The sequence below is a fragment of the Streptomyces sp. NPDC001070 genome, from assembly GCF_053598835.1.
Window position 1 is genome coordinate 1 of record NZ_JBSFLB010000003.1, and the last position, 55,892, is coordinate 55,892.

Below are 55,892 nucleotides of genomic sequence, written 5' to 3' on the forward strand. Positions count from 1 at the left end.
CAGCCCGCCACCCTGCGCGTACCTCATGACCGTGGTGTACCGCGACGATCACGACCTGTCAGCACCCCACGACATCACGCATTACAAGTCAGTAGTGGAACCGTGACTGCCAGAGGGGCCGAGGCGGCGACTGGGTGAAAGGGCAGCACTACACGGGTGCCGCACATAGCCCGTGGTCAACGCTGTAAAGGGTGCTGACGACCGCATCGACATGCTGGCGCCTTTCCCGGAAGCCGAGACCTGCATGCTGCACGCTACCGCGAGGGCGTTGGCGCGATCTTTGGCCGGTGGCCTGCCCGGGCTGGGGTCGAGCATGGGCAGGGGGCCATACGCTGGCCGCGAATCGGGCTGGCTCCTGCCTGCCCGCAACAAGCCCGATCGGCCCCCTGGTCTTGCTCGACGTCGGGTCCCGGACCGGGGAGGTGGCTAAAGATCGTGTCAGCGCCCGTCCCCACCGCGGTTCTGACCTCATGCCCTCGGCCTACCTATGTGGGCGCGCGGCGGCGGACGGCCGTGCCGAGCGGGACGGAGGCAGGAGCGTGGGCGCGGCCGGACGCGGGCCGCGCGCCCGGCGGAGCGTGAGCGACGCCGGGTGCCTTGATGAGGTAGAGAAATCTGTAACAGGGCTGGTCAGGGGGACGCTGGAGCTACGCGTCGAAGTCGTATTCGAGGATGTATGCGGCAGAGTCCAAGGTCATCTCGTTGACCTCGACCGGGCGTCCCTCATCGGCGAACGCGGTACGGCAGATCAAGATGACGGGCATGCCCATAGACAGGCCGAGTCGGGTTGCCTCGTCCTGTGCCGGCATCCGGCAGCGGATCTCTTCGCGGAAGTGCACGGGCTTGTGGCCGAGCTCTGCAAGCCGCGCGTAGGTGCCGCCAGGGCCGGTGTCTTCCTGGGTGATGGCCGACCCCGCCACGAGGTCCGCCGGAAGGTACGAGGTCGACAGCAGGACGGGCTTCCCGTCCAGTACGAAGCGGCGGCTGCGCACACACACTGCCTCGCCCGCCGGTACGTCGAGCACGCCGGCGATGTGTTCCGGGGCGGGTTCCTCGGTCACGGCGACCTGGTCCACGACCAGCTCGCGGTCGCCGATGTCGGCGGACCAGATCGAGCGGCCCGATCCCCACTGCTCCTGTGCCAGGCGCTGGATGCCGCGGCGTCGCAGTGGCCGAAAGTCGCGTACGAAGACGCCCGCTCCCTTTCGGGACTCAGCGATGCCTTCGTTCTGCAGGACGCCCAAGGCCTGTCGCGCCGTCATGCGGGCGACGCCATGGACGGCCATGAGCTCATTTTCGCCCGGCAGTCGATCACCAGGGCCGTACTCACCTGCCCTTATTGCATCCTTCAGCGTGTCGGCGATCCGCTGGTACTTCGGGCGGCGGTTGGTGCCCTCGGTGGTCATGAGCGATCCCTCCTTCCTCTCTAGACAGCCTAGCGGCTAGCTGCTCGCGCGCCTCCCCGCGAGATGGATCCAGACAACGTCTCTAGACACGTTGACATGTATAGAGACGTTGGCTTCACTGGAGACATCTCTAGACAGGTTGCTCGCCCGGAGCGGCCTCACGAACAGGGAGACGCATTCATGCCGTCGTTCAAGATCGACCTTTCGTCCGCCGTGGTGTTCGTCGCGACTGCGCCTACCCCGAAGCTGGTGAGCAAGCAGACCGGGGAGGTCGCCATCGACCGGGAGACCCGTGCGCAACTGATGACCATCGGGCTGCTGATCTCCGATGAGGGTGAGGGGAACCTGTACCAGGTGGCCGTGCCCGAGACCGGGATCGACGCGACGCTGACGCCGGGAACTGCGGTGTCGGTGATCGGGCTCAAGGCCCGTGATTGGGAGAACACGTTCAACGGCCAGATCCGGCACGGGATCTCGTTTCGCGCTGTGGCGGTGACTTCGCTGGTGCCGGCCGCCGCTTCGAACGGTCAGGGCTGATCACCATGAAGGGGATCGTGCTCCTGGGCCTGCTGCTGGTCTTAGCCTTCGGCCTCGCCTATGCCCGTAGCCGGTTCCCGGCGGTGTTCTGGCTGTTGGTCGGCCTGCCGCTGGCCTGGGGCCGGTTCGTGATCACCTACGGCTCCACCATGGACGCCTGCGGGCTGACGGTCACGCCGTCCCGGCTGCGGGCCTTCGTCATCCGTACCGTGGGCCGCCGCGAGGTGCGGCCCATACCGCCGAAGATTCGCCGGATCACCGGCTCCCTGACCGGCATGCGCGTGCGACTGCGGCTCCCGCCCGGCCTGGAACCTGATGACGTGGCGGCGGCGTCGAACCGGCTCCGCCATGCCTGGGGTGTCCACGCGGTACACGTGGTGGAGATCAAGCCCGGCGTGGTCGAGTTGCGGATGACCGGCTACGACGTCCTGCGCACCGTGCGCATGCCCCGCCACCTTCCGTCCGGCCCCATGGTCGTGCCAGTAGCACTGCGGGAGGACGGCACCGCGTTCGTCCGCAACTACCGCGAGATCCCGCACGCCCTGACACTGGGTGCGAATCAGTCGGGCAAGTCGATGTATCAGCGCAACCTGATCAAGCAACTCGCCAAACTCCCGGTGGCCCTGGTGGGGATCGACTGCAAGCGCGGTGTGGAACAGACCCCGTATGCCCCGCGCCTGTCGGCCCTGGCCACCGACCCGGAACAAGCTGCCGGCCTCCTCGATGCCCTCGTGGGCGAGATGGAGGCCCGGTTCGACCTGCTCAAGGACTACCAGGGCACCGCGCTGTCGACGCCGGACGAGGAGATCACCTCCGACATCTGGGGCCTGCCGGAGAAGGTGCGGCCGGTGCCGATCGTGGTCCTGGTCGACGAGGTCGCGGAGCTGTTCCTGACCGCGACGAGGAAGGACGAGGAACGCCGGGACCGCATGGTGACCCAGTTGATCCGGCTGGCGCAGATGGCCCGCGCGGTTGGCATCTACCTGGAGATCTGCGGGCAGCGCTTCGGCGCCGAACTCGGCAAGGGCGCCACCATGCTCCGCGCACAGCTCACCGGCCGCGTGGTCCACCGCGTCAACGACAAGCAGACCGCCGAAATGGGCCTGGGCGACATCTCACCCGAAGCCATGCACGCCGCAACCTCCATCGCCCCCGAGCGGGCCGGAGTGGCAGTAGCGGGTGACGCCTCCGGCGGCTGGGCCCACATCCGCACTCCACTGATCTCGATCACCGAGACGGCCGCGGTCTGCCGGGCCCACGCTCATCTGGTCCCCGACCTCCCCGGCCTGGACGCCTTCCGGCCGGATGTCCCGGCCGTACTGGCTCCGGCTGACGCGGTGCCGCTGACCCGGCCCCGCCCGGTCACCGAGTAACACCCTCGCCCCCACGGTCGGCGTCGCCGTCTTCGCGCCAGGTCCCTACCCCGCCCATGCCACGACACCTAGGAGGTGAATGACCGTGCGTCTGCCGTTCCGCGTCGATGCTGTCCTGGTTCAGGCCCTGATCGCTGCCGCGTTGTCCTTCGCCCATCTGCACGACATCGCCGAAGCCGCCGGCCAACACGGCTGGAAAGCCTGGGCCTACCCCATCTCCGTCGACCTGCTCCTGGTCGCCGCCTGGCGACGACTGCGCACCGGCACTACTCGGGCTCTGGCCTGGGTCTGGTTCCTGATCGCCCTGGTCGCCTCCCTCGGCGCGAACATCGCCACCGCCGGCCTGCTCGACCTCGGCCACACCCCGGCCTGGCTGCGCGTCCTGGTCGCCGGATGGCCCGCCCTGGCCTTCCTCGGCGGCACCCTCCTCGCCCACACGGCCAAGCCCCATCCGGTCCCGGCCGCTGCCGAGTCGGACGCTCCTGTGCTGGCGGACACCGCACCGGACCCGGGTCCGGCCTCGGGGGCTGCGCCGGTCGCCGCCCCCGCCGACGTTCCGGCCTTGCCTGCCGTGGCTCCCGCTCCGGCTTCGCATGTTCCGTCGGCGCTGGTGGATCACGCCCGGAAGGTCGCCGACGCCCACCGCGCCGCCACCGGCAACGACATCGACACCGCCACCCTGCGCGCCCGACTCGGCGTCCCGCCCGCCCTTGCCGACGCGATCGCCGCCCAACTCACCTGACAGGAGGAACCCGATGCGCCCGCACATCCGCGCCGCCCTGGAACGCTCCGCCGAACTCACCCGCGCCAACCGCCTCGTCGAAGGCATGCGCATGGGCGAGGCCGCGATCAACCAGGCCACCGACGACGAACACCCCGAGATCCGGCAGTGGCTCACCGACCACGCCGGCGACTTCACCGGAGAGGAGGACTGACGATGCCGCGCCCGAACCGCTTCTACGACGTGATCCGCATCGGCCCCGTCAAGGTCGCCAGCTACCACGACGGCCGCGGACACACCCGCCACACCGCCGCCTGCACCGCCCCCGGCTGCGGCTTCTCCACCGACTACCGCGACCGCTCCGGCGCCGAACTCGCCGCCCGCACCCACCGCTGCAACCCCTGACCACAGAAGGAGGGAAACCCTCATGCTCCGCCCCAAGATCCCGACCAACCCCACCGCCACCGGCATCGTCACCCCGCCGACAACGACCAGCGGCGCCGTGGAGCCCCAGCACACCGCCCCGGCGCCGGTCCCGGTGGCCTCGTCTCGGCCCGCGGTGCAGCTCACCCCCGGCGCCCTGATCACCGTCGTGGCGGGCGGCACCGCCGCGGTCCTGGTGGTGGGTGCGGTGCTGGTCTCGCTGCTCCTGGCCGTCGCCGTCACCGCCGCATCCGTCGCAGTCTGCGCCGTCGTCCTGCGCTCCCTGCTCAACGGCCAGTACAAGCGTTGACCGGCCGCCGGGCGACGCACAAGCCGCCAAGCATCGCCGCCGCCCGGACGGTCCGGCCCCTTCCAACCCAGTCGAAAGGAAGCCCCATCATGCCCCAGCACAACCCCAACCGACGGCCGGTCTGCCGGCACTGCGACGGCTTCCCCGTCGTCGCCATCACCACCGGCACCCGCCTGCCGGACGGCACCCGCGCCACCCTCCGCGTTGCCTGCCCGGCCTGCCGCGGCACCGGCCACACCACCCCCGCCGGCGTCCTGGCCCGGACGGGGAGGTGACCGGCTTGACCGACGCCGCCACCATGGCGGGCCTGGACCCGGCCACCCTGCGCGATCTGCTGCGGGTGGCCGGGTCGGACGGCTTCGACCGCTGGCAAGACCAGATCCGCCGCACCGGCGGCTGCGCAGATCCCATCCACCTGACCGGCTACACCAAGACCCTCGACCGGGCTACCGGCCACGTCCTCCACGCGTACTCCACCGACACCGAGCCTGGCGGACGGCTCCGGGTGGCCTGCGGCAACCGCCGCGCTTCCCGCTGCCCCTCGTGTGCCTGGACCTACGCGGGCGACACCTACCACCTCATCCGCGCGGGCCTTGTCGGCGACCCCGCCAAGGGCACCCCCGAGACGGTGCGGGTTCATCCGAAGGTGTTCGCTACCCTCACCGCACCCTCTTTCGGCCCTGTCCACAACCGCCCGACCTCGGGAAGCTGCCGGTGCGGCACGGCCCACGGCGAGGACGACCCCGCGTTAGGTACGCCGCTGAACCCGGACAGCTACGACTACGCGGGTGCGGTGCTGTGGAACAACCACGCCTCCGACCTGTGGCGGTACTTCACCATCTACCTCCGCCGGGAGATCGCCGCCCGCGCCGGCCTCACCCAGAAAGCCGCCCGCGAACAGTGCCGGGTCTCCTTCGGCAAGGTCGCCGAATACCAGCGCCGCGGTGCCGTCCACTTCCATGCCGTCGTCCGCTTCGACGGCCCGGACGGACCCGACACGGCGCCCCCGCCCTGGGCGACGCTCGACCTGCTCACCGAAGCCATTCGCGCCGCCGCACGCCGCGTCGCCGTTCCCATCCCTGCCGCCGGTGACCAGCCCGCCCGCACCCTCACATGGGGCACCCAGCTCGACGTCCAGCCCATCCGCTCTGCTGACGCGGGCACGGATGGGGAGCTGACCGAACAAGCCGTTGCCTCCTACGTGGCCAAGTACGCCACCAAAGCCGCCGAAACGACGGGGACCGTTGACCGGCGGGTCGGCAACCGGGAAGTCCTCGTACTCCTGGGCGTCCCGCCTCACCCGCGGCGGCTGATCGAAGCCTGCTTCGACCTTCACAAGCTCTACCCGGACCGCAAGCTCCTCGACTGGGCCCACATGCTCGGCTTCCGCGGCCACTTCTCCACCAAATCCCGCCGCTACTCCACCACCCTCGGCGCCCTTCGGCAGGTCCGCGCCGACTACCGAGCCGCCCAGCAACGCGTCGCCCTCGGCCTGCCCGACCCCGACGACTCCCCGGAGGCGACCACGCTCGTCCTCGCCCACTGGGCCTACGCCGGACAGGGCCACACCCCCGGCGAGTCCTGGTTGGCTGGCTCGATCGCCCGGGAGATCCGCCAGAACCGAGAGCTCGCCCGGGACGCCCACGCTGAGCTGCCCGACTTCGACGATTCGGAGGTGTGGGCATGAAGCGCCCCCTGCCTGAGCGCTACCTGACCCCGGTCGACCTGGCAGACCTTCTCGGCGTCCCTGTCGAGACCGTTTATCAGTGGCGCCGCAAGCACACCGGACCGCGTGGCTTCCGTGTCGGCCGTCACCTCCGCTTCGACCCTGAGGACGTCCGCGTCTGGGTCGAGTCCCAGATGGAGAGGGCTGCCTGATGGCCGGACACGTCCAAGATCGCTGGTTCAAGGTCGAGGCTGGGCCCGATGGCAAGCCGGTCAAGGTCAAGACCGACCGCTTCGGCCTGGGTCTGCGGTACCGCGCCCGCTATGTCGCCCCAGACGGCACGGAGAAGTCCAAGAGCTTCCCGGACCGGAAGAAGCGTGAGGCTGAGCAGTGGCTGATCCACATCGAGGCCGACATGTCGCGCGGCCAGTACATCGACCCTGGTGCAGCTCGGATCACCTTCCGCCAGTACGCCGAGCGCTGGTTGGAGACCCGAACATCTAGTCCGACCACGCGGACAGAGCTGGGCCGCCGTCTCCGCCTCCATGCGTATCCGGTGATCGGTTCTCGCTCGGTCGGGACGTTTCGGCCGGAGCACATCCGGCACCTGCTGTCCGTGTTGGAGACGAAGCCTGGAATCAGTTCCTCGTACGCGCGTTCTATCTATGCCGACGTGCGGGCGGTGTTGTCGGCGGCTGTTGATGACACGCTGCTGGTCCGGAACCCATGCAGTGCGAAATCGGTCCGGGCACCCAGGGCTGATGCTTCCCGGGTGGTGCCGTGGACCCCTGATCAGGTGCGGGGCGTAAGGACTGCTCTTGAGGAGCGCTACCGTGCTGTAGTCGATGCCGCGGCTGGGTGCGGACTGCGCCAGGGAGAAGTGTTCGGGCTCGCTGAGGGCGCGCTGGACTTCGTGGGCCGGACCTTGCACGTGGTGCGGCAGATCAAGCACGTGGAGGGCAAGCCTGTGTTTGCCCTGCCGAAGTGCGAGAAGGAGCGCGATGTGCCGCTGCCCGACTCCGTGGCGTACGCCTTGAAGGCGCACATGGACCTCTGCAAGCCGGTTGAGGTGTCCTTGCCATGGGGCTCTCCGGAAGGCCCGAAGGTGACCGCCCGCCTGCTGTTCACCAACCCCGGCGGGGGCATCGTGTGGCGGAGTAACTTCAACGCCCACGACTGGAAGCCCGCTCTCGCCTCGATTGGCCTAATCCCGGAGGCGGAGGAAGGGAAGCGCTACGTCTCCGCCCGTGAACACGGCATGCACGCTCTCCGTCACTTCTACGCCTCTGTTCTCCTGGACTCCGGAGAGAGCGTGAAGGCCGTGAGTGAGTACATGGGACACGCTGACCCGGCGATGACCCTTCGCGTGTACGCGCACCTGATGCCCAACAGCCGCGAGCGATCCCGGCGGGCCGTTGACCGAGTCCTTGGGCCGCCTGACGTTGAAGATCACGGCCCCTAGACGGCCCAGTCGTCCACCCTTGGCCCCTGGTTCTGCTTCCGATGCAGACCAGGGGCCTTCGCGTACCCGGAAACCTCTGGACTTCCTCAACTTTGCTTTCGGCCGCGGAGGGCGGGGGCATCACCGTCGCACAACGGAAAGCACGGAAAGCGGGGGTGGGAACGATGGGGGCCTTGGTGATTTTGCTGATCGTCGGGGGGATAGTGGCACTCGCCGCCCTGACGGCGAAGAGCGGCAACCGGGGGCACCGGCGGCGCTCGTACAGTTCCTCCCGGAGCAGCAGCTGGTGGGCGGCGGACTCGGGCTCCTCCGACGGGGGAGGCGGCGGCCACCACGGGGGAGGCCACCACTCCTGCGGCGGGGGCAGCTCGTGCGGCGGGGGGAGCTCGTGCGGCGGGGGCGGCTGCGGCGGCGGAAGCTGACGATACGAAATTGCGTATTGCCCGTGCCGAATCGCATATGCGCCCGGCGGGTTACTCACCCGTCGGGCGCATTTGTAGTGAACACCTGAACCCGTCGGGTGCCCTTGGGGATGTAAAGGGGGTGGAGATGGGTAAAAACGCTGAAGGCGACGCGCCTTTCATGATTGCGTATTCACCGACCCCTCGTGGGCACGAGCCGACGGACGTTCTCCCCCACAGGCGCGGGTCGGCGCGTCTTCTCCCCCCATGCCCGTGACCCTCCCTCGCTTGCTCGCGATGTGCCTGCGGAGCCGACTTCATGCTCACCACGCTTCAGACCGCCTATACCGACACCCGCGCCGGGGACCTGGCCTGGTGTCTGGGGAAGGACGAACTGCCGGCGCTCGCCGTCCTCGACCGCGAACTCCCGGGTGCCGGCCTCGGCGCCGCCCCGCCCGCGGCACCCCGGGTGCAGGTCCAACTGCGGCTGCTCGGCGCCTCCCACCAGGTCATCCTGGACTCGCCGCGCGGCCGCTGCTCGGAGACCGTCGCCTGCATGCCGGGCAGCAGCACACCGCTGCCGTTCGGGGTGGCCCGGCGGATCGCGGGCTGGGACTACGAGTTCGCGGCACGGATCGAGACGCTTTCGCGGGGGTCCTTCGCCGGACGGGCGCAGGAGCTGCTCGCCCTGGTGGCCGATCACCCCAATGGCCTGGCGGGGACGTTCCCGGGTGATCCGCACGCCTTCACCGCGATGCTCGTGCAGTACCGCGGGGGCAGCGTGCTGTGGCGCACATGGCACGCGTACCCCCAGGAAGGCCGCCTGGTGGCGACCCGTTCGAGCCTGAGCGCGCAGCCGTGAGCGCGGTGGTACGGCCCTCGCCGCAGCGGCGTCAACGCGCCGCCAAGTGCCACGAATCGCACCCTTGCGGGTGACGTGGACCGCCACATCCCTCACATAGCGTGCAGTCATGATCGACCAGTCCGCCTCCCGTACGGCCCGGGCCGCCCCGCGCGTCCTGCGGCTGCGGCTCCCCGTCCCGGTGGCCGCGGCCAGGGCGCTGGTCCTGGCCGCGGTCTTCGTCTGCGCCGCGTGCGGCCTGGTGTACGAACTCGAACTGGTCGCCCTCGCCTCGTACCTGGTCGGTGACTCCGTCACCCAGGCGTCGATCGTGCTGTCCGTGATGGTCTTCGCCATGGGCGTCGGCTCGCTGCTCGCCAAACGGCTCAGCTGCGCGCCGGCCGTCGGCTTCGCGGCCGTCGAGATCACGCTGGCGCTGGTCGGCGGGCTGTCGGTCATGGCGCTGTACGCGAGCTTCGCCTGGTTCGGCCAGTCCCGGCCCGCGACGGTGGCCTTCGCCTTCGCCATCGGTGTGCTCATCGGCGCCGAGGTGCCGCTGCTGATGACGCTGATCCAGCGGATCCGGCGGCAGGACGCGGGCTGTGCCGTGGCCGACCTCTTCGCGGCGGACTACGTGGGCGCGCTGGTCGGCGGGCTCGCCTTCCCCTTCCTCCTGCTGCCCTGCTACGGGCAGCTGACCGGGGCGCTCGTCACGGGCGCGGTCAACGCCGTCGCGGGCGGCGCCATCGTGCTCTGGCTCTTCCGCAGTGACGTCACGCCGCGCGCCCGGGTCTGGCTGCTCATCGCCAACCTCGCGGTGCTCGCGGTGCTCGCGGGCGCGGCCTGGGCCTCCGGTCCCTTCGAGCGGGCCGCCCGGCAGGCGGTGTACGGCGGCGACGTACGGCTCGCCGAGCAGACCGCCGTCCAGGAGGTCGTGCTGACCGGGGCGCCGCTCCAGCTCTTCCTGGACGGACGGCTGAGGGTGCGCGGGCGGGACGAGTACCGCTACCACGAGGCACTGGTGCACCCCGCCATGGCCGGACGGCATCGCCGGGTGCTGATCCTCGGCGGCGGTGACGGGCTCGCCCTGCGCGAGGTGCTGCGCTACCGGAAGGTCGGCTCGGTGACCCTCGTCGACCCGGACGCCGAACTCGTCGCCCTCGCGCGGGACGACCGCGAACTGGCCCGGCTCAACCGGCACGCGTACCGCGACCCGCGGGTCCGGGTGGTCACCGCGGACGCCTTCGACTGGCTGCGGCGGCGGCAGGGGCGGCCGCCGCCGGCGCGCGACGGGTACGACGTCGTGCTGGCCGACCTCCCCGACCCGGGGATCTCGCGCAGCGCGAAGCTGTACTCGCAGGAGTTCTACGGGCTCGCCGAGCGCGCGCTCGCCCCCGGCGGGCGGCTCGCGGTGCACGCGGGGGCGCCGGGCGCCGCGCGCCGCGGCTTCTGGACGGTCGACGCGACGGTACGGGCGACCGGGCTGCGCACCGCCGACTACTGGATCGGCCCCGGCCGCCGGGGCGGCGACTGGGGTTTCGTCCTCGCCGCCCGGCAGCACGCCCCGGCGCTGCACCTCGCCGCCGACGCCCCGCGGCTGCGGTCCCTGTCCCCCGCCGTCCTCGCCGCGGCGGCCCGGCGCGCGGCGGCGGCCCCGTTGCGCGGCCTGCCCCCGTCGACGCTGATGCGTCCGCGCTCCGGGTGAGGGCGAACCGGCGCCGAATCCGCACCGAAGCGCCGTCCGGCGGATTAGGCTCACGGCATGGAGCCGCATGAGGTGTTCGTTCCGTTTCCGGCCGAAACCATTCGCCGGGCCCTCGCCGACCTGGAGCGCGTGGCCCGCTGCGTGCCGGGCCTCCAGCGCGACGCCGGTGCCGAGGAGGGGCTGGCCGGCCGACTGAGGCTGCGGATCGGCGGCTCGACCATCACCTACCGCGGCACGCTGCGGCTGGTTCCGCGCGGCGCGGGGCTGACCGCGGAGGGCGAGGCGGTCGAGGCGCGCGGCGCGGGCACGGTGAAGCTGGCGCTGGAGGTCGGTGTGGACGCCGTCTCGGGCGGCACGCTGCTGACCTTCACCGGCGCCGTGCAGGCCGACGGCCGGCTCGCGGAGTACGAGGACGAGGCCGTCACCGCGGCAGGCCACCGCCTGCTGGACCGTTTCGTCGACGCGCTCACCTCCGACCTCGAGGAGGAGGCCCCCGCCGCGGTGCCCGAGCCGGCCGCCGAGGACGCCGGCGACCTCGACGACCTCACCGACGATCTGCCCGCGCAGCTCGACGAGTTCGCCGGGCACGACGTCGAGGAACTGCGGGAGCCGCAGGAACTCCCCGACCTGGACGGTGTGGAGGCCGTGGAGGGCATGGCGGACATCGGCGAGGTGCTGCCCGGGGAGGACGCGCTGCCCGAGGTCCCCGAGAACCCCGCCGGCATCGACCTGCCCGCCGAGGCGGCGCACGCCCGCCGGACCCTGATCGGCCGCAGCGCCGAGGAGGTCGACCACGCCCCGCCGCGCGGCCGGTACGCCCCGGTGCCCGCGCCGCAGAGCGGTGCCGCGACCGCCTCGCTGCGCCGGTACGCGCCCGCCGCGGCGGCGCTGCTGCTGTCGGCCGTGGTCGCGGGGCGAGTGCTGCGGCGGCGCAGGCGCTCGTTCCCGTAGGGTCTGTGCCGTGGCCACGGATGAGACCCCTGACGGGCGAGACGACGAGCACGCAGTCCAACTCGAAGCCGGACCGGCACGGCTGACGATCCTTCCGGATCTCGGCTGCCGCGTCGGCTCGCTGACCGTCGGCGGCGTGGAGCTGCTGCGGCAGGGCCCGAACTTCGGGTCCTTCCCGATGGTGCCGTGGTGCGGGCGCACCCGGGACGGGCAGTTCCGCAACGGCGGTGTGCTGCACCAGATGCCGCGCGACGCCGGGCCGCACGCCATCCACGGCACCGGCCGGCATGTCGCCTGGCAGGCCGCGCCCGGTGCCACCGGCACCAGCGCCTGCTTCTACTACGACCTTTCCGAGCCCTGGCCGTACAAGGGCCGGGTCAGCCAGCGCTTCGAGCTGGCCGAGGACCACCTCGACCTCACGATGAGCGTGGAGACCACCGGCGACTCCTTCCCGGCCCAGGCCGGCTGGCATCCCTGGTTCCTGCGCAACCTCGGCCAGGGCGGGCAGGACGCCCTGATCGACTTCACCCCGGGCTGGATGGAGGAGCGCGGCGACGACCACCTCCCCACCGGCCGCCGGGTGGACCCCAAGCCCCGCCCCTGGGACGACTGCTTCGGCATGCCCGACGGTGTGGACGTCACCCTGACGTGGCCCGGCGAGCTGCGGCTGCGGGTCACCAGCCCCAGTGCATGGGTGGTGGTCTACGACGAACAGCCGCCGGCGATCTGCGTGGAGCCGCAGTCCGGTCCCCCGAACGGGTTGAACACCGCGCCGCGTCTGGTCACCCCGATCGAGCCGCTGGAGATGCGCGCGACCTGGGCCTGGGAGCGGCTCGGCTAGGCTCGTGGCCATGAGCGACGCGCGTGATGCCCTGCTGCAGCAGATCAAGGACAAGGCCGTGGTCCACGGCAAGGTGACCCTCTCCTCGGGTCTCGAGGCCGACTACTACATCGACCTGCGCCGGATCACGCTGGACGCCGAGGCCGCCCCGCTGGTCGGGCAGGTCATGCTCGACACCACCGCCGACCTGGACTTCGACGCCGTCGGCGGGCTCACCCTCGGCGCCGACCCGGTCGCCACCTCGATGCTGCACGCCGCCGCGGCCCGCGGCCGCAAGCTGGACGCCTTCGTCGTCCGCAAGGCGCAGAAGGCGCACGGCATGCAGCGCCGCATCGAGGGGCCCGACATCAAGGGCCGCCGGGTGCTCGTCGTCGAGGACACCTCGACCACGGGCGGCTCGCCGCTGACCGCGGTGGAGGCGGCGCGTGAGGCCGGCGCCGAGGTCGTGGCCGTCGCCGTGATCGTCGAGCGCGGTGCCGCTCCGGCCATCGCGGAGGCCGGTCTTCCGTACTACCGCGCCTTCGGCCTGGACGATCTCGAACTGGCCTGATGCCGGTCCTACCAGGGCTTTTCCTCAGGGGTGGAGGGTTTCACGTGAAACCCTCCACCCCTGAGGTATGTCCGTGGTGCGCAGTGTGTGGAGCTCTCGCGTGAGTCTGCCAAGATGGGATCGACGATGACGTCGATCCCAGGTCAGGGTCACTCACCGAACAACCCGCACATCACAAGGAGCGGACACATGCCCATCGCAACCCCCGAGATCTACAACGAGATGCTCGACCGGGCGAAGGCCGGCAAGTTCGCCTACCCGGCCATCAACGTGACCTCGACCCAGACCCTGCACGCCGCGCTGCGCGGCTTCGCGGAGGCGGAGAGCGACGGCATCGTCCAGATCTCGACGGGCGGCGCCGAGTTCCTCGGTGGCCAGTACAAGAAGGACATGGTCACCGGTTCGGTGGCGCTGGCCGAGTTCGCGCACGTCGTCGCCGAGAAGTACCCCGTCAACATCGCGCTGCACACCGACCACTGCCCGAAGGACAAGCTGGACGGCTACGTGCGCCCGCTGCTGGCGATCTCCCAGGAGCGCGTGGCGGCCGGTCGCAACCCGCTGTTCCAGTCGCACATGTGGGACGGTTCCGCCGAGACCCTCGACCACAACCTCGCCATCGCCCAGGAGCTGCTGGCCGAGGCCGCCAAGGCGAAGATCATCCTCGAGGTGGAGATCACCCCCACCGGCGGCGAGGAGGACGGCGTCACCCACGAGATCAACGACAAGCTGTACACCACGGTCGAGGACGCCATCCGCACCGCCGAGGCGCTTGGCCTCGGTGAGAAGGGCCGGTACCTGCTCGCCGCCTCCTTCGGCAACGTCCACGGCGTCTACAAGCCGGGCAACGTCGTGCTCCGTCCCGAGCTGCTGAAGGAGCTCGCGGAGGGCGTGGCCGCCAAGTTCGGCAAGCAGGACCCGTTCAACTTCGTCTTCCACGGCGGCTCCGGCTCCACCAAGGAGGAGATCGCCACCGCGCTGGAGAACGGCGTGGTCAAGATGAACATCGACACCGACACGCAGTACGCCTTCACGCGCCCCGTCGCGGACCACATGTTCCGCAACTACGACGGTGTGCTGAAGGTCGACGGCGAGGTCGGCGACAAGAAGACCTACGACCCGCGCAGCTGGGGCAAGCTGGCCGAGGCCGGCATGGCCGCGCGCGTCCTCGAGGCCTGCCAGGACCTGCGCTCCGCCGGCACCAAGCTCAAGTAACCGCCGGGCACGGCGGTACGCACCGGGCCCGGCCCTTCCACGCGGAGGGCCGGGCCCCGGCCATACTGGAACCCATGGCCATTCACGAGAACCTGCTCGGGGGACCGCCCCCGACCAACCTGCCCGACGACCCCGAGCCGCGTGAGCTGCTCGCCTCCGGGGCGGCCCCCTCCGAGGTCGCCGCCAAGTACCCGGCGTCCTCCCTGGCCTGGGCGCAGCTCGCGGACGACGCATTCGAGGCCGGCCGGGTCGTCGAGTCGTACGCCTACGCCCGCACCGGCTACCACCGCGGCCTGGACGCGCTGCGCCGCAACGGCTGGAAGGGCCACGGCCCGGTGCCCTGGGAGCACGAGCCCAACCGCGGCTTCCTGCGGGCCCTGCACGCCCTGGCGCGAGCCGCCCAGGCGATCGGCGAGCAGGAGGAGTACGAGCGCTGCAGCACCTTCCTGCGGGAGTCCTCCGAGACCGCCGCCGAGACCCTCGGCTGAGTCCCGCCACACCGCTGACCACGGCATTCACCCCCGACCTGCCCGGCGCGCACGCCGGGCAGGTCTTGCCGTACCGTGCACTCACCACGCATGATGCGCGTGGGCCCGGCGCCGATCGAGCGCGGGCCCGAGGGGACCGGGGCCCCGCCGCCCAAGCGCGCGGGGCAGACCGCTACCCGGTAGCTCGTATCCACGGAGACACCGATGTCCCACCGCCCCGACGTTTCCCAGGCGGGCCCCGAGGCCCCGAACCTGGACTTCGAAGGGACCACCCCTTACGAGGACTACGTCCAGGCCGATGTCCTCACCCATCTGCAGCACCCCCGCTCCGACGACCCCGGCGAGATGGTCTTCCTGGTGACCACCCAGGTCATGGAGCTGTGGTTCACCGTCATCGTGCACGAGTGGGAGACCGCCTCCCGGGCGCTCGCCGCCGACGACGTGCCCACGGCGCTGGCCGCGCTCAAGCGCAGCACGTACGAGCTGGAGTCGCTCAACGCCTCCTGGGAGCCGATCGCGCACCTCACCCCGGCGCAGTTCAACGCCTACCGCGCCGCCCTCGGCGAGGGCTCGGGCTTCCAGTCCGCGATGTACCGGCGCATGGAGTTCCTGCTCGGCGAGAAGTCCGCGTCCATGCTGGTCCCGCACCGCGGCTCGCCACGTGTGCACGACGAGCTGGAGAAGGCGCTGCACGAGCCCAGCCTCTACGACGAGGTGCTGCGCTTCCTCGCCCGGCGCGGCCACGACATCCCGCCGCGCGGCGACCTGTCGCAGCGCTACGAGGCGGACCCGGCGGTCGAGCGGGCCTGGCAGCGGATCTACTCGGGTGACCAGGACACCGAACTGGTCCGTCTGGGTGAGGCCCTGACCGAGGTGGCCGAACTGGTGTGGCGCTGGCGCAACGACCACCTGGTGGCGACCCGCCGCGCGATGGGCTCCAAGACCGGCACCGGAGGCTCCGCCGGGGTGTCCTGGCTGGAGAAGCGCGCGAGCAAGAACGTGTTCCCCGAGCTCTGGACGGCCCGTAGCCATGTCTGACGCGATGAATCCCACCGAGTCCCCCGCTGCCGAGGCCGCCCGCCTGGACACCGCCGACGAGCTGGCGAAGCTCCGCGACCGCTTCCGGCTGGACGAGGTCGTCTACCTGGACGGCAACTCGCTGGGGGCGCTGCCCGCCGGTGTCCCGGACCGCCTGGCCGACGTCATCGAGCGGGAGTGGGGGGCCCTGCGCATCCGCTCCTGGAGCGAGAGCGGCTGGTGGACGGCGCCGGAGCGGATCGGCGACCGCATCGGCGCGCTCATAGGCGCCGCCCCCGGTCAGGTCGTGGCCGGCGACTCCACCAGCGTCAACGTCTTCAAGGCCGTCGTCGGCGCGGTGCGCATGGCCCAGCAGGCCGACCCCACCCGTGACGAGGTGCTGGTCGACGCCACCACCTTCCCCACCGACGGCTACATCGCCGAGTCCGCGGCCCGGATGACCGGCTGCACGATCCGCGCGGTCGACGCCGCGGACATCGCCGCCGCGGCGGGTCCGCGCACCGCCGTCGCGCTCGTCAACCACGTGGACTACCGCACCGGCCGGCTGCACGACCTGCCGGGCACCACGGCCGCCGTGCATGCGGCCGGAGCCCTGGTGGTCTGGGACCTCTGCCACACGGCCGGGGCGCTTCCGGTCGGCCTGGACGAGCACGGCGTGGACCTGGCGATCGGCTGCACGTACAAGTACCTCAACGGCGGCCCCGGCGCGCCCGCGTACCTGTACGTCCGCCGTGACCTGCAGCCGCGTTTCGACTCCCCGCTCCCCGGCTGGAACTCCCACCGCGACCCGTTCGCGATGGAGGCCGCCTACCGGCCCGCCGACGGCAGCGTCCGCGGCCGGGTCGGCACCCCGGAGATCCTGTCGCTGCTGGCGCTGGACGCGGCCCTCGACGTCTGGGACGGCGTGTCCCTGGACGCCGTGCGGGCCAAGAGCCTCGCCCTCACCGACTTCTTCCTGGAGTGCGTCGCGGCGTACGTGCCGGACGGCCTCGTACGGTCGGTCACCCCGGCCGCGCACGCCGAGCGGGGCAGCCAGGTCGCGCTGCGCTGCTCCGACGCGGGCGCGGTGATGCGGGAGCTGATCGCCAGGGGCGTCGTCGGCGACTTCCGGGAGCCGGATATCCTCCGCTTCGGATTCACCCCGCTGTACACGCGCTTCGCGGACGCCGAGCGGGCGGCGCGGGTGCTGGCACAGGTCCTGGAAGGAACGCGGTAACGCATGTCCGACCCCACCCCGCCGAGCGACACCACTCCGGCAGGCGCCGACGGCCGCGCCGACGGGGCGGGGCCGGAGCCCGCGCCGCAGGATCCCGCGGAGCGGGCCGCCGCCGAGGAGGCGTCCGCCTTCTCGCACGAGCCCGTCCCGCCGGACGCCACCGCGGCCTACGGCGAACACCCCGACCAGGTCGTGGACTTCTACCGCCCGCGGCCCGGCGCCGGGGCCGCTCCCGACGGCTCCGCCGGTGGTACCCCCACCCGCGACGAAGGCCGTGGGGAAGACGTGCGGCCCGGGCCGCTGGTCGTGCTCTTCCACGGCGGCGCCTGGCGGGCGCCGTACGACAGGACGCATGTCTCTCCGCTCGCGGACTTCCTGGCCCGGCACGGCTTCGCGGTGGCCTCGGTGGAGTACCGCCGGGGCAACGGCGGTACGGTCGCGGGTCGCTGGCCGGACACCTTCGACGACGTGGCGGCCGCCACCGACGCCGTTGCGGCGCTGGCCGTGGCCGCCCTCGGCGAGGACTCGGTCGACGTCCGGCGGACCGTCCTCACCGGCCACTCGGCCGGCGGTCATCTCGCGCTGTGGGCGGCCGCCCGGCACGTGCTGCCGTCCGGGTCGCGCTGGCACCGTCCCGCCGCCCCGGCGCTGCGGGGCGTGGTCGCGCTCGCGCCGATCGCGGACTTCGGGGCCGCGGTCGAGCTGGACGTGTGCTCCGGTGCCGTCGCCCAGCTCCTCGGCGGTCCGGAGCAGCTTCCCGCGCGCCGGGCGGAGACCGACCCGGCCGCGCTGCTGCCCACCGGCATCGCCGTGACCGTCGTGCACGGCGACGCGGACGACGTCGTCCCGCCGCAGGTCGCGGAGGCCTTCGCGGCCGCCTCGGCGAAGGCGGGGGAGGAGATCCAGCTGACCCTGCTGGAGGGCGTGGGCCACTTCCCGGTGATCGACCCGGCGGCGGACGCGGCGGCCGTGGTCGCCGAGGAGATCGCACAGCTCGCCTGGTGAGGCGGTGTCCTACTTGAGGATGACGCCGGGACATCGTCTTCACCGGTGACGACGGCGAGGCGCGGAATACCTACGGTGTGTGCGTGACCGAGACAAGCCAGACCTCGCTGCGGACCGAGCTCCGCATGGCCCGCGGCGCCCTCAGCGGACTGCGGCAGGACCTGATCACCGACGCCTTCGCTTTCCGGCCGATGGCACCGCTCCGCGGAGGGCACCCGCTGCTCGCCGTGGTGCCGCGCAGGCTCCGGGGGTACGGGCGCTGGCTGCCGCACGCGGCGCTGACCTGCTTCACGGTCTTCCTGATGTTCGTCTCGGTGGAGAGCCTGGACGGTCCGGGCGGCTTTGTGCTGGCCCTGCTGGCCGGTGTGCCCCTGCTCACCACGATGTTCCGACCGATCGGCGCGTGGTGGCTGTCGGCCGGGGCCGCGGTGCTCACCGGGGTGTTCTCCGGCGGCTGGTCCTCCACCTATCCGTGGACGGACACCGGCTTCGTCTCGCACCTGACGGTGCTGGCCGTGGTGGCGGCGCGCACCCGGGCGCGGGTGGCCGCCGAGATATGGCTGCTCACCGCCGCGCTGGCGCTGGGCTTCCGGCCCCTGTCCGGCGGGTACGGCTCGGACCCGGTCATCATGATCTTCCTCTCCGCCGTGGTGCTGTCCGTCGTGTCGGCGGTGCGCGGGCTGCGGCAGTCCCGGCAGGAGGTCGCCGCCCAGGTCGCCGTGACCGAGGTCGAGCGGACCCGGCGCACGCTGCTGGAGGAGCGCACGACCATCGCCCGCGAGCTGCACGACGTCGTCGCCCACCACATGTCCGTGATCGCGATCCAGGCGGAGGCCGCGCCGTACCGGGTGGAGAACCCGCCCGAGGAGCTGACCAAGAGCTTCTCGATCATCCGTGAGAACGCCGTCATCGCCCTGACCGAGCTGCGCCGGGTCCTCGGGGTCGTGCGGGCCGAGGACTACCAGGCCCCCGACGCGCCGCAGCCGACCCTCGCCGACCTCGACCGGCTCGTCGCCAATGTGCGCGAGGCGGGGCTGGAGGTGGAGAAGACGCTGACGGGCGCGGTGCGCGAGCTCCCCCAGGGCGTCGAACTGTCGGCGTACCGGATCATCCAGGAGGCGCTGAGCAACACGCTGCGGCACGCGCCGGGCGCCGGCGCCCGGGTGGAGGTGTCGTACGTGCTCGGCGGGCTCGGGCTGCGCGTGGTCAACGGCCCGCCGCGCGGCCTGGTGAAGCCCTCGCCGGGCGCCGGGCACGGGATCGCCGGGATGCGGGAGCGGGTGGCGATGCTGAGCGGCGAGATGACCGACGGGCCGACCGAGGACGGCGGTTACGAGGTCACCGTGTTCATCCCGGTCCCCGGGGAGCGGGCATGAGCGGGAACGCCATCCGGGTGCTGATCGCGGACGACCAGATGATGGTCCGCGAGGGCTTCTCGGTGCTGCTGGGCGCCCAGCCCGACATCGAGGTCGTCGGTGAGGCCGTCGACGGACGGCAGGCGATCGAGCAGGTGGCGGCGCTGCGGCCGGACGTCGTGCTGATGGACATCCGCATGCCCGAGCTCAACGGGCTGGAGGCCACCCGCGAGATCGTCGCCGCGGACGCCGACGCGAAGGTGCTCGTGCTGACCACCTTCGACCTGGACGAGTACGTCTACCAGGCGCTGCGCGCGGGCGCGTCCGGCTTCCTGCTCAAGGACGCCTCGGCGCGTCAGCTCGCGGACGGCGTGCGGATCGTGGCGGCCGGCGACGCGCTGCTCGCCCCGGCGATCACCAAGCGGCTCATCACCGAGTTCAACCGGCTGGGCACGCCCCGGCCGCCGGCCCAGGACCGGGTCGGGGAGCTCACCGAGCGTGAGACGGAGGTGCTCGTGCTGGTCGCCCAGGGGCTGTCCAACGCGGAGATCGCCGACCACCTCGTGGTCGCCGAGTCGACGGTCAAGACGCATGTGAGCCGGGTCCTGGTGAAGCTGGGGCTGCGGGACCGGACGCAGGCGGCGGTCTTCGCGTACGAGGCGCGGCTGGTCACCCCGGGCGGCTGAACGGGCGGAGGGTAGTCTCCGCACATGAGCAGCACAGCCACCGCCTTCGATCCCTGGTCGCCGCAGTTCGTCGCCGACCCGTACCCGGCTTACGCCGCGCTGCGCGACGAGGGCCGCGCGCACTGGTTCGAGCCGAGCGGGCAGTGGCTGATCCCGCACTTCGCGGACGTGAGCGCCCTGCTGCGGGACCGGCGGCTGGGGCGGACGTATCTGCACCGCTTCACCCACGAGGAGTTCGGCCGCACCGCGCCGCCGCCCGAGCACGAGCCCTTCACCACGCTCAACGGCAACGGCCTGCTCGACCTGGAGGCCCCCGACCACACCCGCATCCGGCGGCTGGTCTCCAAGGCCTTCACCCCGCGCACCGTCGAGCGGCTCACGCCGACCGTGCAGCGGCTCGCCGGGGAGCTCGTCGAGCGGCTGGTCGCGGAGGGCGGTGGCGATCTCATCGCCACGGTCGCCGAACCGCTGCCGGTCGCGGTCATCGCCGAGATGCTGGGGATACCGGTGGCGGACCGGCATCTGCTGCGGCCCTGGTCGGCCGACATCGTCGGGATGTTCGAGCTCAACCCGAGCGAGGACGCGGCCCGCCGCGCGGTGCGGGCGAGCGTGGAGTTCTCCGACTACCTGCGCGCACTCATCGCCGAACGCCGCAAGGCGCCGGGCGAGGACCTGATCAGTGCCCTGATCGCGGCCTTCGACGAGGGGGAGAGGCTCAGCGAGCAGGAGATGGTCTCCACCTGCGTGCTGCTGCTGAACGCCGGGCACGAGGCGACCGTCAACACCACGGGCAACGGCTGGTGGACGCTGTTCCGGCACCCGGAGCAGCTGGCGGCGCTGCGCGCGGCGCCGGAGGAACTGCTGCCGTCGGCGATCGAGGAGCTGCTGCGCTTCGACACTCCGCTGCAGATGTTCGAGCGGTGGGTGCTGGACGACATCGAGGTGGGCGGCACGGTGATCCCGCGCGGCAGCGAGGTGGCGCTGTTGTTCGGCTCGGCCAACCGTGACCCCGCGCGGTTCCCCGACCCGGACCGGCTGGACCTCTCCCGCGCCGACAACCCGCACATCACCTTCGGCGCGGGCATCCACTACTGCCTCGGCGCGCCGCTGGCCCGCATCGAACTCGCCGCGTCCTTCGCGGCGCTGCTCCGGCGCGCCCCGCGGCTGGAACTCGTGGCGGAGCCCACGTGGAACGAGGGGTACGTCATCCGCGGCCTGCGGGAGCTGCGCGTCACCTGCTGATGCCGTCCGGGGCGCTCGCCGCTGATGCCGCCGAGCGCCCCGACGCAGCCGAGGCCCCGGATCCCGGCCGTGCGACCGGGTTCCGGGGCCGTCGCGCGTTTCAGCCCGTGACGTCGCGGCGGCGCAGGGCCGCCAGGCCGGCCAGGCCGATGGCGGCGGCCAGCAGCGTCAGGACGGCCAGCGGGGTCACCGTGACGTCCGCCGACGGCACCTTCGGCAGGTGCGTGAAGGCGGACAGATCCATCACCCAGGGCGAGAGCTTGAGCGCGGGTCCGTACAGCCCGATGGCCAGCGTCAGCGAGGCCACTCCCCAACCGGCCCGCGCCAGCTTCGGCGCCGCCCCGTACAGCAGCAGCGCCACCGCCGCCACGAACCAGACGGCGGGCAGCTGCACCAGGCCCGCCCCCGCCAGCCGCCACAGCTGGCCGCCGACGTCGCCGACCGTCGCCCCGTAGCCGAGACCCATCGTGAAACCGGAGACGGCCATCAGGAGCACGGATCCGGCGAACGCGAGCAGCGCGTGGCCGGCGGCCCAGCGCATCCGGCCCACCGCCGTGGCGAGCACCGGTTCGGCACGGCCGGAGTTCTCCTCGCCCTGGAGCCGGAGCACGGCCTGGACGGCGTAGATCGCCGCGATCATGCCCATGACCCCGATCATGGAGGCGAGGTAGGAGTCGACCAGCCCGGAGGCGCCGCCCATGTCCCGCATGACGTCGGCGAGTTGTTTGTTGTCCCGGACGAGGTCGGCCGCCCCGTTGGCGAGGCCGCCGAGCGCGCCGCCGCCCACGGCGAAGCCGGCCGTCCACCCCCACAGCGAGCCGCGCTGCAGCCGCCAGGCCAGCCCCTCCGCGGTGCGCAGGCGGGCCCCGGCCGTGGCCGGCCCGGGGCGGGACGGCAGCAGGGAGGCGTCGATGTCGCGACGGGCCACCAGCGCGTACGCGACGGCCACGAGCCCGGCGGCCCAGACGGCGAACAGACCGGTCACCCACCAGCGTTCGTCCGCGTAGGGGCGGATGTTCTCGGCCCAGCCGAGCGGTGAGAGCCAGGTCGCGGTGCCGGAGCCGGCGTCGCCGACGGCACGCAGCAGGAAGGCCAGGCCGAGGACCGCGCCCGAGATGCCCCGGGCCGCGCGGGCGCTCTCGGTCAGCTGCGCCGCGACGGCGGCGACCGCGGCGAAGGCGCAGCCCGCCCCGGCGAAGGCGAGTCCGAAGGCGACCGCGCCCCGCGAGCCCTGCCCGAGCAGGGCCAGGGTGACGAGCAGCCCCAGCAGTGTCGAAGCCCCGAACCCGGTGACCAGGGCGGCGGCCAGCGGCGCCCGGCGCCCGATCGCGCCCGCGCCGACGAGTTCGAGCCGTCCGGCCTCCTCTTCCTCCCGGGTGTGCCGGACGACCAGCAGCATGGCCATCAGCCCGGCGAGCGCCGCGCCGAAGGCCATCATGCGCCAGGCGGTCAGGCCGCCGATGCCCGTGTCGAAGACCGGTCCGTACAGGGCGCGCAGCGAGCCGTTGCCCGCTGTGCTCGCCGCGACTCCGGCGCGTTCGGCCGGGGTGTCGTAGAGGCTGCCGAAGGCCGAGGCGGTGGAGGCGACCAGCAGGGCGATCGGCACGACCCACGCCGGGATCATGATCCGGTCCCGGCGCAGCGCGAGCCGGGTGAGCGTCCCCGTCCCGGTGAGCGCGTTCATCGCCGGGCCTCCGCGTCCGCCGCAGTGGCGTCGGGGGCGCTGTCCTCGTAGTGCCGCAGGAACAGCTCCTCCAGCGTGGGCGGTGTGCTCGTGAGGCTGCGCACGCCCGTCTCGCTCAACTGCCGCAGCACGGCGTCGAGCTTGTCGGTGTCGACCTGGAGCCGGACGCGGTTGCCGCGCACGTCGAGGTCGTGCACCCCGGGCAGCCGGCCCAGGCCGTTCGGCTCACCGGCCAGCTCCGCGGTGACCGAGGTGCGGGTGAGGTGCCGCAGCTCGCCGAGGCTTCCGGTCTCCACCGTGCGCCCGGCCCGGATGATGCTGACCCGGTCGCACAGGGCCTCGACCTCGCTGAGGATGTGACTGGACAGCAGCACCGTCCGGCCGCGGTCGCGTTCCTCGCGGACGCACTCGCGGAAGACCTCCTCCATCAGCGGGTCGAGCCCGGAGGTGGGCTCGTCCAGTATCAGCAGGTCCACGTCCGAGGCGAACGCGGCGACGAGCGCGACCTTCTGTCGGTTGCCCTTGGAGTACGCGCGGCCCTTCTTCGTCGGGTCCAGCTCGAAGCGCTCCAGCAACTGCCGCCTGCGCGCCTCGTCCAGCCCGCCGCGCAGCCGCCCCAGCAGGTCGATGACCTCGCCGCCGCTGAGGTTGCGCCAGAGCGTGACGTCGCCCGGGACGTAGGCCAGCCGCCGGTGGAGCGTGACGGCGTCGCGCCACGGGTCGCCGCCGAGCAGTTGGGCGGCGCCGCGGTCGGCGCGCAGCAGCCCGAGCAGGATGCGGATGGCCGTGGACTTGCCTGCGCCGTTGGGCCCCAGGAAGCCGTGCACCTCTCCCGTTTCGACGGTCAGGTCGAGGCCGTCCAGTGCGTGCGTGCGGCCGAAGGACTTGTGCAGTCCGGCCACACTGATTGCCCTCGTCATGCTTCTGAACGTACAGTAGATTCACGAAGTTGTGAAGTTAAAGAACCGTATAAACTTCGTGACGGGAGGCGATGGCATGGCGGTGGCGGATGACTCCATGGAGTCGATGACGTTCGTCGAGCGCTTCGCGGCGGAGCTGGTCGAGGCGGGCATGCAGCGCATGGCCGCGCGGGTCTTCGCCGCGCTCCTCGCCTCGGAGGCCGGCGTGCTCAGCGCCGCCGAGCTCGCCGAGCGGCTCCAGGCCAGTCCCGCCGCCATCTCCGGCGCGGTCCGCTATCTGGCGCAGGTCGGCATGCTGACCCGCGAGCGGGAGCCCGGTTCACGGCGTGAGCGCTACCGGGTGCACAACGACCAGTGGTACGAGACGTTCACCCGCCGCGACCAGGTCCTCGTCCGCTGGGAGCACACCCTGCGGGCCGGCGTCGACGCGCTCGGCCCCGACACCCCCGCCGGCCGGCGGATAGCGGAGACCGCGGCATTCTTCGACTTCCTGCAGAAGGAACTCGTCGACATGATGGACCGCTGGCGCGAACGCAAGGCGGAACTGCGCGAACAGGGCGTCCTCTGACCTTCCGGGCGCCGGACGCCCACCCGGTGAACCGAGCCCGCTAGTAGGCGGACCGCGGCACCGTCAGCCGCCATGCCGCCGGCATCACGGTCCACGTGCGGCGGCGCACCGGCCCGGCCAGCGCGGCGTCCGCCGTGTAGCGGAAGTCCCGCCCGGAGACGGTGACCGTACGGGCGTGCACCGGTCCGGCGGGCCCCAGGCCGTCCCTGCGGACCAGCACCTCGGCGAGCCCGGGCACCGCCGTGGAGACCGACACCTCCTCGACGCAGTCGTCCAGGTCGGCCAGGACCACCCCGTCCGCCTCGATCCGCAGCCGCTGTGCGCCGCGCATCCCGAGCCCCAGGTGCGGCGAGTGGCCGTTGAGGCTCAGCGTGCGCGCCAGCGAGCGGGCCCGGCGCTCCACCGGCATCCACCAGGCGGGCGCCGTCGAGCTGATGCGCAGCGCGCCCAGCACGATGCCGCCGCTGTCGTCGAGCAGCAGGTCCAGTTCCCGCTCCGCCCCGTCCAGCACCGCCCGCGCCGCGCTCACCGCCCCGCCCGGTACGCCGAGCGCCCGCGCCAGGCCGGTCCGCCGCCCCACCGGCACCAGCCCGACGACCGCCTCGCCCAGTGCCCTTGCCGCGTGCAGCGTGCGTACCGTGCGCAGCAGCGCCGCGTCGTCGCCCACGATGACAGGACGCCGCCTGCCCCGGTGCGCCAGCACCCGGACGGCCTCTTCGTCGGACTCCGGAAGAGCGATCTTTACGGAGGAAGCCCCCCCGCACAGCACATCCTTCGCGATGCGTACGGATTCGCCGTCCATGACACGGGCGGCAGGGTCGATGACCACGAGCAGGGGCTGCCCGGACGGTCGCTGAGCCGACACCTTGGTCCTTCCTCAGGTAACATCTCGGTGCAAGAGCCCCTTGCGCTGCCTTGCGCCAGGGGCTTCGTCTATTCCGGGGCACCGGTCCGACAGCTCTCCCCGCCGTGGGGAGCCACGTTGGACATGCCCCGCCCGGAAGGGGTGTACGCCTGTGCCCGCACTTGTGCTGCTCGGTGCTCAGTGGGGTGATGAGGGCAAGGGAAAGGCCACCGACCTGCTCGGCGGCTCCGTGGACTATGTGGTGCGCTACCAAGGCGGCAACAACGCCGGACACACGGTCGTCGTCGGCGACCAGAAGTACGCGCTCCACCTCCTGCCTTCCGGGATCCTCTCGCCGGGGTGCACCCCGGTCATCGGCAACGGCGTCGTCGTCGACCCGGCGGTCCTGCTCTCCGAGCTGAGCGGGCTGAACGAGCGCGGCGTCGACACGTCCAAGCTCCTCATCAGCGGTAACGCCCACCTGATCACGCCGTATCACCAGACGATCGACAAGGTGACGGAACGCTTCCTCGGCAAGCGCAAGATCGGCACCACCGGCCGCGGCATCGGTCCCGCGTACGCCGACAAGATCAACCGCGTGGGCATCCGGGTCCAGGACCTCTTCGACGAGTCGATCCTCCGTCAGAAGGTCGACGCGGCGCTCCACGACAAGAACCAGGTCCTGGTCAAGATCTTCAACCGCCGCGCCATCAGCACGGACCAGGTCGTCGAGGAGTACCTGGGCTACGCCGAGCAGATCAAGGACTATGTCGCCGACACGACGCTGGTCCTCAACACCGCGCTCGACGAGGGCAAGGTCGTCCTCCTCGAGGGCGGCCAGGGCACTCTGCTGGACGTCGACCACGGCACGTATCCCTTCGTGACCTCGTCCAACCCGACGGCCGGCGGCGCCTGCACCGGCGCGGGCATCGGCCCCACCAAGATCAGCCGGGTGATCGGCATCCTCAAGGCCTACACCACCCGTGTCGGCGCCGGGCCGTTCCCGACGGAGCTGTTCGACGCGGACGGCGAGGCGCTGCGCCGCATCGGCGGCGAGCGCGGCGTCACCACGGGTCGCGACCGCCGCTGCGGCTGGTTCGACGCCGTGATCGCGCGCTACGCGACCCGGGTCAACGGCCTCACCGACTTCTTCCTCACCAAGCTCGACGTGCTCACCGGCTGGGAGCAGATCCCGGTCTGCGTCGCCTACGAGATCGACGGCAAGCGCGTCGAGGAGCTGCCGTACAGCCAGACCGACTTCCACCACGCGAAGCCGGTCTACGAGACGCTGCCCGGCTGGAGCGAGGACATCAGCCAGGCGAAGACCTTCTCGGACCTGCCGAAGAACGCCCAGGCGTACGTCAAGGCGCTGGAGGAGATGTCCGGCGCCCCGATCTCGGCCATCGGCGTCGGCCCCGGCCGGACCGAGACCATCGAGATCAACTCCTTCCTCTGAGCGAGGGGGCGCGCGCCCTACAACCTGTCGGCGCGCGCGCCCACCGTCATACAGGGTGCCAATGTCGCGCGCCCGGGCCGTTCCTTAGCCTGGGCGCATGACCCCTCCTTTCGCAGACCCCGAGACCGGCGCCGCCGTGAAGGCCGCCGACCGCGCCCACGTCTTCCACTCCTGGTCCGCGCAAGGCCTGATCGACCCGCTGCCGGTCGCGGGGGCCGAGGGCGCGTACTTCTGGGACTACGACGGCAAGCGCTACCTGGACTTCACCAGCGGCCTGGTGTTCACCAACATCGGTTACCAGCACCCCAAGGTCGTCGCGGCCATCCAGGAGCAGGCCGCGAAGCTCGTCACCTTCGCGCCCGCCTTCGCCGTCGAGTCGCGCTCCGAGGCCGCCCGGCTGATCGCCGAGCGCACTCCCGGCGACCTGAACAAGATCTTCTTCACCAACGGCGGCGCCGAGGCCGTCGAGAACGCCGTGCGGCTGGCCCGGCTGCACACCGGCCGCCACAAGGTGTTCTCCGCCTACCGCTCCTACCACGGCGCCACCTCGGCCGCGATCAACCTGACCGGCGACCCCCGCCGCTGGCCCTCCGACAACGGCTCGGCCGGTGTGGTCCACTTCTGGGCACCCTTCCTCTACCGCTCCCCGTTCCACTCGGAGACCGAGGAGCAGGAACGCGACCGCGCGCTGCAGCACCTCGAGGACACCATCGCCTTCGAGGGCCCGCACTCCGTCGCGGCGATCGTCCTGGAGACGGTCCCCGGCACGGCGGGCATCATGGTGCCGCCGCCCGGCTACCTGGCCGGCGTGCGCGAGATCTGCGACCGGTACGGGATCGTCCTCGTCCTCGACGAGGTCATGGCGGGCTTCGGCCGCACCGGCAGCTGGTTCGCCGCCGAGCAGTTCGACGTCATCCCCGACCTGCTCACCTTCGCCAAGGGCGTCAACTCCGGCTACGTGCCGCTCGGCGGTGTCGCGATCAGCGAGGAGATCGCCGCGACCTTCGCCACCCGCCCCTACCCGGGCGGCCTCACCTACTCCGGCCACCCGCTGGCCTGCGCCGCCGCCGTCGCCACCATCGGGGTGATGGAGGACGAGGGCGTCGTCGCCCACGCCGCCGCGCTCGGTGAGAACGTGCTCGGCCCCGGACTGCGGGAGATCGCCGAGCGCCACCCGTCGGTCGGCGAGGTGCGGGGCCTGGGCGCCTTCTGGGCGCTGGAGCTCGTGCGCGACCGGGAGACCCGCGAGCCCCTGGTCCCCTACAACGCGGCGGGCGAGGCCAACGCCCCCATGGCGGCCTTCGCGGCGGCCTGCAAGAAGAGCGGTCTGTGGCCGTTCGTGAACATGAACCGCACCCATGTGGTGCCCGCGTGCAATATCACCGAGGCCGAGGCCAAGGAAGGTCTCGCGCTCCTCGACGCGGCGCTGTGCGTCGCCGACGAGCACACCCGCTGACGCGCCCCGGGCGGCGGGCGCACCACAGGTGTGGACCACCCGCCGCCCCGCCTCGCATAGGGTGTGGCGGAGCCGAAGCGCACCGCACATCTGTAGGGAGGCACCGGGCATGCCGGAAGGCCCAGTGGGCGGACCCGTCCGACGGAGCAGTCTGCGGCAGCAGATAGCCGACGCGCTCCGCGACGAGGTGCTCACCGGGCGCATGGCGGCCGGGCGGCACTTCACGGTCAAGGAGATCGCCGAGCTGTACGGCGTGTCCGCCACGCCGGTCCGCGAGGCCCTGGTCGACCTGGCCGCGCAGGGGCTGCTCGACGTCGAGCACCACCGCGGCTTCCAGGTGCGCCGCTTCACCGACGCCGAGTTCCGCTCCATGGTCGAGGCGCGCACGCTCGTCGTCGAGGGCATCTTCCGCCGCATCGCCGCGCGCGGCATGCGCGAGGTCGACCCCGCGGCGCTCGCCTCCGTACGGCGCCGGGCCGAGGCCGCGGCGCGCGCCGCCCGCTCCGGTGAACTGGACGTCCTCATCGGCTACGACATCCGCTTCTGGCGTGAGCTGACGGCGCTGGCCGGGAACGCCCACGTCGGCGAGTTCCTCGACCGGATCCGCACCCAGACCTGGGTGTACGCGGTGCCCTACCTGCGCGGCCGGCCGGACCCGGAGGGCCTGTGCTGGTCCGATCACGTCGCCCTGGTCACCGCGATCGAGAAGCGCGACACGGAGACGGCGCAGCGCATCGTCGAGGAGTTCAACGACCACTCCCTCGCGCTCATGAGACGACTGGCGGCGGGCCGGTAGGACGGCCCGCCGCCCACTACGCTGGTCCGACCACGCACGGAAGGACTTGGAGCGCCTGTGGCCTGCGACTTGTGGCTGGTTCCCCTGGTGGACGTGCTCTGCCACAGCCCCGACAACCCGTTCGCCGAGGAGATCGCCCGCTATGACAAGGCGTTGAGCGACGCCGGGCTGCCACCGGTGCCCGTCTACACCTATATGCCGGGCCTGTCGGGCGACGTGGCCCCGGTCGCCGGTTTCGACTACGACGCGCTGCACTTCCTGCGGCGTGCGCATCTGCTGAACCTCCAGGGCCTCGCCGTCACCCCGGTCGACGAACTCGGCGGCGACTACGAGCAGTTGCTGGAGATGTTCGAGACCACCGCCCAGCAGTCGCACCTCGTCTGGCACTACGACCACGCGGGCGCGTACGTCCCCCTGGACTTCGCTCAGCCGCTGGTCAACGACGAACTCCTGGACGCCGGCGGTCCCCTGGGCTCCGCCCACGGCCTGCTGCGCGAACTCGAACTGGTCGCCCCGGTGATCGGAATCGACCCGCGCAACCCGCCGCCCGCCCCGGCGCCGCCGCCTGGTCCCACCGAACTGGAGGAACCGGCGGCCCCGCCCGCGTACCACGACGGCAGCCCCTTCGCGCGGGAGCGCCATGTGTGGCTGGGGCTGCACGCGGCGGCCACGCGTGCGCTGGGGCAGGGTTCGATGATCGTCTTCAGTTAGCGCGGGTGCCGGGCGGGTGCCGCGGCGCCGCGGCCGGGCGGCGGTCAGCTCGCGCGGGGTCCCTCCGGGGGGCGCTGGCGCGGCATGCTCGGCCGTCCGCCCGGCAGCAGCGGGAACCGGCTGCCGGTGCCGGGGGCGGCGCCCTCCGTGGCCCGGGTGCCGCCCGCCCAGGTCAGGGACTGCGTCCGCAGGGGGGCGGCGCCGGCGCGGAAGTCCACCATCCAGTCGGCGGTCTCGCAGCGCACGAGTTCCGAGACGTCCTCGGTGAAGCGCCGCAGCACCGTCAGGCACCGCTCGGCCGCCTCGGCCGCGGTGCCCTCGGTCGGGCCGAGGACCTCGCGGACGGACTCCGAAGCCCAGTCGAAGCGCAGCGCCTCCAGCCGGCGCTGCACGGCCTGCGCGGTCGCCATGTCCCGCATCCAGCCGGCGGTCAGCCCGAGGTAGCGGTCCAGGCCCACGCACACGACCGCCAGCACCAGGGCCGCGTACGCCCAGCGGATGCGCCCGCCCGTGCCCGTGACGGCGAGTACGGCCCCGGTCGTCGCGCAGAGCGCCGCGCCGACCCGCAGCGACCGGGCCCAGCGGCGCTTGCGCAGGCGGTCGGCGAGATACCACTCCACGGTCCGCAGGGCGTCAGCCTCCGCCCAGCGGTACAGCTCCTCCAGCCGTTCGGCCGGCTCACCCCAGTCGCCCAGCGGAAAGGGCAGCGCCCGCAGGTCCTCCTGCCTGTGGAGCGCGCGCCGCTTCGGCTTCTCCCGGGGGACCTCCTCGGGATACATGTCCGGCTGGCTCACCTGCACGCTCCCTCGCGACTTCCGATGACGACCCACCTTCTTACCGCCGAACGGCTGACCGTGCGAGGGTCGTCCGGCAGTTTCCGCCCTTACGGGTCGCTTGATCAGGTATGGGGCCCTGTTCCGGGCCACCCGAAAGAGTGACCCGAGGGCAGCCTCGACCGGCTCATGGAGCGGGCGGCGGCAGCCGATACCCTGGGCACCGTGAACGTGCTTGTCATCGGCGGCGGTGCCCGCGAACACGCCCTGTGCCGCGCCTTCTCCCTCGACCCCGACGTGGAGTCGCTGCACTGCGCGCCCGGGAACGCCGGGATCGCCGAGGTGGCGGAGCTGCACGCAGTCGACGCCCTCGACGGCGCGGCCGTGGCCGACCTCGCGGAGCGGCTCGGCGCCGACTTCGTCGTGGTGGGCCCGGAGGCCCCGCTCGTGGCGGGCGTGGCGGACGCCGTGCGCGCCCGCGGCATCGACTGCTTCGGCCCGTCCGGGCAGGCCGCGGCCCTGGAGGGCTCGAAGGCGTTCGCCAAGGACGTGATGGCCGCGGCCGGCGTGCCCACCGCCCGCTCCTACGTGTGCACGACCCCCGCCGAGGTGGACCACGCGCTGGACGCCTTCGGCGCGCCGTACGTCGTGAAGGACGACGGCCTGGCCGCGGGCAAGGGCGTGGTGGTGACCGAGGACCTGGAGGCCGCCCGGGCGCACGCCAACTCCTGCGAGCGCGTCGTCATCGAGGAGTACCTGGACGGTCCCGAGGTGTCCCTCTTCGCCGTCACCGACGGCGAGTCCGTGGTCCCGCTGCAGCCCGCGCAGGACTTCAAGCGCGCCTACGACGCGGACGAGGGCCCCAACACCGGCGGCATGGGCGCGTACAGCCCGCTGCCGTGGGCCGATCCGCGGCTGGTCGAGGAGGTGGAGCGCACGGTGCTCCAGCCGACCGTCGACGAGCTGCGCCGCCGCGGCACCCCCTTCGCCGGACTGCTGTACGCGGGGCTGGCGATCACCTCGCGCGGCGTGCGGGTGATCGAGTTCAACGCGCGCTTCGGGGACCCGGAGACCCAGGTCGTGCTCGCCCGGCTGCGGACCCCGCTGGCGGGCCTGCTGCGGGCGGCGGCGACCGGCCGGCTGGCCGACTTCCCGGCGCTGCGCTGGAGCGACGGCGCCGCGGTGACCGTCGTCATCGCCTCCGAGAACTACCCGGACACCCCGCGCACCGGTGACCCGATCACGGGTCTGGACGAGGTCGCGGAGAAGGACGAGCACGCCTACGTGCTGCACGCCGGCACGAAGGCGGACGCGCAGGGCCGCGTGGTGAGCGCGGGCGGCCGCGTACTGTCCGTCACGGCCACGGGTGGGGATCTGGCCAAGGCCAGGGAGCGGGCCTACCGGGCGGTGGGACGTATCGGGCTGAAGGGCTCGCACCACCGTTCGGATATCGCAGACAAGGCCGCTCAGGGCTGAATCGGAGGGCAAGGCCACTCCAAGGGGTGATGGCTTCCCCATCCTGCTGACGCGAGCCCAGCGCCCAACTAGGGTGCCCGGCAAGCGCACTGTGAGACACCGCTGCCACCGCACAATCGGCCCCACCGGCATTGCGGTGTCGGTGGGCGGTGCGACAGTGGGGGCATGCAGTCGCGTCAGCAGCTTGGGGGTGAGCACACCGTTGGCCGGGGAAGCAGGTGAGGGACTCGCGAGGTCCCGCGCGCTCGCCGTCCTGCGCATCCGCAGCGCCGCGCTGACGGTCGCGCTGCTGCCCGCCGCGGTGGCGGTCGTGCTGGTGGTCGGCGGTGCGACGGGCCGCATCGTGGGCGACGCGTCGGAGGTCCTGCGCTGGGCGGTGGTCGCGGGTGCGCTGCTCGTGCTGCTGCTCGCGGGCGGTGTCGCGGCGGTGATCGTACGGGCCAGACCGGCCGTGAGCCCCACCGTGGCGGTCTCCGAGGCGGCCGCCCCCGACCTGTACCGCATGGTGCGCGACCTGGCCGTGCGCCTGCAGGTGCCCGCCCCCTCGGCGATAGAACTGACCCCGGACTGCGACAGCTGGCTGGAGGACCGCACCCACCGCTCCCGGCGCAGCACGCCCCCCGGGCCGCCCGCGCTGGTGATCGGCTCACCGTTCATGTGGTGGATGCGGGTCGCCGAGCTGCGCGCCCTGCTCGCGCCGGTCGTGGCGGGCACGGGCCCGGCCGCCGATCCGGACATCGCGGCCGCGCGCCGCTTCGTGCGCGGCCTGGACGCCGCCGTCGGCGTGGCCACCGCCCCGCGGGAGCCCTCCGCCGTGGGCTTTCTGCGCCGTCCCGCGTACGGGTTCCTGGGCTGGGTCGCCAAGCTGCTGCTGCGCGGCTGCCGGGCGCACGCGGCGGAGATGGAGCGCGCGGTGGCCGCCTCCGCCTCCGAGCGGGCCCAGGCGGTCGACTACGGGCTGCGCATCGTGGCCCAGGAGCAGGTGGGCCTGGCGTACGCGGGCTGGGACCGGCTGCTGACCCGGGTGGCGCTGCCGGCCTGGCGGATGGGGCGCTGGCCGTCGCGGCTGGACGCGGGCGTGGTGGCGGCCCTGACCGAGCTGTCCCGGCGGGACCGGCTGGCCGAGGGCTTCGAGTCCCGGCTGGGCGAGCGTCCGGCGTGCGACCTGCTGGAGGAGCCCGGCACGGTCGACGAGGCGGCCTCGCTGCTCGCCGCCCGGCTCTTCCACGGCGGTCCGCAGCGGTCCGGCCCCGAGTGGTCACCGGTCGGCTGGGACACATATCCGCAGGAGGTCGTGGACCGCATCTGGCGCAGCGACGCCTCCCGGCTGATCACCGTCCTGGACGAGGTGCACGAACCGGCCGGGATCGCCGGCAGCCGGCGCATATCCGTGGCCTCCGGCAGGGCGAGGGGAGCGGTGGGCGCCTGCGACGAGCCGGGGCGCGCCACGCTCGCCCGGGTGCTGGAGCGTCTCTCGGCGGGAGGCAGCGAGGAGCTGGCGGCGCGGATCACCCGGCACGTCGCCCGCGAGGAGGCCGTGCGTGAGGCGGCCGCGCGTCAGGAGACCGCCGGCCAGGTCCCGCCCGACGGCGCTTTCACGCCGGTCTACCAGCTGCTTCCGCCGCGGACCGGCCGGGAACTGCTCACCGACCATGTGACCGCGATGGTCTGCTGCGCCGCCGTGGACACCGCCGGCGCCGTCGCGGGCCTGGACTGGCTGGACGGACCGGCCCTGCTGGTCGGCGGCGTGCGCCGGGGCGATCTGGCCTGGCCCGTGCTCCGGCTGGTGGAGAACGGCGACGCGGCTCCGCTGCGCTCCTGGCTCAGTGCCGTGGGCGTACGCCCCGAGAAGCCGATACGGCTCGTCTGACGGAAAGCTGGCGGGGTTTGTCCGCCCCGCGAGAATCCCTGGCGACAATGCGCCACGAACAGTAACCAAGACAGCGCATTGTGTGATGTGCTGGATGTGCGCACACACGCACACCACCTCGGGGGACGACGAGGAGGGGACCATCGTGGTGAAGGAGCAGGTCCACCGCTGGCAGTCCGGGGCACTGGCACACGGGGTCACCGATCCCTTCGGGCAGGGCCCGGTGCCGTGGCTGCGCGGTGCGGTGCAGTATCTGGACGACACCGGCCAGGTCGTGCCGTGGTACGTCGATCTGGCGGTGAGCCGCGGGGAGGCCGGGGCGCTCCCCGGCGAGGCCATGGGGCGTACGCCCCGCGTGCCCGGGCCGCGCGCGGCCGACGACGTGCGGTGTCAGATCAAGGGATTCGCCCCGGGTGCCTCCGTGGCCCCCGGCGACGCCATCGACTTCCGCATCACGGTCGACCCGCCGCAGAGCTACGGCGTCGACGTCTACCGGATCGGGCACTACGGCGGCGACGGCGCGGCACAGTTCACCTCCAGCCCCCGGCTGTCGGGGATCGTCCAGCCCGCGCCGCTCGCCGCCGGGCGCACGGTCTCCTGCCACCACTGGTGGCAGTCCTGGCGGCTGCAGGTGCCCTCGTACTGGAAACCCGGCGCCTACGTCGTGGTCCTCACCACGCAGGACGGCTACCGCAGCCATGTCCCGTTCACGGTGCGCGACGACCGTCCCGCCGACCTTCTCCTGCTGCTGCCCGACGTCACCTGGCAGGCGTACAACCTCTACCCCGAGGACGGCCGTACGGGCGCCAGCCTCTACCACGCCTGGGACGAGAAGGGCCGGCTGCTCGGGGAGGAGGAGGCCGCGGTCACCGTCTCCTTCGACCGGCCGTACGCGGGCGCCGGGCTGCCGCTGCACGTCGGCCACGCCTACGACTTCATCCGCTGGGCCGAGCGCTACGGCTACGACCTCGCCTACGCCGACGCGCGCGATCTGCACGCGGGGAGGATCGATCCTTCGCGCTACCGGGGCATGGTCTTCCCGGGCCACGACGAGTACTGGACGGTCCCCATGCGGCGCGCCGTCGAGGCCGCCAGGGACGGCGGCACCTCCCTGGTCTTCCTCTCCGCCAACACCATGTACTGGCAGACCGAGCTCGGCCCCTCCCCGGCCGGCGACCCCGACCGGCTGCTCAGCTGCCGCAAGCGTCGCGGCTGCCCGCCGGGCCGCAGCGCCCTGTGGCGCGACATGGGCGAGCCCGAACAGCTGCTGATCGGCGTGCAGTACGCGGGCCGGGTGCCCGAACCGTCCCCGCTGGTGGTGCGCAACGCGGGCCACTGGCTGTGGGAGGCCACCGGCGCCGAGGAGGGCGACGAGATCCCCGGCCTGGTCGCCGGCGAGGCGGACCGTTACTTCCCGCGCACCCCGCTGCCCGACTACATGGAGCGGATCCTGCTCGCGCACTCCCCCTACGAGGACTCGGCGGGCCGCCGCGTGCACCAGGAGACCTCCCTGTACCGGGCGCCCGGCGGGGCCCTGGTCTTCGCCTCGGGGACTTTCGCCTGGTCCCCGGCGCTGGACCGCCCGGGCCACGTCGACCCGAGGATCCAGCGCGCCACCGCCAATCTGCTGGACCACATCTGCAAACACGGCTGACCCCCACGTCGCGCCCGTCCGGTGGCGGTACGGGAGAATCGGGAGCCGAACCGCCGATCGGGGAGGACCCATGTCCGGATTCGTCCACAAGCCGGAGCCCGCGCAAGTGCCGGGCCTGGTGCACCTGCACACCGGCAAGGTGCGCGAGCTGTACCAGAACGAGGCAGGGGAGCTGGTGATGGTCGCCAGTGACCGGATGTCCGCGTACGACTGGGTCCTGCCCACCGAGATCCCCGACAAGGGCCGCGTCCTGACCCGGTTGTCGCTGTGGTGGTTCGACCAGATCGCCGACCTGGTGCCGCACCATGTGCTGTCCACCGAGCTCCCCGAGGGCGCCCCCGCCGACTGGGCGGGGCGGACGACGATCTGCAAGCCGCTGGACATGGTCCCCGTCGAGTGTGTGGCCCGCGGCTACCTGGCCGGTTCGGGCCTGCTCGAGTACGACACCGACCGCACGGTGTGCGGGGTGACCCTGCCCGAGGGGCTGGTGGACGGTTCCGAACTGCCCGCGCCGATCTTCACCCCGGCCACCAAGGCCGAGGTCGGCGAGCACGACGAGAACGTCAGTTACGAGGAGGTCGCCCGCCGGGTCGGTGCCGACGTCGCCGCGCAGCTGCGCCAGAGCACCCTCGCGGTCTACGGCCGGGCCCGGGACATCGCCCGCGAGCGCGGCATCATCCTCGCCGACACGAAGTTCGAGTTCGGCTTCGACGGCGATGTGCTGACGATCGCCGACGAGGTGCTGACCCCGGACTCGTCGCGTTTCTGGCCCGCCGAGCTGTGGGAGCCGGGCCACGCCCAGCCCTCCTACGACAAGCAGTTCGTCCGGGACTGGCTGACCTCCGCCGAGTCGGGCTGGGACCGCCGCAGCGAGCAGCCCCCGCCGCCGCTGCCGGAGCACGTGGTGGAGCAGACCCGCGCCAAGTACATCGAGGCGTATGAGCGGCTCACCGGCCTCAGCTGGTAGCCCGCCACGGCCCGAGTGCCCACCGGTTCTCCGCCCGGTGGGTACGAGGTCGGTGGGTACGCGGCCGGTGCGGCGGCTCAACCGCCCCAGGAACACCGAAGGCCCCGGTCGTCACGACCGGGGCCTTCCTCTGTTGAGCGGACGACGAGGCTCGAACTCGCGACCTCAACCTTGGCAAGGTTGCGCTCTACCAACTGAGCTACGTCCGCCTGCTCCGCGCGTTCCCGTGCGGTGCGACATCCACTATAGCCAACCCTCGCGGCGTCCGGCACGCACCTCGGCACGAGGGTTCCGCGCGCCGGGTTCCGCGGCGGGCGGGAGGGGCCGGCAGCATCCGTCCGGGCGGCCGCCCGGCCCGCCCGGCGGTCGCCGCCCGGGAGGCCCGCCTGCCGTGTGAGCCCGGTGCACCGCCTCGCCGCCCGGCGGCCAACTGCCTTTCCGCGGCGTGCCCGACGCCGTCTCCGGCGTGCGCGGACGCCGGAGGGAAGGGGCCGTCCCGGGGCGCGGGGGCGGCCGCGTGCCGCGGCGATCACCTTCCGGCACCAGGGGAGTTCGGCCCGCGCGGATGTGTCGACTGTCACATCGTTCCGCCGAGGGGCGGGAGGAAGGCGACACGAAGAAGGCCCCGGTCGGATCACCGACCGGGGCCTTCTCTCAAGAGCGGACGACGAGATTCGAACTCGCGACCCTCACCTTGGCAAGGTGATGCTCTACCAACTGAGCCACGTCCGCACGGCGACTACTCTACCCGATCCTCAGGACCGGTCGAGCAATCAGAGCGGGTGACAGGATTCGCACACTGCGCCTTCCCCCTGGAAGGGGGATGTTCTACTACTGAACTACACCCGCGTGACTCCTTGAGCCTGGCCTTTCGGCCCGCCCTCGGCGTGCTCCAGACTCTAGCGGATCAACGGGGGTGGCTGTCCAATCGCTTCTTCCGGGCGATTCCGCGGACGCCCGTGGCGGCCGGTGCGGCCCCGGTGCGCCGGGGCGCGCCACGGTTCAGCTGGCCTCGGCGTAGGCCTCGTAGAGCTTCTTGGGGATGCGGCCGCGCGGCGGCACGTCGAAGCCCCGGGAGAGCGCCCAGGCGCGCACGGCGGCCGGGTCGGGGGCGAGCGAGGTGTGCTTGTAGGCCTTGCCGAGCCTGCTGCGGCGGCGTCCGGCCTCGACGTACGGCGCGAGGGCGTCCCGCAGTCTCTCGGCGTTGCCGGCGGACAGGTCGATCTCGTACGACTTGCCGTCGAGGCCGAAAGTGACCGTTTCCGCCGCTTCACCGCCGTCGAGGTCGTCGGAGAGCGTGACCACTACGCGCTGCGCCATGGATGCCGGTCCTTTCAATGGAGAAGGCCTGGGGCCTGCGTTGGCCCCGTTGTTGTACCGAAGTCGGAGGGCCGGGGTCAATGCTTTCTCATTTACCGGGTCGCTGTTTTTCGCCGGAAGCGGTTGGTCAATTCCTTCGGGTGTCCCGGTCGCAATCCGACTGCCGGATATTCCGTGACCATTCTGGTATATCTACCCGCGTAGATTTTCTGGCGGGGTACTGTGATGACATCTCACCGCAGCACACCACCGGGAGTGACCGTGGCACGCGTCGTAGTCGACGTCATGCTCAAGCCGGAGATCCTCGACCCCCAGGGCCAGGCGGTGCAGCGCGCGCTGCCGCGCCTCGGGTTCGAGGGAATCGCCGACGTCCGCCAGGGCAAGCGTTTTGAGCTGGAACTGGAGGGTCCGGTCGACGACGCCGCCCTCGCCCGTATCCGCGAGATGGCCGAGACCTTCCTCGCCAACACCGTGATCGAGGACTTCACCGTGAAGGTGGAGTCGTGACCGCACGCATTGGTGTCGTCACCTTCCCCGGGACGCTCGACGACCGGGACACCCAGCGCGCGGTCCGCGTCGCCGGCGCCGAGCCGGTGCCCCTGTGGCACCGCGACAAGGATCTGCACCAGGTCGACGCCGTCGTCCTGCCCGGCGGATTCAGTTACGGCGACTATCTCCGGGCCGGGGCGATTTCCCGCTTCTCGCCCGTGATGGAGTCGATCATCGCCGGCGCCAAGGAAGGCCTTCCGGTCCTCGGAATCTGCAACGGCTTCCAGGTACTCACCGAGACGCATCTGCTCCCCGGTGCCATGTTGCGCAACAATCACCTGCACTTCGTCTGCAGGGACCAGAAGCTGCGCGTCGAGAACAACTCGACCTCCTGGACGGCCGATTACGAGCAGGACCAGGAGATCAGCATCCCGCTGAAGAACATCGACGGCCGCTACGTCGCCGACGAGCGCGTCCTCGACGAGCTCGAGGCGGAAGGCCGGGTGGTGTTCCGCTACGCGGACTGGAACCCGAATGGCTCGCTCCGGGACATCGCCGGCATCACCAACGCCGCGGGCAATGTCGTCGGTCTCATGCCGCACCCCGAGCACGCGGTCGAGCCGCTGATCGGGACCGGCCGCACCGACGGCCTCGGATTCTTCACCTCGATCCTCAAGAAGCTGGTTCACGCGTCATGAGCCTCGACACCGTCAAGCACGCCACCGAAACCCCGGACAGCGAGCAGCCCTGGGCGGAACTCGGCCTGAAGCAGGACGAGTACGAGCGCATCCGCGAGATCCTCGGCCGCCGCCCGACCGGTGCCGAGCTCGCCATGTACTCCGTCATGTGGTCCGAGCACTGCTCGTACAAGAGCAGCAAGATCCACCTGCGCCAGTTCGGCGAGAAGGCCCCCGCCAACGACGCCCTGCTGGTCGGCATCGGCGAGAACGCCGGCGTCGTGGACGTCGGCCAGGGCTACGCGGTCACCTTCAAGGTCGAGTCGCACAACCACCCCTCGTACATCGAGCCCTACCAGGGCGCGGCCACCGGCGTCGGCGGCATCGTCCGCGACATCCTGGCCATGGGCGCCCGCCCGGTCGCCGTCATGGACCCGCTGCGCTTCGGCGCGCCGGACCACCCCGACACCAGGCGCGTCCTGCCGGGCGTCGTCGCGGGCGTCGGCGGCTACGGCAACTGCCTGGGCCTGCCCAATATCGGCGGCGAGGTCGTCTTCGACGCCTGCTACCAGGGCAACCCGCTGGTCAACGCCCTGTGCGTCGGCGTGATGAAGCACGAGGACATCCATCTGGCCAAGGCCTCCGGCGCCGGGAACAAGGTGATCCTCTACGGCGCCCGCACCGGCGGCGACGGCATCGGCGGCGTCTCCGTGCTCGCCTCGGAGACCTTCTCCGACACCGGCCCGGCCAAGCGCCCCGCCGTCCAGGTCGGCGACCCCTTCCAGGAGAAGCTGCTCATCGAGTGCACCCTGGAGATCTTCAAGGAGAAGCTGGTCGCCGGCATCCAGGACCTCGGCGGCGCCGGCCTGTCCTGCGCCACCTCCGAGCTGGCCTCGGCCGGCTCCGGCGGAATGCGCGTGGAGCTGGACACCGTGCCGCTGCGCGACGCGACGCTCTCGCCGGAGGAGATCCTCATGAGCGAGTCGCAGGAGCGCATGTGCGCCATCGTCGAGCCGCAGTACGTCGACCGCTTCCTGGAGATCTGCGAGAAGTGGGACGTGATCGCCACCGTCATCGGTGAGGTCACCGACGGCGACCGGCTGGAGATCTTCTGGCACGGCGAGCAGATCGTCGACGTCCCGCCGCGCACCGTCGCCCACGAGGGCCCGGTGTACGAGCGCCCCTACGCCCGCCCCGCGTGGCAGGACGCGCTCCAGGCCGACGACGCGAACAAGCTGCCGCGCCCGGGATCCGGCGATGAGCTGCGCGAGCAGGTCCTGACGCTGGTCGCGCACCCGAACCAGGCCTCCAAGGCGTGGATCACCGACCAGTACGACCGCTTCGTGCAGGGCAACACCGTCCTGGCGCAGCCGGAGGACTCCGGCATGATCCGCATCGACGAGGACACCAACCTCGGCGTCGCGGTCGCCACCGACGGCAACGGCCGCTACGCCAAGCTCGACCCGTACTCCGGCGCGCAGCTGGCGCTCGCCGAGGCGTACCGCAACGTCGCCACGACGGGTGCCAAGCCGCTGGCGGTCTCCGACTGCCTCAACTTCGGCTCGCCCGAGGACCCGGCCGCGATGTGGCAGTTCGCCGAGGCCTGCCGCGGTCTGGCCGACGGCTGCCTGGAGCTGGGCACCCCGGTCACCGGCGGCAACGTCTCCCTCTACAACCAGACCGGTGACGTCGCCATCCACCCGACGCCCGTCGTGGCGGTGCTCGGCGTCATCGACGACGTCACGCGCCGCACCCCGGTCGCCTTCAAGGACCAGGGCCAGCTGCTCTACCTGCTCGGCGACACCAAGGAGGAGCTGGGCGGTTCCGCCTGGTCCCAGGCGGTCCACGACCACCTCGGCGGACTGCCGCCGGCCGTGGACCTGGAGCGGGAGAAGCTGCTCGGCGAGATCCTCATCTCCGCCTCCCGGGACGGGATGATCGACGCGGCCCACGACCTGTCGGACGGCGGGCTGATCCAGGCCGTCGTCGAGTCCTGCCTGCGGGGCGGGAACGGCGCGCGCCTGGTCGTGCCGGACGACCTGGACCCGTTCGTCCTCCTCTTCTCGGAGTCGGCGGGCCGGGCGGTCGTCGCCGTGCCGCGCAGCGAGGAGCTCCGCTTCACCGACATGTGCGGTGCGCGCGGTCTGCCCGCGACGCGGATCGGTGTCGTCGACGGCGACGCGGTCGAGCTCCAGGGCGAGTTCAGCATCCCGCTGGACGAGCTCCGCGCGGCTCACGAGGGCACGATCCCGGCGCTCCTGGCCTGATCCGTCGGCCCTTTTGACGCGTCCTCCCGAAGCGCCCCCGTGCCGCCAGGCGCGGGGGCGCTTCGCGGGGGCCGTGACCGGCGCCCGGGGGTCGGCCTCGTACTCCAGACGTGAGCGAGTGCGATCCACCCGGCGCACCGCCCCAGTGGCGCAGCCGTGACGCCATGCGCCGGGCGGCGTGCCGGCCCGCCGCCTGGGCGCATCCGCGCTGGGCCGCCCCGGCGCTGCTGACGGCTCTCGCCGTCGCGGCCGCGGTGGCCCCGGAAGCCCTCGGGGCGATGCACGACGGGCCGGCCGCCGTCCGGTTCCACTGGCTCTTCGGACTGCCCGAACTCACCCTCGTCGCGCCGGTTCTCGCCGCGCTGCTGACCTGGCGCATGGCTCCGGAGGCCGCGTCATCGCCGCGCTGCTGCTGTGCTGGGGCGGCGCACTCCACCGCCTGCGGGTCCGCCGCCGGCAGCGGCTGTTCGCCGCCGACGCCGCCCGCGGCGTACGGCCGCCGGTGCCGGGCCCTCTCCCGCCACTGCGCCGGGGCCCGGTCCCGATCGTGCTCGGGCCGCTGCTGTGCGCGGCCGTGATCCCGCCGCAGACCCGCCTGCCGGCACCGGCCGGCGGCGCGCTGCTCGCCGTGGGCGTGGTGGCCCGGGTGCGGGCGGGAGCCCTGTGGCGCCGCGGGCAGCCGGTGCTGCGCGTACTGACCCGGGCGGACGAGGACGCCTGGAGGTGGGTGTACGCGGCCGACGACCACGCGGGCGGCAGGCCGCTGTTCTCCTGCCGGGCCGACCCCGGGCCCGAGCTCGCCGAAGGGCCCCGCAGCGGCCTTCCGCGCGACTCCCTGCTGTTCGGGACGCCGTACGAGGGTGCCGAACTGGTGCTCCTCTCCGCCGACACCGACGAAGGCCCGCTCGTCGATCGGGGGGCCGGACCGGTCCGCCCCGCGTGGCGGGGGCCGCGATCGGCGGTACTACTGTGCGTCCCGCAACCACCGGTACGACGAGGGGCTTCATCGATGTACGAGTACAAGGTCGTCAGCTTCCGCGAGTCGCTGATAGGCGACGCCATCGACGGCGACAAGCTGGAGAAGACGCTCAACAAGCAGGCCGAGGACGGCTGGCAGCTCAAGGCGATCACTTCCGCCGACGTCAAGGGCCGCATCGGCCCCGGCGCCGTGGAGGGGCTGCTGCTCACCTTCGAGCGGCCGCGCCAGGCCTGACCACCGGGGTCGGGGTGCGGGCCGGGCACGGCGCGTAGGCTGCGGGCATGCCGTCCACCGCCCGCAAGGCCCGCACCTACGACCCCGCCAGGACCCGCGCGGCGCTCACCGCGCAGGCCGGCCATGTCCTGGAGGCCGCCCGCAGCCTGACGGAGGATCAGCTGGCCGCGCCCGCCGGGCTGCCCGGGTGGGACGTGCGCACGCTGGTGGTGCACATCGCCCGGCAGGTGGAGGCCGTCGCCCGGGTGGTGGCCGCGCCCGCCCCGGCCAAGGCGGACCTCGACCTCACCACGTGGGCGCGCTCCACGGCGCGCATCGCCGGCCCGCTGGACGCCGACACCCGCGAGGCCGCCGCGGAGACCGCCGACGCCGCCGCCCGCCTTGAGGAGGCCGCCCGCGAGCTGGCCGGGGTACTGGACGAGGCGGTGGCGCCCGAGCGCCTGGTGGCGATCACGCTCGGCGCGATGCGGTCCACGGACTTCCTGGTGACCAGGCTCGTCGAGCTGGTCGTCCACAGCGACGACTTCGCCCGGGCGACGGGTGTGCCCGTCCCCCTGGAGCGGCAGGCCGTCGCCGCCGTCGTACGGCTCCTCGCGGACACCCTCGCCGCCGCGGCGCCCGGCAACTCCGTCGAGGTCCGCGTCCCGCCGTACGCGGCCGTGCAGTGCGTGCCCGGGCCCCGCCACACCCGGGGCACCCCGCCCAACGTCGTCGAGACCGACCCGCTCACCTGGATCCGTCTCGCCACCGGACGCACGTCCTGGGCCGACGCCCTGGACTCCGCCGCGGTCTCCGCGAGCGGCGAGCGCGCCGACCTCGCCCCGTACCTCCCCCTGCTGGGCTGAGGCGGCCCGGGCGCCCCCATAATGCGCCGGCGACCTCGATGACCGCACCGGCCGGCATGCCGGCCCGCCCATGGCTCGCCGCCGACGCCCGGCGCTGGGCCGCCGCGCGCCTGCCCGGCTGGGCGCGGCCGGTCTGGTCCGCGGTGACGCTGATGGTGGGGGTGCTCGCGGCGGTCGTCCCCGTCGGGTGGGACCCGGTGTGCACGGTGGCGGCGCCCTGCGGACCGATGTGGCTGTACGCGATCGGCTTCTTCGTCCACGTGGCGTGGCTGTTCCTGCTGCCCGAGGCGGCGCTGCTGTCCGCTCCCCTGCTGCTGCTCTGGATGACCGATCCCGCTTTCCGGGCCGGCGGCGGGGCCGGGCGGGCCGTGGACGCGGCGGTGGTGGCCGCGCTCTGCTGGGGCTGGGCCGCGGCCTTCGTACGGTTGCGGGTGCGCCGCCGGCAGCGCGCGCTGGCCCTGGGGGCCGCGGGAGGGGTGCTGCTGCCGGTACCGGAGCGGGCCGCGCCGGTGCGGCGGGGCGCGGTCCGGATCGCCGCAGGTATGGCGGGCCTGGTGGTCGCGGCGGTGGCCGCCGGCATCGCGGTGTCCGGGGACCGGGCAGACCGGGCGCACGCGGCCGCGGCTGTCCGCGTCGAGGCGGTCGTCGTCGCCAACGGCGCCGAGGACCACGTCGTCGCCCGCTTCGGCGACGGCACCCGGCACCGTGTCGGGGTGATGTGGCCGGAGGACCACGAGCGCGGCTCCGACGTGCCCGTACTCGTCGACGGGGAATGGCGGCGCTTCGCCGCGGAGCCCTACGAGGACCGCACGGGGCTGCAGCCGCTGACGCTCACGGCGGGCGGCGCCGGTGCCACGCTGCTGCTGTCGGGGGCGTTCGCCGCGTTCCGGGTCCGGTCGCTGCGCCGTCGGCCCGCACCCGTGCTCCGGGTGCTGTGCGGCCGCGAGGACGGTCGCACCGTGATCCGGCCGTTGGACGGCGCTGCGGGTCCGCCGGTCCTGACCTACCGCGCGGCCGGGCCCGGCGCGTGGGCCCGCGGCGAGTGCGTGCTCTTCGGCCTGCCGGCCGAGGGGGCGGAACTGGTGCTGGTGGGCACCACGGCCTCCGGCGACGTCCTGTTCGCCACGACGGACTCACCGGCGCTGCGGTGGACGGAGCCGGCCCCCGACGACGAACGGCAGGGGCCCGGCGAGCACCGCCGGGAGGCGGAGGCGCGGGTCGCCGAGGCGGCGGCCGCCATGAAGCCCGCCACCGCCCCCGTCAGCTGGCACGGCGGTGCGGCCGGCCGCTCCCTGGGTGCGCTGCTCCTGCTGGGCGTCGTCGTCTTCCCGGTGGGCTCCAACGTGGGCTCCGGGTTCTCCGGCGAGGACTGGTGGCGCTTGCCGCTGTCGGTCCTGGGCAGCCTGTGGCTCGCCGAGAAGGCGTTGTCCGTGATCACCTGGCGGATCACCGCCGGTCCCGACGGCCTCGCGCTGCACCGCTATCTGCGTACCCGGCACGTCCCGTGGGCCGACGTGACCCGGGTCGTCCGCACCCCGGACGGCCGGTTGGTCGTGCGCCGTGTGAGCGGTCTGGAGGACCTCTCGCTGGGGGCCGTCGCCCTCCCGTGGTGGGAGCGGAGGCGGCGCCGCCCGTCCCCCGCCACACGGGCCGCGGCCGAGCTGACGGCCATGGTCCGCGACCCCGGACTGCGTCCCTAGACCAAGGTCACACGGCCAAGCGCCCCATGGGTTTACGCGCATAGAACGCGCTTTTGTCGGGTTCCCTCGTTCGGACGACACCGGAACCTGCCCTAGACTCGATCCCGTGCCACGTGGTGACGGACGACTCAACCACGACCTGCTCCCCGGCGAGAAGGGCCCCCAGGACGCTTGCGGCGTCTTCGGTGTCTGGGCCCCCGGCGAAGAGGTCGCCAAACTCACCTACTTCGGGCTGTACGCCCTGCAACACCGCGGACAGGAGTCCGCGGGCATCGCAGTGAGCAACGGCTCCCAGATCCTGGTCTTCAAGGACATGGGCCTCGTGTCCCAGGTCTTCGACGAGACCTCCCTCGGCTCCCTCCAGGGCCACATCGCGGTCGGGCATGCCCGTTACTCGACCACCGGCGCCTCGGTCTGGGAGAACGCCCAGCCCACCTTCCGCGCCACCGCCAGCGGCTCCATCGCCCTCGGCCACAACGGGAACCTGGTCAACACCGCCGAGCTCGCCGAGCTCGTCGCCGCCCTCCCCCAGGGCAACGGCCGGGCCACCAAGGTCGCCGCGACCAACGACACCGACCTGGTGACGGCGCTGCTGGCCGGGCAGGTGGACGAGGACGGCAAGCCGCTGTCCCTGGAGGCCGCCGCCCAGCAGGTGCTGCCGCAGGTCAAGGGCGCCTTCAGCCTGGTCTTCATGGACGAGCACACGCTCTACGCGGCCCGCGACCCGCAGGGCATCCGCCCGCTGGTCCTCGGCCGTACCGAGCGCGGCTGGGTCGTGGCCTCCGAGACCGCCGCCCTCGACATCGTCGGCGCCAGCTTCGTCCGCGAGGTCGAGCCCGGCGAGATGATCGCCATCGACGAGAACGGCCTGCGCGCCTCGCGCTTCGCCGAGGCCAGCCCCAAGGGCTGCGTCTTCGAGTACGTCTACCTGGCGCGCCCGGACACCGACATCGCGGGCCGCAACGTCTACCTCTCCCGGGTCGAGATGGGCCGTCGCCTCGCCAAGGAGGCCCCCGTCGAGGCCGACCTGGTGATACCGACCCCGGAGTCCGGCACTCCTGCCGCGGTCGGCTACGCCGAGGCGAGCGGCATCCCGTACGGCTCGGGCCTGGTGAAGAACTCCTACGTGGGCCGGACCTTCATCCAGCCCTCGCAGACCATCCGGCAGCTCGGCATCCGCCTGAAGCTCAACCCGCTCAAGGAGGTCATCCGGGGCAAGCGCCTGGTGGTCGTGGACGACTCGATCGTCCGCGGCAACACCCAGCGCGCGCTGGTCCGGATGCTCCGCGAGGCGGGCGCCGCCGAGGTCCACGTCCGGATCTCCTCGCCGCCGGTGAAGTGGCCGTGCTTCTTCGGCATCGACTTCGCCACGCGCGCCGAGCTGATCGCCAACGGCATGACGGTCGAGGAGATCGGCAAGTCGCTGGGCGCGGACTCGCTCGCGTACATCTCCATCGACGCGATGGTCGAGGCGACCACGATCGCCAAGCCGAACCTCTGCCGGGCCTGCTTCGACGGCGAGTACCCGATGGCGCTGCCCGACCCGGAACTGCTGGGCAAGCAGCTGCTGGAGACCGAGCTGGCCGGCGGCCCCGACGCCGCCGACGCGCTCCGTCGCCCGTAAGCATTCGACGCAAGGACACAACACAGCCATGTCCGAGAACACCGGTGCCAGCTACGCCGCGGCGGGAGTCGACATCGAGGCGGGCGACCGCGCGGTCGAGCTGATGAAGGAATGGGTGAAGAAGGCCACCCGCCCGGAGGTCGTGGGCGGCCTCGGCGGCTTCGCCGGGCTCTTCGACGCCTCCGCCCTCAAGCGCTACGAGCGGCCCCTGCTGGCCTCCGCCACCGACGGTGTGGGCACCAAGGTCGACATCGCCCGCCGCATGGGCGTCTACGACACCATCGGCCACGACCTCGTCGGCATGGTCGTGGACGACCTGGTCGTGTGCGGCGCCGAACCGCTCTTCATGACCGACTACATCTGCGTCGGCAAGGTCTTCCCGGACCGGGTCGCCGCCATCGTCAAGGGCATCGCCGAGGGCTGCGTGCTCGCCGGCTGCGCCCTCGTCGGCGGCGAGACGGCCGAGCACCCGGGCCTGCTGGGCGAGGACGAGTTCGACGTCGCCGGCGCGGGCACGGGCGTGGTCGAGGCCGACCGGCTGCTGGGCGCGGATCGCATCCGTAAGGGTGACGTGGTGATCGCCATGGCCTCCTCCGGTCTTCACTCCAACGGGTACTCGCTCGTCCGGCACGTGCTCTTCGACCGGGCCGGATGGGCGCTGGACCGGGAGGTCCCGGAGTTCGGCCGCACCCTCGGCGAGGAGCTGCTGGAGCCGACCCGCATCTACTCGCTGGACTGCCTGGCGCTGACCCGGACGGCCGAGGTGCACGGCTTCTCGCACGTCACCGGCGGCGGTCTGGCCAACAACCTGGCCCGGGTCGTCCCCGATCACCTGCACGCCACCGTGGACCGCTCGACGTGGACGCCGGGCGCGGTGTTCACCACGGTCGGTGAGCTCGGCGGCGTGGAGCGGCTGGAGCTGGAGAAGACGCTCAACATGGGCGTCGGCATGGTCGCCGTGGTGCCCGAGGCCTCGGTGGACGTGGCGCTGACCACGCTGGCCGACCGGGGCCTGGACGCCTGGGTGGCCGGCGGGATCGTCGACCGGGGCGAGCACGCCGAGGCCGTCGAGCTGACCGGCGACTACGCGGGCTGAGTCGTCACCTTCCCCGTCGCCGCGCCGCGGCGGGGCAGGCAGGGCAGCACGAAACCCGGTCCGGACAGCGCCCGGACCGGGTCAGTGGTCAAGCTGGAACGGAAGGCGCCGCGTCAAGCGCGACGCCGCTGCGACGAGGGCTCGGACTCCTCGTCCTCGTCGTCGTCCTCGTCGTTGTAGAGATCCGCGTACCGTGCGTACGGGTCGTCTTCCAGCTCGTCGTCATCGTCGTCGTCATGGATCTCCGGATTGACCGGCAGCGTCGACGATGCGCCCAGCTCTTCGGCCAGACGTGACAGGTCCGTACCGCCGCTGTTGTACTTCAGCTGGCGGGCGACCTTCGTCTGCTTGGCCTTGGCCCGGCCGCGCCCCATTGGCTCGACCCCCTCAACGGTGGGGCTCGACGGCCCCGAGTCTTGACACGCGTTCACGATGTGGAACGGGCCCTCGGATGAGAGTCCCGGTCCGTAGGGCTTCAACGGTACCTGCTTCCGAGGCCGCACGGTACGTCGCCCGCACGACGCGCGTCGGAGCAGGGGCCCGCCGTGGCCCCGTCCTGGCTGGTCAGTCGTGATTTTACCTTCTTCCGCCACGGTCTGGCTGCCGGGGCGTGGTAACGGTCGAATGTCCAACCTGTCGTCCTCGTCACGACGGCCCGGAGGAGCCGCGCGCGGTTGCGGAGGACGCGCGCACACCGTACGTCCGCGGCACTCCGCGCGCGCCCGCTTTGTGACGGAAGACACGCCCCCGTCCGCGGCGGACGGGGGCGTGCTCACGGGTCCGCGGGGAATGCCGCGGCGGTCAGCCGGTCACGGACGCAGCCAGCTCTCCGCCGGGGTGCGCTCGGCCATGCGCTGCTCGGCGAGGCGGTCGGCGGCGGCGGCGGGCGGGATGCCGTCGGCGGCCGCCCGCTCGAAGATGGCGAGGGTGGTGTCGAAGATCTTCGTCGCCTTGGCGCGGGCCCGCTCGAAGTCGAAGCCGTGCAGCTCGTCCGCGACCTGGATCACACCGCCGGCGTTCACCACGTAGTCGGGCGCGTACAGGATGCCGCGGTCGGCGAGGTCCTTCTCGACGCCGGGGTGGGCGAGCTGGTTGTTGGCCGCGCCGCAGACGATCGTCGCCGTGAGGGCCGGCACCGAGTCGTCGTTGAGCGCGCCGCCGAGCGCGCAGGGCGCGTACACGTCCAGCGGGGTCCTGACCAGGACGTCAGCGTCGGAGACGGCGGTTACCTGCGGGTGACGGGAAGTGATCCGTTCGACGGCCTCGCCGCGAACATCGGTGATCACGACCTCGGCGCCGTCCTTGAGCAGGTGCTCCACCAGGTGGTGGCCGACCTTGCCGACACCGGCCACGCCGACCCTGCGGCCGTGCAGCGTGGGGTCGCCCCACTTGGCCTGGGCCGAGGCGCGCATGCCCTGGAAGACGCCCCAGGCGGTCAGCACGGAGGAGTCGCCGGCGCCGCCGTTCTCGGGCGAGCGGCCGGTGGTCCACTGCGGGGCGGTGCGGGAGACCACGTCCATGTCGGCGACGTAGGTGCCGACATCGCAGGCCGTGACGTAGCGGCCGCCGAGGGAGGCCACGAAGCGGCCGTAGGCGAGCAGCAGCTCCTCGGACTTCTCGGTGTCCGGGTCGCCGATGATGACGGCCTTGCCGCCGCCGAGGTCGAGGCCGGCGAGCGCGTTCTTGTACGACATGCCGCGGGCGAGATTGAGCGCGTCCTCGACTGCGGCCTCGTCGGAGGAGTACGCGTGGAAGCGCGTGCCGCCGAGGGCCGGGCCGAGGGCGGTGGAGTGGATCGCGATGACGGCCTTGAGGCCACTGGCGCGGTCCTGGCACAAGACGACCTGCTCGTGACCGCCCTGCTCCGATCGGAACAGCGTGGAGACGATGCCTGGTGTCTGACGTACGTCGGTCACTGTGGTGACTCCCGAATGTCCAGAGGTCGCCCTCCGGGTGGGTGGGGGAGGGCCGGTTGGCAGAAGAGTAGAGCCACCCGACCCTGAGCATGTTCCCAGTGTCGTGGATCACTCCCCGCGTCGGAAGCGACGTGGGACGATGCCAGGGCGGAAGCCGTCACGAGGGAGCGGGTGTGGGCTTGTCATCGGTGCTGGTCCCGTACGCGGCGTATCTGCGGGTGTACGAGCCGCTGGCGGCCTTCCCGGAGCCCGATCGGGGGTACTGGTACCGGTACGCCGCCCGGGGTGCGGAACGGACCGCACAGGACGAACTGCGCCAGTCGCTGGCCGGTCTGCTGTCCGTCCCGCCGATCGCCGTGCCGGTGCGCGAGAGCGGGGACGCCTTCGTCGCCGTCGTGGACGGCGTGACGCACATCTGCCCCTGGCGCACCCGGTTGCGGGGCTGGCTGGCCCTGTCCGAGCTGGTCGACGAGTACCCCGCCCCCGTGGTGGACGCCGTGCTGCCCAGGGTCGTGCGCGAGCAGGCCGAGGCCGACTTCGAGGCGTGGCGGGCGGAGAAGCCCGAGAACGCCGACGCCCGGCCCTGGATCCGGGGCGCGACGTGGCACGTCCCGGTGCGCTGGTTCGTGCTGTTCGACGACTCCGAGCGGGAGTACGAACCGGCCGGCGCGGGCGAGTCCAAGCAGCCGGTGATGCGTTACCGGACCCCCATGGTCCAGGCCCGCCGGCGGACTGCCCGAGCCCTGCGGGTGCTCAAGGATTCACTCGAAGAGGGACCCCTGATCGACGGCCTGGTAGATGTAGGGCGTTGGCTCGAGGAGTTCCACCCGCGCTCCCTGGTGGAGCTCGACTACGGCGGGCTCGTCCACGCCATCCCGCAGGACTCCCTCGCCGCGGACCGTTCCGCCGCCGATGTGGCGGAGGCGCTGGCCGCACTGAGGGACGACGACGGGACGCGGGCCGGCGAGGCGTACGAGCGGCTCACCGACCGCTGGCGGGCCGTTCGCGAGCTCCTGTACGCGAGTTGAGGGTCCGTCGGGGACCGGCGGCGGGGTAGGGACTTTGGTCCTGAGTCCGGCCGACCGGTACCTTTGGCCTAAGCGTGACCTAAAGCACGTTTAGGGGTCTTGCCCTCATCCCCGCCCCCCATGACAATATGGGACATCGGGTCCAGAAGGACCTCTTTCCACTCTCTCTGGGTGGAATGTCCGGGATTGCATCCCTTGAGGTGGGGCTGTGGCTCGTGGGTTGGCTGTGACTGATCGTCACTCAGGTGTGACTGTCCGTTATGGCCCGGTCCATCGGCTTCCGTCGAGCTTAGACACCTCAGAGGGCAAATCCATCGGTTTGGCCGACGCGGCTGGACGGATGGTGTAGTTGTAGTGCCAAGGACAAGCCGTTCGTCCTATTACCGACTCGGCCCGCGTCCGCCATTTCGGGCAACGCGGGTCAAGGTGCAGAATTTAGAGGAAAGAACCGTGTTGGTTCGGTTCTCTCGAGGAGGCCGCTCATGACCGCTCGCACCCCTGATGCCGAGCCGCTGCTGACCCCCGCTGAGGTTGCCACGATGTTCCGCGTGGACCCGAAGACGGTCACGCGCTGGGCCAAGGCTGGCAAGCTCACGTCCATCCGCACGCTCGGCGGGCACCGCCGCTACCGCGAGGCGGAGGTCCGTGCACTGCTCGCGGGCATTCCGCAGCAGCGCAGCGAGGCCTGACCTGAACAAACGGGCGTCGACGCGGGCCCCCAACCCGCCGCCACGCCCGCTCCGACGGGTCCCTGCCCCCATCAGGGAAGCCCATAGGAACGTAGATCGCATCGGAGTCCGCCGGCTCCGGTGCGATCTTTTTTGTGCGCGTGATGTGTCCGTCTTGTGTGCGCTGACCCCTCTGTGGGGAGTGCAATTGCACATATTAAATTGACGGTCCCACAGGAGGCCCCAGGTTCCGTCAGAGTCAAAACAGTTCACGTGACTCCCGTCACATGGCGCAGTCTTGTTCCGGCTTCCCGTCGTGCGGTAGTGGGGCCGCCGGCCGCCGCAGCGCCGGCCGCGTCAGCCGGTGGCACGCAGGGCGGTGCCGGGTCAGGTGGCGCCGCCGGCCGCCAGGGGCGCCCGCCGGATGCGCGCGCAGCAGGGCCCGCGTCTCGTCCCGGGGCGTCGGGCCCGGATCCCTCGGCGTCGCCGTCATGTGCCAGGCGTACCACGCGGGAAGGCCCGGAACCAGGGGCCCGGCTCCTTCGCGGACGCGTCCCGGTCGCCGCCGTCCCGCCGCCGCGCGAGCGCCCCTGGCGCCGCGCCGCCCGGCCCCGGCCGCCCGACCTGCGTCTCCTGCCGTGCGGCACACAGCACGAAGGCCCGCCTCCCTTGCGGGAAGCGGGCCTTCGTTTCACTGCGGTCCTGACGGGATTTGAACCCGCGGCCTCCACCTTGACAGGGTGGCGAGCACTCCAAACTGCTCCACAGGACCAGGTTTCGCGGCCGTTGTTCCTTGGCCGCGAGGAAGACTGTACAGCAGGTCAGAGGGTGATTGCGAACCCGATCAGCCCCAGGCCTCGTCCAGGGCCTTGAAGATGCGTTTGTCCGAGATCGGGAACGCCGTCCCGAGGGCGTGCGCGAAGTAGCTGACCCGCAGTTCCTCGATCATCCAGCGGATGTCGCGCACCCGTTCGGGGACCGGCCGCCCGGCCGGCTGGGCGGCCAGCAGCTCGGCGTACTCGGTCTGGATCTCCCGGACCTTCTCCATCCGCGTGGAGTCGCGCTGGACGCCCGTGGGCATCTGCTGGAGCCGCCGGTCGACGGCCACCAGGTAGCGGAGCAGGTCCGGCAGCCGGCGCACCCCGGCGGCGGTCACGAAGCCGGGCCCCACGAGGGCTCCCAGCTGCTCCTTGACGTCCGCGAGGTTGGCGGCCAGGGCGAGGCTCCGGGTGGCCTTCAGACGGCGCTCACAGGCCTGCCAGGCGGCCAGCACCTGCCGCACCTGGGCGACCGTCCTGACGGTCAGTTCCACGAGGTCGGCGCGCACCGTGTCGAACAGCTTCCGGAAGGACTCCTCGTCCCAGACGGGGCCGCCGTGCTCGGCCATGAGCCGGTCGGCGGCCGCGGTGACGATGTCGTCGAACAGGGCGGCCACGGAGCCGTGCGGGCTGCGGGACAGGGCGAGCTTGTCCTGGTTGGACAGCCGGTCCGCCGCGAACTTCGCGGGGTTGGTGGGCACGTTCAGCAGGATCAGCCGGCGGGTTCCGCGCCACATCGCCGCGGCCTGTTCGGCCTCGGTGTCGAAGAGCTGCACGCCCACGCTCTCGCCCTCGTCGACCAGCGCCGGGTACGCCTTGACCGGCTGCCCGGACCGCCGGGTCTCGAAGGTGCGCGGCAAGGCGCCCACCGTCCACTGCTTCAGCCCTGTGCGCCGCTCGATGCCGATGGAACCGGCGGCGTCGAAGGCCTTGCTGATGGCGGCCTTGGTCTTCGGCCGCAGCTGCAGCTTCAGCGCCTCCAGGTCCTTGTCCTCGGCCAGCTTGCGGCGGCGCTCGTCGGTCACCCGGAAGGTGATCTTCAGATGGTCCGGGACCCTGGCGAGGTCGAAGTCCTCGGCGGTGACGGGCACGCCCACCATCCGCTGCAGCTCCCGCGCCAGCGTCTCGGGGAGGGGGTCCTGCACGGGCACGACGCGGTCGAGGAAGGCCTTCGCGTAGTTCGGCGCGGGCACGTAGTGGCGGCGGATCGCCTTGGGCAGCGAGCGGATCAGCTCGGTGACGACCTCCTCGCGCAGGCCCGGGATCTGCCAGTCGAAGCCGTCCGGCGTCACCTGGTTGAGGACCTGCAGCGGGATGTGGACGGTCACGCCGTCCGCGTCCGCGCCCGGCTCGAACTGGTACGTCACACGGAACTTGAGCTTCCCCTGGCGCCAGGAGTCGGGGTAGTCGTCCTTGGTGACGGCCTCGGCGCTCTCGTTGATCAGCATGGAGTGCTCGAAGTTGAGCAGCTCCGGCTCCTCGCGGCGCCTGTGCTTCCACCACGAGTCGAAGTGCGCGCCCGAAACCACGTGTTCGGGGACCAGGCGGTCGTAGAAGTCGAAGAGCGTCTCGTCGTCGACGAGGATGTCGCGGCGCCGCGCCCGGTGCTCCAGCTCTTCGACCTCGGCCAGCAGCTTGCGGTTGTCGTGGAAGAACTGGTGGTGCGTGCGCCAGTCGCCCTCGACGAGCGCGTTGCGGATGAACAGCTCGCGGCTGGTCTCCGGGTCGATCTTCCCGTAGTTGACCTTCCGGTCCGCGACGATCGGCACGCCGTACAGCGTCACCTTCTCGAAGGCCATGACCGCCGCCTGGTCCTTCTCCCAGTGCGGTTCGCTGTAGGACCGTTTCACCAGGTGCTGGGCGAGCGGCTCGATCCACTCCGGCTCGATGCGGGAGTTGACCCGCGCCCACAGCCGCGAGGTCTCCACCAGCTCGGCGGACATGATCCACCGCGGGGGCTTCTTGAAGAGCGACGAACCGGGGAAGACCGCGAACTTGGCGCTGCGGGCGCCCAGGTACTCGTTCTTGCTGTCGGTGTCCTTCAGGCCGATGTGCGACAGCAGGCCGGCCAGCAGCGACTGGTGCACGTGCTGGGCGTTGACCTCGTGCTCGCCCTCGGCGAGGTGGATGCCCATCGTCTTGGCGACCGTGCGCAGCTGGCTGTAGATGTCCTGCCACTCGCGGATGCGCAGGTAGTTGAGGTACTCCGTGCGGCACATGCGGCGGAAGGCGGAGGAGGACAGCGCCTTCTGCTGCTCGCGGATGTAGCGCCACAGGTTGAGCAGCGCCATGAAGTCGCTGGTCTCGTCGGCGAAGCGGCGGTGCTTCTCGTCGGCCTGCTGCTGCTTGTCCTGGGGGCGTTCGCGCGGGTCCTGGATGGACAGCGCGGCCGCGATGACCATGACCTCGCGCACGACGCCGTTGCGCTCCGCCTCCAGCACCATGCGCGCCAGCCGCGGGTCCACCGGCAGCTGGGAGAGCTTGCGGCCGGTCTGGGTGAGCTTCTGCCCGTCCAGCGCGCCCAGTTCCTGGAGCAGCTGGACGCCGTCCTTGACGTTCCGGGCGTCCGGCGGGTCGATGAAGGGGAAGCGGGAGACGTCACCGAGGCCGGCGGCGGTCATCTGCAGGATGACGGAGGCCAGGTTGGTGCGGAGGATCTCGGCGTCGGTGAACTCCGGGCGGGACAGGAAGTCGTCCTCGGAGTACAGCCGGACGCAGATGCCGTCCGCGAGGCGGCCGCAGCGGCCCTTGCGCTGGTTGGCGCTGGCCTGGCTGATCGGCTCGATCGGCAGCCGCTGCACCTTGGTGCGGTGGCTGTACCGGGAGATGCGGGCGAAGCCGGTGTCGATGACGTAGCGGATGCCGGGGACGGTGAGCGAGGTCTCCGCGACGTTGGTGGCCAGCACGATGCGGCGGCCCGCGCCGCGCTGGAACACCTTGTGCTGTTCCGCGGAGGACAGCCGCGCGTACAGCGGCAGCACCTCGGTGAAGCGCAGCTGCCGCTTGTTGAGGGCGTCGGCGGTGTCGCGGATCTCCCGCTCGCCGGAGAGGAAGACCAGGATGTCGCCCGGCCCCTCGGCCTGGAGCTCGTCGACCGCGTCGCAGATCGCGGTGATCTGGTCGCGGTCGTCGTCGTCGGCCTCCTCCGCGAGCAGCGGGCGGTAGCGCACCTCCACGGGGTACGTACGCCCGCTGACCTCGACGATCGGCGCGTCGCCGAAGTGCCGGGAGAAGCGCTCCGGGTCGATCGTCGCGGAGGTGATCACGACCTTGAGGTCGGGGCGGCGGGGCAGCAGCTGGGCGAGGTAGCCCAGGATGAAGTCGATGTTGAGGCTGCGCTCGTGGGCCTCGTCGATGATGATCGTGTCGTACTGGCGCAGTTCCCGGTCGGTCTGGATCTCGGCCAGCATGATGCCGTCCGTCATCAGCTTGACCAGCGTGCTGTCGCCGACCTGGTCGGTGAAGCGGACCTTCCAGCCGACCGCCTCGCCCAGCGGGGTGCGCAGCTCCTCCGCCACGCGCTCGGCCACCGTGCGGGCCGCGATCCGGCGGGGCTGGGTGTGGCCGATCAGGCCGCGGACGCCGCGGCCCAGCTCCAGGCAGATCTTGGGGATCTGGGTGGTCTTG

Annotated in this window: 53 protein-coding genes and 4 tRNA genes (1 of these 57 running past the window's edge); 43 read left to right on the plus strand and 14 right to left on the minus strand. The window is 72.1% G+C overall.

The features are described 5' to 3' along the window. Nucleotides 1-647: 647 nt before the first annotated feature. Nucleotides 648-1,406, minus strand: a complete 759-nt coding sequence (locus ACWDAS_RS04300; RefSeq protein ID WP_450387297.1) for a GntR family transcriptional regulator — start codon at nt 1,404-1,406, stop codon at nt 648-650. Nucleotides 1,407-1,586: 180 nt separating this feature from the next. Between ACWDAS_RS04300 and ACWDAS_RS04305 the strand changes: the two genes are divergently transcribed. From ACWDAS_RS04305 to ACWDAS_RS04415, 23 genes are all read left to right on the plus strand, one after another. Further along, nucleotides 1,587-1,943, plus strand: a complete 357-nt coding sequence (locus ACWDAS_RS04305) for an SCO3933 family regulatory protein (RefSeq protein ID WP_450387298.1) — start codon at nt 1,587-1,589, stop codon at nt 1,941-1,943. Between the two features lie 5 nt (nt 1,944-1,948). Continuing rightward, nucleotides 1,949-3,316 (plus strand): FtsK/SpoIIIE domain-containing protein, encoded by a 1,368-nt coding sequence (locus tag ACWDAS_RS04310; protein ID WP_450387299.1) that lies wholly within the window; start codon nt 1,949-1,951, stop codon nt 3,314-3,316. 79 nt (nt 3,317-3,395) lie between these two features. Beyond that, a complete protein-coding gene (locus ACWDAS_RS04315; protein ID WP_450387300.1) occupies nt 3,396-4,058 on the plus strand; it encodes a DUF2637 domain-containing protein in 663 nt (220 codons plus the stop codon). Between the two features lie 13 nt (nt 4,059-4,071). After that, nucleotides 4,072-4,251, plus strand: a complete 180-nt coding sequence (locus tag ACWDAS_RS04320) for a hypothetical protein (protein WP_450387301.1) — start codon at nt 4,072-4,074, stop codon at nt 4,249-4,251. Nucleotides 4,252-4,253: 2 nt separating this feature from the next. Next, the gene (locus ACWDAS_RS04325) at nt 4,254-4,442 is read left to right on the plus strand and encodes a mobile element transfer protein (protein WP_450387302.1); all 189 of its coding nucleotides are present in this window, start codon (nt 4,254-4,256) and stop codon (nt 4,440-4,442) included. Nucleotides 4,443-4,464: 22 nt separating this feature from the next. Then, nucleotides 4,465-4,770, plus strand: coding sequence for a SpdD-like protein (locus tag ACWDAS_RS04330; protein WP_450387303.1), 306 nt, complete (start codon nt 4,465-4,467; stop codon nt 4,768-4,770). An 89-nt stretch (nt 4,771-4,859) separates the two neighbouring features. Continuing rightward, nucleotides 4,860-5,045 (plus strand): hypothetical protein, encoded by a 186-nt coding sequence (locus ACWDAS_RS04335; RefSeq protein WP_450387304.1) that lies wholly within the window; start codon nt 4,860-4,862, stop codon nt 5,043-5,045. Nucleotides 5,046-5,050: 5 nt separating this feature from the next. Further along, nucleotides 5,051-6,457: a replication initiator protein RepSA gene (gene repSA / locus ACWDAS_RS04340; RefSeq protein WP_450387305.1), complete on the plus strand. Its 1,407-nt coding sequence runs from the start codon at nt 5,051-5,053 to the stop codon at nt 6,455-6,457. Beyond that, entirely contained in the window at nt 6,454-6,648 is a 195-nt protein-coding gene (locus ACWDAS_RS04345) for a helix-turn-helix domain-containing protein (RefSeq protein ID WP_450387306.1), read from the plus strand. Before repSA ends, ACWDAS_RS04345 begins: the two co-directional genes overlap by 4 nt. Next, nucleotides 6,648-7,898 carry a tyrosine-type recombinase/integrase gene (locus tag ACWDAS_RS04350; RefSeq protein ID WP_450387307.1) on the plus strand — a complete coding sequence of 417 codons (1,251 nt, stop codon included), beginning with the start codon at nt 6,648-6,650 and terminating at the stop codon, nt 7,896-7,898. The genes ACWDAS_RS04345 and ACWDAS_RS04350 overlap by 1 nt, the downstream gene beginning before the upstream one ends. A gap of 720 nt (nt 7,899-8,618) precedes the next feature. Further along, nucleotides 8,619-9,161 (plus strand): DUF2617 family protein, encoded by a 543-nt coding sequence (locus tag ACWDAS_RS04355; protein WP_450387308.1) that lies wholly within the window; start codon nt 8,619-8,621, stop codon nt 9,159-9,161. Nucleotides 9,162-9,270: 109 nt separating this feature from the next. Beyond that, the gene (locus tag ACWDAS_RS04360; RefSeq protein ID WP_450387309.1) at nt 9,271-10,845 is read left to right on the plus strand and encodes a polyamine aminopropyltransferase; all 1,575 of its coding nucleotides are present in this window, start codon (nt 9,271-9,273) and stop codon (nt 10,843-10,845) included. 57 nt (nt 10,846-10,902) lie between these two features. Beyond that, nucleotides 10,903-11,796 carry an SRPBCC domain-containing protein gene (locus ACWDAS_RS04365; protein ID WP_450387310.1) on the plus strand — a complete coding sequence of 298 codons (894 nt, stop codon included), beginning with the start codon at nt 10,903-10,905 and terminating at the stop codon, nt 11,794-11,796. A gap of 10 nt (nt 11,797-11,806) precedes the next feature. Beyond that, nucleotides 11,807-12,637: an aldose epimerase family protein gene (locus ACWDAS_RS04370; RefSeq protein WP_450387311.1), complete on the plus strand. Its 831-nt coding sequence runs from the start codon at nt 11,807-11,809 to the stop codon at nt 12,635-12,637. A gap of 10 nt (nt 12,638-12,647) precedes the next feature. Further along, nucleotides 12,648-13,187, plus strand: a complete 540-nt coding sequence (pyrE, locus tag ACWDAS_RS04375) for an orotate phosphoribosyltransferase (protein WP_450387312.1) — start codon at nt 12,648-12,650, stop codon at nt 13,185-13,187. Between the two features lie 189 nt (nt 13,188-13,376). Then, complete coding sequence (fbaA, locus tag ACWDAS_RS04380; protein ID WP_450387313.1) at nt 13,377-14,399, plus strand: class II fructose-bisphosphate aldolase; 1,023 nt, start codon at nt 13,377-13,379, stop codon at nt 14,397-14,399. Nucleotides 14,400-14,473: 74 nt separating this feature from the next. Then, the gene (locus ACWDAS_RS04385) at nt 14,474-14,887 is read left to right on the plus strand and encodes a DUF3151 domain-containing protein (protein ID WP_450387314.1); all 414 of its coding nucleotides are present in this window, start codon (nt 14,474-14,476) and stop codon (nt 14,885-14,887) included. A 204-nt stretch (nt 14,888-15,091) separates the two neighbouring features. Further along, nucleotides 15,092-15,925: a tryptophan 2,3-dioxygenase family protein gene (locus ACWDAS_RS04390; RefSeq protein ID WP_450387315.1), complete on the plus strand. Its 834-nt coding sequence runs from the start codon at nt 15,092-15,094 to the stop codon at nt 15,923-15,925. Further along, complete coding sequence (gene kynU / locus ACWDAS_RS04395; protein WP_450387316.1) at nt 15,918-17,141, plus strand: kynureninase; 1,224 nt, start codon at nt 15,918-15,920, stop codon at nt 17,139-17,141. The genes ACWDAS_RS04390 and kynU overlap by 8 nt, the downstream gene beginning before the upstream one ends. A 3-nt stretch (nt 17,142-17,144) precedes the next feature. Continuing rightward, the gene (locus ACWDAS_RS04400; protein ID WP_450387317.1) at nt 17,145-18,146 is read left to right on the plus strand and encodes an alpha/beta hydrolase family protein; all 1,002 of its coding nucleotides are present in this window, start codon (nt 17,145-17,147) and stop codon (nt 18,144-18,146) included. An 83-nt stretch (nt 18,147-18,229) separates the two neighbouring features. Continuing rightward, a complete protein-coding gene (locus tag ACWDAS_RS04405; protein WP_450387318.1) occupies nt 18,230-19,522 on the plus strand; it encodes a sensor histidine kinase in 1,293 nt (430 codons plus the stop codon). Next, the gene (locus ACWDAS_RS04410) at nt 19,519-20,187 is read left to right on the plus strand and encodes a response regulator (RefSeq protein WP_450387319.1); all 669 of its coding nucleotides are present in this window, start codon (nt 19,519-19,521) and stop codon (nt 20,185-20,187) included. Before ACWDAS_RS04405 ends, ACWDAS_RS04410 begins: the two co-directional genes overlap by 4 nt. Before the next feature lie 24 nt (nt 20,188-20,211). Further along, nucleotides 20,212-21,429, plus strand: a complete 1,218-nt coding sequence (locus ACWDAS_RS04415; RefSeq protein WP_450387320.1) for a cytochrome P450 — start codon at nt 20,212-20,214, stop codon at nt 21,427-21,429. 100 nt (nt 21,430-21,529) lie between these two features. Here the strand turns inward: ACWDAS_RS04415 and ACWDAS_RS04420 are convergent, their stop codons facing one another. Both ACWDAS_RS04420 and ACWDAS_RS04425 read right to left on the minus strand, forming a co-directional pair. Further along, nucleotides 21,530-23,113, minus strand: a complete 1,584-nt coding sequence (locus ACWDAS_RS04420; protein ID WP_450387321.1) for an ABC transporter permease — start codon at nt 23,111-23,113, stop codon at nt 21,530-21,532. Continuing rightward, a complete protein-coding gene (locus ACWDAS_RS04425; RefSeq protein ID WP_450387322.1) occupies nt 23,110-24,033 on the minus strand; it encodes an ABC transporter ATP-binding protein in 924 nt (307 codons plus the stop codon). The genes ACWDAS_RS04420 and ACWDAS_RS04425 overlap by 4 nt, the downstream gene beginning before the upstream one ends. A gap of 76 nt (nt 24,034-24,109) precedes the next feature. Between ACWDAS_RS04425 and ACWDAS_RS04430 the strand changes: the two genes are divergently transcribed. Further along, complete coding sequence (locus tag ACWDAS_RS04430; protein ID WP_450387323.1) at nt 24,110-24,601, plus strand: GbsR/MarR family transcriptional regulator; 492 nt, start codon at nt 24,110-24,112, stop codon at nt 24,599-24,601. 40 nt (nt 24,602-24,641) lie between these two features. Here ACWDAS_RS04430 and ACWDAS_RS04435 read toward each other — a convergent pair whose 3' ends face one another. Further along, on the minus strand, nt 24,642-25,430 hold the full coding sequence (locus ACWDAS_RS04435) for a diacylglycerol kinase (protein WP_450387614.1): 789 nt from the start codon (nt 25,428-25,430) through the stop codon (nt 24,642-24,644). 187 nt (nt 25,431-25,617) lie between these two features. On the opposite strand from ACWDAS_RS04435, the gene ACWDAS_RS04440 reads away from it, so the two are divergent. The 4 genes from ACWDAS_RS04440 to ACWDAS_RS04455 all read left to right on the plus strand — a co-directional run bounded on the left by ACWDAS_RS04440 (nt 25,618) and on the right by ACWDAS_RS04455 (nt 29,864). Beyond that, nucleotides 25,618-26,901, plus strand: a complete 1,284-nt coding sequence (locus tag ACWDAS_RS04440; RefSeq protein ID WP_450387324.1) for an adenylosuccinate synthase — start codon at nt 25,618-25,620, stop codon at nt 26,899-26,901. Nucleotides 26,902-26,998: 97 nt separating this feature from the next. Further along, the gene (locus ACWDAS_RS04445; protein ID WP_450387325.1) at nt 26,999-28,357 is read left to right on the plus strand and encodes an aminotransferase class III-fold pyridoxal phosphate-dependent enzyme; all 1,359 of its coding nucleotides are present in this window, start codon (nt 26,999-27,001) and stop codon (nt 28,355-28,357) included. A gap of 109 nt (nt 28,358-28,466) precedes the next feature. Next, nucleotides 28,467-29,153 carry a GntR family transcriptional regulator gene (locus tag ACWDAS_RS04450; RefSeq protein ID WP_450387326.1) on the plus strand — a complete coding sequence of 229 codons (687 nt, stop codon included), beginning with the start codon at nt 28,467-28,469 and terminating at the stop codon, nt 29,151-29,153. A 57-nt stretch (nt 29,154-29,210) separates the two neighbouring features. Then, the gene (locus tag ACWDAS_RS04455; RefSeq protein WP_450387327.1) at nt 29,211-29,864 is read left to right on the plus strand and encodes a hypothetical protein; all 654 of its coding nucleotides are present in this window, start codon (nt 29,211-29,213) and stop codon (nt 29,862-29,864) included. Between the two features lie 44 nt (nt 29,865-29,908). Here ACWDAS_RS04455 and ACWDAS_RS04460 read toward each other — a convergent pair whose 3' ends face one another. Beyond that, a complete protein-coding gene (locus ACWDAS_RS04460) occupies nt 29,909-30,658 on the minus strand; it encodes an SLATT domain-containing protein (protein WP_450387328.1) in 750 nt (249 codons plus the stop codon). Between the two features lie 204 nt (nt 30,659-30,862). Between ACWDAS_RS04460 and purD the strand changes: the two genes are divergently transcribed. From purD to ACWDAS_RS04480, 4 genes are all read left to right on the plus strand, one after another. Beyond that, nucleotides 30,863-32,113 carry a phosphoribosylamine--glycine ligase gene (purD, locus tag ACWDAS_RS04465; RefSeq protein WP_450387329.1) on the plus strand — a complete coding sequence of 417 codons (1,251 nt, stop codon included), beginning with the start codon at nt 30,863-30,865 and terminating at the stop codon, nt 32,111-32,113. Between the two features lie 190 nt (nt 32,114-32,303). Then, nucleotides 32,304-33,983: a hypothetical protein gene (locus ACWDAS_RS04470; protein WP_450387330.1), complete on the plus strand. Its 1,680-nt coding sequence runs from the start codon at nt 32,304-32,306 to the stop codon at nt 33,981-33,983. Between the two features lie 94 nt (nt 33,984-34,077). Beyond that, entirely contained in the window at nt 34,078-35,637 is a 1,560-nt protein-coding gene (locus ACWDAS_RS04475; RefSeq protein ID WP_450387331.1) for a N,N-dimethylformamidase beta subunit family domain-containing protein, read from the plus strand. A gap of 70 nt (nt 35,638-35,707) precedes the next feature. Continuing rightward, a complete protein-coding gene (locus tag ACWDAS_RS04480; RefSeq protein WP_450387332.1) occupies nt 35,708-36,604 on the plus strand; it encodes a phosphoribosylaminoimidazolesuccinocarboxamide synthase in 897 nt (298 codons plus the stop codon). A 136-nt stretch (nt 36,605-36,740) separates the two neighbouring features. Here the strand turns inward: ACWDAS_RS04480 and ACWDAS_RS04485 are convergent. The 4 genes from ACWDAS_RS04485 to ACWDAS_RS04500 all read right to left on the minus strand — a co-directional run bounded on the left by ACWDAS_RS04485 (nt 36,741) and on the right by ACWDAS_RS04500 (nt 37,924). Further along, nucleotides 36,741-36,813, minus strand: a tRNA-Gly gene (locus ACWDAS_RS04485). A gap of 450 nt (nt 36,814-37,263) precedes the next feature. Beyond that, nucleotides 37,264-37,336, minus strand: a tRNA-Gly gene (locus ACWDAS_RS04490). A 45-nt stretch (nt 37,337-37,381) separates the two neighbouring features. Beyond that, a tRNA-Gly gene (locus ACWDAS_RS04495) sits at nt 37,382-37,453 on the minus strand. Between the two features lie 153 nt (nt 37,454-37,606). After that, nucleotides 37,607-37,924, minus strand: a complete 318-nt coding sequence (locus ACWDAS_RS04500) for a histone-like nucleoid-structuring protein Lsr2 (protein WP_450387333.1) — start codon at nt 37,922-37,924, stop codon at nt 37,607-37,609. Between the two features lie 261 nt (nt 37,925-38,185). On the opposite strand from ACWDAS_RS04500, the gene purS reads away from it, so the two are divergent. The 9 genes from purS (at nt 38,186) to purM (ending at nt 47,835) form a co-directional block, all read left to right on the plus strand. Next, nucleotides 38,186-38,431, plus strand: a complete 246-nt coding sequence (gene purS / locus ACWDAS_RS04505; protein WP_089222639.1) for a phosphoribosylformylglycinamidine synthase subunit PurS — start codon at nt 38,186-38,188, stop codon at nt 38,429-38,431. Next, entirely contained in the window at nt 38,428-39,111 is a 684-nt protein-coding gene (purQ, locus tag ACWDAS_RS04510) for a phosphoribosylformylglycinamidine synthase subunit PurQ (RefSeq protein ID WP_450387334.1), read from the plus strand. Before purS ends, purQ begins: the two co-directional genes overlap by 4 nt. Beyond that, complete coding sequence (gene purL, locus ACWDAS_RS04515; protein ID WP_450387335.1) at nt 39,108-41,357, plus strand: phosphoribosylformylglycinamidine synthase subunit PurL; 2,250 nt, start codon at nt 39,108-39,110, stop codon at nt 41,355-41,357. The genes purQ and purL overlap by 4 nt, the downstream gene beginning before the upstream one ends. A 110-nt stretch (nt 41,358-41,467) precedes the next feature. Continuing rightward, entirely contained in the window at nt 41,468-41,935 is a 468-nt protein-coding gene (locus tag ACWDAS_RS04520; RefSeq protein ID WP_450387336.1) for a hypothetical protein, read from the plus strand. Beyond that, nucleotides 41,905-42,570 (plus strand): DUF4177 domain-containing protein, encoded by a 666-nt coding sequence (locus ACWDAS_RS04525; RefSeq protein WP_450387337.1) that lies wholly within the window; start codon nt 41,905-41,907, stop codon nt 42,568-42,570. Before ACWDAS_RS04520 ends, ACWDAS_RS04525 begins: the two co-directional genes overlap by 31 nt. Before the next feature lie 47 nt (nt 42,571-42,617). After that, nucleotides 42,618-43,415, plus strand: a complete 798-nt coding sequence (locus tag ACWDAS_RS04530; protein WP_450387338.1) for a sterol carrier family protein — start codon at nt 42,618-42,620, stop codon at nt 43,413-43,415. Nucleotides 43,416-43,453: 38 nt separating this feature from the next. Next, a complete protein-coding gene (locus tag ACWDAS_RS04535; protein WP_450387339.1) occupies nt 43,454-45,115 on the plus strand; it encodes a hypothetical protein in 1,662 nt (553 codons plus the stop codon). Nucleotides 45,116-45,221: 106 nt separating this feature from the next. Beyond that, nucleotides 45,222-46,739, plus strand: a complete 1,518-nt coding sequence (gene purF, locus ACWDAS_RS04540) for an amidophosphoribosyltransferase (RefSeq protein ID WP_450387340.1) — start codon at nt 45,222-45,224, stop codon at nt 46,737-46,739. Nucleotides 46,740-46,767: 28 nt separating this feature from the next. Then, nucleotides 46,768-47,835, plus strand: a complete 1,068-nt coding sequence (gene purM, locus ACWDAS_RS04545; RefSeq protein ID WP_450387341.1) for a phosphoribosylformylglycinamidine cyclo-ligase — start codon at nt 46,768-46,770, stop codon at nt 47,833-47,835. Between the two features lie 113 nt (nt 47,836-47,948). Here the strand turns inward: purM and ACWDAS_RS04550 are convergent, their stop codons facing one another. Together ACWDAS_RS04550 and ACWDAS_RS04555 are read right to left on the minus strand one after the other, a co-directional pair. Then, nucleotides 47,949-48,209, minus strand: a complete 261-nt coding sequence (locus ACWDAS_RS04550) for a DUF3073 domain-containing protein (RefSeq protein WP_450387342.1) — start codon at nt 48,207-48,209, stop codon at nt 47,949-47,951. Nucleotides 48,210-48,644: 435 nt separating this feature from the next. Then, on the minus strand, nt 48,645-49,751 hold the full coding sequence (locus tag ACWDAS_RS04555; RefSeq protein WP_450387343.1) for a Leu/Phe/Val dehydrogenase: 1,107 nt from the start codon (nt 49,749-49,751) through the stop codon (nt 48,645-48,647). A gap of 173 nt (nt 49,752-49,924) precedes the next feature. On the opposite strand from ACWDAS_RS04555, the gene ACWDAS_RS04560 reads away from it, so the two are divergent. After that, nucleotides 49,925-50,779, plus strand: a complete 855-nt coding sequence (locus ACWDAS_RS04560) for a hypothetical protein (protein WP_450387344.1) — start codon at nt 49,925-49,927, stop codon at nt 50,777-50,779. A 482-nt stretch (nt 50,780-51,261) separates the two neighbouring features. After that, nucleotides 51,262-51,468: a developmental transcriptional regulator BldC gene (gene bldC, locus ACWDAS_RS04565; protein ID WP_003949541.1), complete on the plus strand. Its 207-nt coding sequence runs from the start codon at nt 51,262-51,264 to the stop codon at nt 51,466-51,468. Between the two features lie 262 nt (nt 51,469-51,730). Here bldC and ACWDAS_RS04570 read toward each other — a convergent pair whose 3' ends face one another. The 3 genes from ACWDAS_RS04570 to hrpA all read right to left on the minus strand — a co-directional run. Next, a complete protein-coding gene (locus ACWDAS_RS04570; protein WP_450387345.1) occupies nt 51,731-51,940 on the minus strand; it encodes a DUF6274 family protein in 210 nt (69 codons plus the stop codon). Nucleotides 51,941-52,144: 204 nt separating this feature from the next. Continuing rightward, a tRNA-Asp gene (locus tag ACWDAS_RS04575) sits at nt 52,145-52,219 on the minus strand. Nucleotides 52,220-52,291: 72 nt separating this feature from the next. Beyond that, nucleotides 52,292-55,892: the 3' portion of an ATP-dependent RNA helicase HrpA gene (gene hrpA / locus ACWDAS_RS04580; protein ID WP_450387346.1), read on the minus strand. The gene runs 317 nt beyond the window's last position; only the last 3,601 of its 3,918 coding nucleotides appear in the window; the start codon falls outside the window, past its right edge — the gene reads right to left on this strand; the stop codon is at nt 52,292-52,294.

Bases quoted from the DNA above. Each gene is read 5' to 3' on its own strand.
- ACWDAS_RS04300 (WP_450387297.1), bottom strand. From the start codon at position 1,406: ATGACCACCGAGGGCACCAACCGCCGCCCGAAGTACCAGCGGATCGCC.
- ACWDAS_RS04305 (WP_450387298.1), top strand. From the start codon at position 1,587: ATGCCGTCGTTCAAGATCGACCTTTCGTCCGCCGTGGTGTTCGTCGCG.
- ACWDAS_RS04310 (WP_450387299.1), top strand. From the start codon at position 1,949: ATGAAGGGGATCGTGCTCCTGGGCCTGCTGCTGGTCTTAGCCTTCGGC.
- ACWDAS_RS04315 (WP_450387300.1), top strand. From the start codon at position 3,396: ATGACCGTGCGTCTGCCGTTCCGCGTCGATGCTGTCCTGGTTCAGGCC.
- ACWDAS_RS04320 (WP_450387301.1), top strand. From the start codon at position 4,072: ATGCGCCCGCACATCCGCGCCGCCCTGGAACGCTCCGCCGAACTCACC.
- ACWDAS_RS04325 (WP_450387302.1), top strand. From the start codon at position 4,254: ATGCCGCGCCCGAACCGCTTCTACGACGTGATCCGCATCGGCCCCGTC.
- ACWDAS_RS04330 (WP_450387303.1), top strand. From the start codon at position 4,465: ATGCTCCGCCCCAAGATCCCGACCAACCCCACCGCCACCGGCATCGTC.
- ACWDAS_RS04335 (WP_450387304.1), top strand. From the start codon at position 4,860: ATGCCCCAGCACAACCCCAACCGACGGCCGGTCTGCCGGCACTGCGAC.
- ACWDAS_RS04345 (WP_450387306.1), top strand. From the start codon at position 6,454: ATGAAGCGCCCCCTGCCTGAGCGCTACCTGACCCCGGTCGACCTGGCA.
- ACWDAS_RS04350 (WP_450387307.1), top strand. From the start codon at position 6,648: ATGGCCGGACACGTCCAAGATCGCTGGTTCAAGGTCGAGGCTGGGCCC.
- ACWDAS_RS04355 (WP_450387308.1), top strand. From the start codon at position 8,619: ATGCTCACCACGCTTCAGACCGCCTATACCGACACCCGCGCCGGGGAC.
- ACWDAS_RS04360 (WP_450387309.1), top strand. From the start codon at position 9,271: ATGATCGACCAGTCCGCCTCCCGTACGGCCCGGGCCGCCCCGCGCGTC.
- ACWDAS_RS04365 (WP_450387310.1), top strand. From the start codon at position 10,903: ATGGAGCCGCATGAGGTGTTCGTTCCGTTTCCGGCCGAAACCATTCGC.
- pyrE (WP_450387312.1), top strand. From the start codon at position 12,648: ATGAGCGACGCGCGTGATGCCCTGCTGCAGCAGATCAAGGACAAGGCC.
- fbaA (WP_450387313.1), top strand. From the start codon at position 13,377: ATGCCCATCGCAACCCCCGAGATCTACAACGAGATGCTCGACCGGGCG.
- ACWDAS_RS04385 (WP_450387314.1), top strand. From the start codon at position 14,474: ATGGCCATTCACGAGAACCTGCTCGGGGGACCGCCCCCGACCAACCTG.
- ACWDAS_RS04390 (WP_450387315.1), top strand. From the start codon at position 15,092: ATGTCCCACCGCCCCGACGTTTCCCAGGCGGGCCCCGAGGCCCCGAAC.
- kynU (WP_450387316.1), top strand. From the start codon at position 15,918: ATGTCTGACGCGATGAATCCCACCGAGTCCCCCGCTGCCGAGGCCGCC.
- ACWDAS_RS04400 (WP_450387317.1), top strand. From the start codon at position 17,145: ATGTCCGACCCCACCCCGCCGAGCGACACCACTCCGGCAGGCGCCGAC.
- ACWDAS_RS04410 (WP_450387319.1), top strand. From the start codon at position 19,519: ATGAGCGGGAACGCCATCCGGGTGCTGATCGCGGACGACCAGATGATG.
- ACWDAS_RS04415 (WP_450387320.1), top strand. From the start codon at position 20,212: ATGAGCAGCACAGCCACCGCCTTCGATCCCTGGTCGCCGCAGTTCGTC.
- ACWDAS_RS04420 (WP_450387321.1), bottom strand. From the start codon at position 23,113: ATGAACGCGCTCACCGGGACGGGGACGCTCACCCGGCTCGCGCTGCGC.
- ACWDAS_RS04425 (WP_450387322.1), bottom strand. From the start codon at position 24,033: ATGACGAGGGCAATCAGTGTGGCCGGACTGCACAAGTCCTTCGGCCGC.
- ACWDAS_RS04430 (WP_450387323.1), top strand. From the start codon at position 24,110: ATGGCGGTGGCGGATGACTCCATGGAGTCGATGACGTTCGTCGAGCGC.
- ACWDAS_RS04445 (WP_450387325.1), top strand. From the start codon at position 26,999: ATGACCCCTCCTTTCGCAGACCCCGAGACCGGCGCCGCCGTGAAGGCC.
- ACWDAS_RS04450 (WP_450387326.1), top strand. From the start codon at position 28,467: ATGCCGGAAGGCCCAGTGGGCGGACCCGTCCGACGGAGCAGTCTGCGG.
- ACWDAS_RS04475 (WP_450387331.1), top strand. From the start codon at position 34,078: ATGTGCGCACACACGCACACCACCTCGGGGGACGACGAGGAGGGGACC.
- ACWDAS_RS04480 (WP_450387332.1), top strand. From the start codon at position 35,708: ATGTCCGGATTCGTCCACAAGCCGGAGCCCGCGCAAGTGCCGGGCCTG.
- ACWDAS_RS04500 (WP_450387333.1), bottom strand. From the start codon at position 37,924: ATGGCGCAGCGCGTAGTGGTCACGCTCTCCGACGACCTCGACGGCGGT.
- purL (WP_450387335.1), top strand. From the start codon at position 39,108: ATGAGCCTCGACACCGTCAAGCACGCCACCGAAACCCCGGACAGCGAG.
- ACWDAS_RS04530 (WP_450387338.1), top strand. From the start codon at position 42,618: ATGCCGTCCACCGCCCGCAAGGCCCGCACCTACGACCCCGCCAGGACC.
- ACWDAS_RS04535 (WP_450387339.1), top strand. From the start codon at position 43,454: ATGACCGCACCGGCCGGCATGCCGGCCCGCCCATGGCTCGCCGCCGAC.
- purM (WP_450387341.1), top strand. From the start codon at position 46,768: ATGTCCGAGAACACCGGTGCCAGCTACGCCGCGGCGGGAGTCGACATC.
- ACWDAS_RS04550 (WP_450387342.1), bottom strand. From the start codon at position 48,209: ATGGGGCGCGGCCGGGCCAAGGCCAAGCAGACGAAGGTCGCCCGCCAG.
- bldC (WP_003949541.1), top strand. From the start codon at position 51,262: ATGACCGCTCGCACCCCTGATGCCGAGCCGCTGCTGACCCCCGCTGAG.
- ACWDAS_RS04570 (WP_450387345.1), bottom strand. From the start codon at position 51,940: ATGACGGCGACGCCGAGGGATCCGGGCCCGACGCCCCGGGACGAGACG.